Source organism: Alpinimonas psychrophila, from assembly GCF_014137865.1.
Lineage (GTDB): Bacteria > Actinomycetota > Actinomycetes > Actinomycetales > Microbacteriaceae > Alpinimonas > Alpinimonas psychrophila.
In genome coordinates this window covers 57,672-112,581 of record NZ_JACGWU010000007.1, presented here as the reverse complement: position 1 = coordinate 112,581, position 54,910 = coordinate 57,672, and the positions used below count along the sequence as shown (strand labels likewise).

At 57.8% G+C, this 54,910-nt stretch carries 54 protein-coding genes, 1 tRNA gene, 3 rRNA genes and 1 pseudogene (1 of these 59 running past the window's edge); 8 read left to right on the top strand and 51 right to left on the bottom strand.

Annotated elements, in window-relative coordinates; all coding sequences use genetic code 11:
• The 26 genes from FB555_RS09595 to rpoB all read right to left on the bottom strand — a co-directional run.
• Positions 1–395, bottom strand: a 395-nt coding sequence (locus tag FB555_RS09595) for a 50S ribosomal protein L6 (RefSeq protein WP_182485252.1), incomplete at its 3' end; no start/stop codon positions are given.
• 6 nt (positions 396–401) lie between these two features.
• Positions 402–800 (bottom strand): 30S ribosomal protein S8, encoded by a 399-nt coding sequence (gene rpsH / locus FB555_RS09590; RefSeq protein ID WP_182485251.1) that lies wholly within the window; start codon positions 798–800, stop codon positions 402–404.
• 63 nt (positions 801–863) lie between these two features.
• Complete coding sequence (rplE, locus tag FB555_RS09585) at positions 864–1,466, bottom strand: 50S ribosomal protein L5 (protein WP_182485250.1); 603 nt, start codon at positions 1,464–1,466, stop codon at positions 864–866.
• Positions 1,466–1,825, bottom strand: a complete 360-nt coding sequence (rplX, locus tag FB555_RS09580; protein WP_182485249.1) for a 50S ribosomal protein L24 — start codon at positions 1,823–1,825, stop codon at positions 1,466–1,468. Before rplX ends, rplE begins: the two co-directional genes overlap by 1 nt.
• Before the next feature lie 2 nt (positions 1,826–1,827).
• Positions 1,828–2,196 carry a 50S ribosomal protein L14 gene (gene rplN / locus FB555_RS09575; RefSeq protein ID WP_182485248.1) on the bottom strand — a complete coding sequence of 123 codons (369 nt, stop codon included), beginning with the start codon at positions 2,194–2,196 and terminating at the stop codon, positions 1,828–1,830.
• Between the two features lie 31 nt (positions 2,197–2,227).
• Positions 2,228–2,524, bottom strand: coding sequence for a 30S ribosomal protein S17 (gene rpsQ / locus FB555_RS09570; protein ID WP_182485247.1), 297 nt, complete (start codon positions 2,522–2,524; stop codon positions 2,228–2,230).
• Positions 2,524–2,826: a 50S ribosomal protein L29 gene (gene rpmC, locus FB555_RS09565; RefSeq protein ID WP_220475943.1), complete on the bottom strand. Its 303-nt coding sequence runs from the start codon at positions 2,824–2,826 to the stop codon at positions 2,524–2,526. The genes rpsQ and rpmC overlap by 1 nt, the downstream gene beginning before the upstream one ends.
• Positions 2,826–3,245, bottom strand: coding sequence for a 50S ribosomal protein L16 (gene rplP, locus FB555_RS09560; RefSeq protein WP_182485246.1), 420 nt, complete (start codon positions 3,243–3,245; stop codon positions 2,826–2,828). The genes rpmC and rplP overlap by 1 nt, the downstream gene beginning before the upstream one ends.
• Positions 3,246–3,247: 2 nt before the next feature.
• Positions 3,248–4,003: a 30S ribosomal protein S3 gene (gene rpsC / locus FB555_RS09555; RefSeq protein WP_182485245.1), complete on the bottom strand. Its 756-nt coding sequence runs from the start codon at positions 4,001–4,003 to the stop codon at positions 3,248–3,250.
• A complete protein-coding gene (gene rplV / locus FB555_RS09550; RefSeq protein WP_182485244.1) occupies positions 4,003–4,401 on the bottom strand; it encodes a 50S ribosomal protein L22 in 399 nt (132 codons plus the stop codon). Before rplV ends, rpsC begins: the two co-directional genes overlap by 1 nt.
• A gap of 26 nt (positions 4,402–4,427) precedes the next feature.
• Positions 4,428–4,709, bottom strand: a complete 282-nt coding sequence (rpsS, locus tag FB555_RS09545; RefSeq protein ID WP_182485243.1) for a 30S ribosomal protein S19 — start codon at positions 4,707–4,709, stop codon at positions 4,428–4,430.
• 15 nt (positions 4,710–4,724) lie between these two features.
• Positions 4,725–5,561 (bottom strand): 50S ribosomal protein L2, encoded by an 837-nt coding sequence (rplB, locus tag FB555_RS09540; protein WP_182485242.1) that lies wholly within the window; start codon positions 5,559–5,561, stop codon positions 4,725–4,727.
• 26 nt (positions 5,562–5,587) lie between these two features.
• On the bottom strand, positions 5,588–5,890 hold the full coding sequence (rplW, locus tag FB555_RS09535; RefSeq protein WP_220475942.1) for a 50S ribosomal protein L23: 303 nt from the start codon (positions 5,888–5,890) through the stop codon (positions 5,588–5,590).
• Positions 5,887–6,537, bottom strand: coding sequence for a 50S ribosomal protein L4 (gene rplD / locus FB555_RS09530; protein WP_182485241.1), 651 nt, complete (start codon positions 6,535–6,537; stop codon positions 5,887–5,889). Before rplD ends, rplW begins: the two co-directional genes overlap by 4 nt.
• A 3-nt stretch (positions 6,538–6,540) precedes the next feature.
• Positions 6,541–7,197, bottom strand: a complete 657-nt coding sequence (gene rplC, locus FB555_RS09525; RefSeq protein ID WP_182485240.1) for a 50S ribosomal protein L3 — start codon at positions 7,195–7,197, stop codon at positions 6,541–6,543.
• Between the two features lie 7 nt (positions 7,198–7,204).
• A complete protein-coding gene (gene rpsJ / locus FB555_RS09520; RefSeq protein ID WP_038295541.1) occupies positions 7,205–7,513 on the bottom strand; it encodes a 30S ribosomal protein S10 in 309 nt (102 codons plus the stop codon).
• 405 nt (positions 7,514–7,918) lie between these two features.
• Entirely contained in the window at positions 7,919–9,550 is a 1,632-nt protein-coding gene (locus FB555_RS09515) for a SulP family inorganic anion transporter (RefSeq protein WP_182485239.1), read from the bottom strand.
• 96 nt (positions 9,551–9,646) lie between these two features.
• Positions 9,647–10,549: a cytochrome b/b6 domain-containing protein gene (locus tag FB555_RS09510; RefSeq protein WP_343046448.1), complete on the bottom strand. Its 903-nt coding sequence runs from the start codon at positions 10,547–10,549 to the stop codon at positions 9,647–9,649.
• A 219-nt stretch (positions 10,550–10,768) separates the two neighbouring features.
• Positions 10,769–11,962: an elongation factor Tu gene (gene tuf / locus FB555_RS09505; RefSeq protein WP_182485238.1), complete on the bottom strand. Its 1,194-nt coding sequence runs from the start codon at positions 11,960–11,962 to the stop codon at positions 10,769–10,771.
• A 98-nt stretch (positions 11,963–12,060) separates the two neighbouring features.
• Positions 12,061–14,178, bottom strand: coding sequence for an elongation factor G (gene fusA, locus FB555_RS09500; RefSeq protein ID WP_182485237.1), 2,118 nt, complete (start codon positions 14,176–14,178; stop codon positions 12,061–12,063).
• A 49-nt stretch (positions 14,179–14,227) separates the two neighbouring features.
• Positions 14,228–14,698 carry a 30S ribosomal protein S7 gene (gene rpsG / locus FB555_RS09495; RefSeq protein ID WP_182485236.1) on the bottom strand — a complete coding sequence of 157 codons (471 nt, stop codon included), beginning with the start codon at positions 14,696–14,698 and terminating at the stop codon, positions 14,228–14,230.
• Positions 14,698–15,072 carry a 30S ribosomal protein S12 gene (gene rpsL, locus FB555_RS09490; RefSeq protein ID WP_182485235.1) on the bottom strand — a complete coding sequence of 125 codons (375 nt, stop codon included), beginning with the start codon at positions 15,070–15,072 and terminating at the stop codon, positions 14,698–14,700. The genes rpsG and rpsL overlap by 1 nt, the downstream gene beginning before the upstream one ends.
• Positions 15,073–15,341: 269 nt before the next feature.
• Positions 15,342–15,863, bottom strand: coding sequence for a hypothetical protein (locus FB555_RS09485; protein ID WP_182485234.1), 522 nt, complete (start codon positions 15,861–15,863; stop codon positions 15,342–15,344).
• On the bottom strand, positions 15,860–16,561 hold the full coding sequence (locus FB555_RS09480) for a hypothetical protein (RefSeq protein ID WP_182485233.1): 702 nt from the start codon (positions 16,559–16,561) through the stop codon (positions 15,860–15,862). The genes FB555_RS09485 and FB555_RS09480 overlap by 4 nt, the downstream gene beginning before the upstream one ends.
• A gap of 165 nt (positions 16,562–16,726) precedes the next feature.
• The gene (rpoC, locus tag FB555_RS09475) at positions 16,727–20,602 is read right to left on the bottom strand and encodes a DNA-directed RNA polymerase subunit beta' (RefSeq protein ID WP_182485232.1); all 3,876 of its coding nucleotides are present in this window, start codon (positions 20,600–20,602) and stop codon (positions 16,727–16,729) included.
• Between the two features lie 41 nt (positions 20,603–20,643).
• Entirely contained in the window at positions 20,644–24,138 is a 3,495-nt protein-coding gene (gene rpoB / locus FB555_RS09470) for a DNA-directed RNA polymerase subunit beta (RefSeq protein ID WP_182485260.1), read from the bottom strand.
• A 232-nt stretch (positions 24,139–24,370) separates the two neighbouring features.
• On the opposite strand from rpoB, the gene FB555_RS09465 reads away from it, so the two are divergent.
• Together FB555_RS09465 and FB555_RS09460 are read left to right on the top strand one after the other, a co-directional pair.
• Positions 24,371–25,231 (top strand): spermidine synthase, encoded by an 861-nt coding sequence (locus tag FB555_RS09465; protein ID WP_182485231.1) that lies wholly within the window; start codon positions 24,371–24,373, stop codon positions 25,229–25,231.
• A 4-nt stretch (positions 25,232–25,235) separates the two neighbouring features.
• Positions 25,236–25,694, top strand: coding sequence for a SprT-like domain-containing protein (locus FB555_RS09460; RefSeq protein ID WP_182485230.1), 459 nt, complete (start codon positions 25,236–25,238; stop codon positions 25,692–25,694).
• Positions 25,695–25,699: 5 nt separating this feature from the next.
• Here FB555_RS09460 and FB555_RS09455 read toward each other — a convergent pair whose 3' ends face one another.
• Positions 25,700–26,002, bottom strand: coding sequence for a DUF427 domain-containing protein (locus FB555_RS09455; RefSeq protein WP_182485229.1), 303 nt, complete (start codon positions 26,000–26,002; stop codon positions 25,700–25,702).
• Between the two features lie 35 nt (positions 26,003–26,037).
• The gene (locus tag FB555_RS09450) at positions 26,038–26,574 is read right to left on the bottom strand and encodes a 2-phosphosulfolactate phosphatase (protein WP_182485228.1); all 537 of its coding nucleotides are present in this window, start codon (positions 26,572–26,574) and stop codon (positions 26,038–26,040) included.
• Between the two features lie 41 nt (positions 26,575–26,615).
• Here FB555_RS09450 and FB555_RS09445 point away from each other — a divergent pair, with 41 nt between their 5' ends.
• Positions 26,616–27,095: a hypothetical protein gene (locus tag FB555_RS09445; protein ID WP_182485227.1), complete on the top strand. Its 480-nt coding sequence runs from the start codon at positions 26,616–26,618 to the stop codon at positions 27,093–27,095.
• A 6-nt stretch (positions 27,096–27,101) separates the two neighbouring features.
• Here FB555_RS09445 and FB555_RS09440 read toward each other — a convergent pair whose 3' ends face one another.
• The 3 genes from FB555_RS09440 to FB555_RS09430 form a co-directional block, all read right to left on the bottom strand.
• Positions 27,102–28,160, bottom strand: a complete 1,059-nt coding sequence (locus FB555_RS09440; RefSeq protein WP_182485226.1) for a hypothetical protein — start codon at positions 28,158–28,160, stop codon at positions 27,102–27,104.
• Between the two features lie 86 nt (positions 28,161–28,246).
• Positions 28,247–29,302 carry a hypothetical protein gene (locus tag FB555_RS09435; RefSeq protein WP_182485225.1) on the bottom strand — a complete coding sequence of 352 codons (1,056 nt, stop codon included), beginning with the start codon at positions 29,300–29,302 and terminating at the stop codon, positions 28,247–28,249.
• A 121-nt stretch (positions 29,303–29,423) separates the two neighbouring features.
• Positions 29,424–29,963, bottom strand: coding sequence for an NUDIX hydrolase family protein (locus FB555_RS09430; protein ID WP_182485224.1), 540 nt, complete (start codon positions 29,961–29,963; stop codon positions 29,424–29,426).
• Between the two features lie 448 nt (positions 29,964–30,411).
• On the opposite strand from FB555_RS09430, the gene FB555_RS09425 reads away from it, so the two are divergent.
• Positions 30,412–30,663, top strand: coding sequence for a hypothetical protein (locus tag FB555_RS09425; RefSeq protein WP_182485223.1), 252 nt, complete (start codon positions 30,412–30,414; stop codon positions 30,661–30,663).
• Positions 30,664–30,786: 123 nt separating this feature from the next.
• Here the strand turns inward: FB555_RS09425 and FB555_RS09420 are convergent.
• Positions 30,787–30,876, bottom strand: a tRNA-Ser gene (locus FB555_RS09420).
• Positions 30,877–30,960: 84 nt separating this feature from the next.
• Here FB555_RS09420 and radA point away from each other — a divergent pair.
• Positions 30,961–32,325 (top strand): DNA repair protein RadA, encoded by a 1,365-nt coding sequence (radA, locus tag FB555_RS09415; protein ID WP_182485222.1) that lies wholly within the window; start codon positions 30,961–30,963, stop codon positions 32,323–32,325.
• Here radA and FB555_RS09410 read toward each other — a convergent pair.
• The 9 genes and pseudogenes from FB555_RS09410 to FB555_RS09370 form a co-directional block, all read right to left on the bottom strand.
• On the bottom strand, positions 32,322–32,714 hold the full coding sequence (locus tag FB555_RS09410) for a DUF779 domain-containing protein (RefSeq protein ID WP_182485221.1): 393 nt from the start codon (positions 32,712–32,714) through the stop codon (positions 32,322–32,324). The two genes, radA and FB555_RS09410, sit on opposite strands and share 4 nt — an antisense overlap.
• Positions 32,714–33,975 (bottom strand): annotated as a pseudogene (locus FB555_RS09405) (aldehyde dehydrogenase family protein). The gene FB555_RS09410 and the pseudogene FB555_RS09405 overlap by 1 nt, the downstream one beginning before the upstream one ends.
• Before the next feature lie 86 nt (positions 33,976–34,061).
• Positions 34,062–35,399, bottom strand: a complete 1,338-nt coding sequence (locus tag FB555_RS09400) for a GAF domain-containing protein (protein ID WP_182485220.1) — start codon at positions 35,397–35,399, stop codon at positions 34,062–34,064.
• Between the two features lie 99 nt (positions 35,400–35,498).
• Positions 35,499–35,615 (bottom strand): 5S ribosomal RNA (gene rrf, locus FB555_RS09395).
• A gap of 143 nt (positions 35,616–35,758) precedes the next feature.
• Positions 35,759–38,873 (bottom strand): 23S ribosomal RNA (locus FB555_RS09390).
• 482 nt (positions 38,874–39,355) lie between these two features.
• Positions 39,356–40,876, bottom strand: a 16S ribosomal RNA gene (locus tag FB555_RS09385).
• Together the 16S, 23S and 5S rRNA genes form the textbook arrangement of a ribosomal RNA operon.
• 584 nt (positions 40,877–41,460) lie before the next feature.
• On the bottom strand, positions 41,461–42,117 hold the full coding sequence (locus FB555_RS09380; protein WP_182485219.1) for a hypothetical protein: 657 nt from the start codon (positions 42,115–42,117) through the stop codon (positions 41,461–41,463).
• Between the two features lie 13 nt (positions 42,118–42,130).
• Positions 42,131–42,640: an amino-acid N-acetyltransferase gene (locus FB555_RS09375; RefSeq protein ID WP_182485218.1), complete on the bottom strand. Its 510-nt coding sequence runs from the start codon at positions 42,638–42,640 to the stop codon at positions 42,131–42,133.
• 126 nt (positions 42,641–42,766) lie between these two features.
• On the bottom strand, positions 42,767–45,283 hold the full coding sequence (locus FB555_RS09370) for an ATP-dependent Clp protease ATP-binding subunit (RefSeq protein ID WP_182485217.1): 2,517 nt from the start codon (positions 45,281–45,283) through the stop codon (positions 42,767–42,769).
• A gap of 148 nt (positions 45,284–45,431) precedes the next feature.
• On the opposite strand from FB555_RS09370, the gene FB555_RS09365 reads away from it, so the two are divergent.
• From FB555_RS09365 to FB555_RS09355, 3 genes are all read left to right on the top strand, one after another.
• Positions 45,432–46,385 (top strand): pirin family protein, encoded by a 954-nt coding sequence (locus tag FB555_RS09365; RefSeq protein WP_182485216.1) that lies wholly within the window; start codon positions 45,432–45,434, stop codon positions 46,383–46,385.
• A 304-nt stretch (positions 46,386–46,689) separates the two neighbouring features.
• Positions 46,690–47,046, top strand: coding sequence for a TfoX/Sxy family protein (locus FB555_RS09360; RefSeq protein ID WP_182485215.1), 357 nt, complete (start codon positions 46,690–46,692; stop codon positions 47,044–47,046).
• The gene (locus FB555_RS09355; RefSeq protein ID WP_343046447.1) at positions 47,043–47,585 is read left to right on the top strand and encodes a YbaK/EbsC family protein; all 543 of its coding nucleotides are present in this window, start codon (positions 47,043–47,045) and stop codon (positions 47,583–47,585) included. The genes FB555_RS09360 and FB555_RS09355 overlap by 4 nt, the downstream gene beginning before the upstream one ends.
• An 18-nt stretch (positions 47,586–47,603) precedes the next feature.
• Here the strand turns inward: FB555_RS09355 and cls are convergent, their stop codons facing one another.
• The 10 genes in view from cls to folE are tightly spaced (at most 29 nt apart) and all read right to left on the bottom strand, a layout consistent with a single transcriptional unit that may run on beyond the window.
• On the bottom strand, positions 47,604–49,061 hold the full coding sequence (gene cls / locus FB555_RS09350) for a cardiolipin synthase (protein WP_182485214.1): 1,458 nt from the start codon (positions 49,059–49,061) through the stop codon (positions 47,604–47,606).
• A gap of 2 nt (positions 49,062–49,063) precedes the next feature.
• Positions 49,064–49,249, bottom strand: a complete 186-nt coding sequence (locus FB555_RS09345; RefSeq protein WP_182485213.1) for a hypothetical protein — start codon at positions 49,247–49,249, stop codon at positions 49,064–49,066.
• Between the two features lie 29 nt (positions 49,250–49,278).
• Positions 49,279–50,808: a lysine--tRNA ligase gene (lysS, locus tag FB555_RS09340; RefSeq protein WP_182485212.1), complete on the bottom strand. Its 1,530-nt coding sequence runs from the start codon at positions 50,806–50,808 to the stop codon at positions 49,279–49,281.
• 15 nt (positions 50,809–50,823) lie between these two features.
• Positions 50,824–51,693: a pantoate--beta-alanine ligase gene (gene panC, locus FB555_RS09335; RefSeq protein WP_182485211.1), complete on the bottom strand. Its 870-nt coding sequence runs from the start codon at positions 51,691–51,693 to the stop codon at positions 50,824–50,826.
• Positions 51,690–52,430: a DUF2520 domain-containing protein gene (locus FB555_RS09330; RefSeq protein WP_182485210.1), complete on the bottom strand. Its 741-nt coding sequence runs from the start codon at positions 52,428–52,430 to the stop codon at positions 51,690–51,692. The genes panC and FB555_RS09330 overlap by 4 nt, the downstream gene beginning before the upstream one ends.
• On the bottom strand, positions 52,414–52,896 hold the full coding sequence (locus FB555_RS09325) for a DUF3180 family protein (protein WP_182485209.1): 483 nt from the start codon (positions 52,894–52,896) through the stop codon (positions 52,414–52,416). The genes FB555_RS09330 and FB555_RS09325 overlap by 17 nt, the downstream gene beginning before the upstream one ends.
• The gene (folK, locus tag FB555_RS09320; RefSeq protein WP_182485208.1) at positions 52,893–53,459 is read right to left on the bottom strand and encodes a 2-amino-4-hydroxy-6-hydroxymethyldihydropteridine diphosphokinase; all 567 of its coding nucleotides are present in this window, start codon (positions 53,457–53,459) and stop codon (positions 52,893–52,895) included. Before folK ends, FB555_RS09325 begins: the two co-directional genes overlap by 4 nt.
• Positions 53,456–53,836: a dihydroneopterin aldolase gene (gene folB, locus FB555_RS09315; protein WP_182485207.1), complete on the bottom strand. Its 381-nt coding sequence runs from the start codon at positions 53,834–53,836 to the stop codon at positions 53,456–53,458. Before folB ends, folK begins: the two co-directional genes overlap by 4 nt.
• A complete protein-coding gene (gene folP / locus FB555_RS09310) occupies positions 53,833–54,678 on the bottom strand; it encodes a dihydropteroate synthase (RefSeq protein WP_343046446.1) in 846 nt (281 codons plus the stop codon). Before folP ends, folB begins: the two co-directional genes overlap by 4 nt.
• Positions 54,671–54,910 carry the 3' end of a GTP cyclohydrolase I FolE gene (gene folE, locus FB555_RS09305; protein ID WP_182485206.1) on the bottom strand. Its footprint extends 330 nt past the window's final position, so only the last 240 of its 570 coding nucleotides appear in the window; its start codon lies beyond the right edge, outside the window; its stop codon occupies positions 54,671–54,673. The genes folP and folE overlap by 8 nt, the downstream gene beginning before the upstream one ends.

Genomic DNA, 54,910 nt, shown 5'->3' with positions numbered 1-54,910 from the left:
ACGAGCTTGTTGTTGCCTTCAACTGTGAAGCTGATTCCCTTGGGAGGATCAACCGTGATGGAGTGTGAGAAGCCAAGAGCGAACTCAAGTGAGTCACCCTTCGCAGCGACACGGTAACCCGTGCCCACAATCTCGAGGCCCTTGGAGTAGCCCTGTGTAACGCCGACGATCTGGTTCGCAATAAGGGTGCGAGTCAGTCCGTGAAGTGAACGAGAAAGACGCTCTTCGTCGGGACGCGTCACGACAACCTGGTTCTCTTCGATCACGGCGACGATGGGTGCTTTAACGGTGAGAACAAGCTCACCCTTAGGGCCCTTGGTGGTGACAACCTGTCCATCAATGGACACGGTTACACCGCCTGGGATGTCAATAGGAAGACGGCCAATACGTGACATTTTTGATTACCACACGTAGGCGAGGACTTCCCCACCTACACCTTTCTTCGCAGCCTGACGGTCTGTCAAGAGACCTGAGGAGGTGGACAAAATGGCAACACCCAAACCGCCGAGGACGGTGGGGATTTCGGTCGACTTTGCGTAAACGCGCAAACCAGGCTTCGAAACACGCTTGATGCCGACAATCGACCTCTCGCGGTTTGGGCCAAACTTGAGGCTCAGCGTGAGGGTCTTACCAACGCGAGCGTCGGTCTCCTCGAAGCTTGCAATGAAACCCTCGCGCTTGAGGATTTCGGCGATGCCTGTCTTGAGCTTGCTCTGCGGCATGGACACGGTGTCGTGGTGCGCTGAGTTCGCATTGCGCAGTCTGGTCAGCATGTCTGCGACCGGATCTGTCATTGTCATCTGGTTCTTCTTTCGTTCACCAGGTTTCGATCATCCGTTACACGAATGCCGACCTGTGGTGGGTTATTTGGCGGAATCCGCCGTCTGGAATGGGAATCCCAGGTGCTTGAGCAGGGCGCGACCAGCGTCGTCACTCCGGGCAGTAGTCACAACAGTGATGTCCATACCGCGGGGGCGATCGATCTTGTCCTGGTTGATCTCGTGGAACATTGACTGCTCGTTGAGACCAAAGGTGTAGTTACCGTTTCCATCGAACTGACGTGGCGAAAGGCCACGGAAGTCACGGATACGGGGAAGTGCGAGCGACAGGAGCCGATCGAGGAATTCCCACATGCGGTCGCCACGAAGTGTCACGTGGGCGCCAATGGGCTGTCCCTCGCGAAGCTTGAACTGAGCAATCGACTTGCGAGCCTTCGTGATCTGAGGCTTCTGACCCGTGATCAACGTAAGGTCGGCAACTGCGAAATCGATGAGCTTGCCATCGCGGGCAGCCTCACCCACACCCATGTTCACGACAATCTTGGTGAGAGTCGGGATCTGGTGAACATTCGTGAAACCGAGCTCAGCAGCAAGAGCCGCCTGAATTTCCTCGCGGTACCGCAGCTTGAGTCGCGGTGCGACAGCCTTTACGCCAGCTGTGCCAGCTTCAGCAACAGTGTTTGTCATTAGAGGTCCTTACCTGACTTCTTGGCGTAACGAACACGGATCGTCTTGGTGACGCCGTCTTTCGTTACCTGCTCGGAACGGAAGCCAACGCGAGTGGGCTTCTTCGTCTCGGGGTCAACGAGGGCCACGTTGGAGACGTGAATCGGTGCCTCCATGGTCTCGATGCCACCGGTTGTGGTGCCGCGCTGGGTCTGACCCGCACGAACGTGCTTCTTGACATAGTTGATGCCCTCGACGAGAACGCGGTTGCGCTCCACGAGAACCTCAATAACGCGACCCTGCTTGCCACGGTCTCCGCCGCGAGCCTGGCTACGCCCAGTGAGAACCTGAACCAGGTCTCCCTTTTTGATGTTTGCCATGACTAAATAACCTCCGGAGCCAATGAAACGATCTTCATGAACTTCTTGTCGCGAAGCTCGCGACCGACTGGACCGAAGATACGAGTACCGCGTGGCTCGCCATCCGCTTTGAGGATGACGGCTGCGTTCTCGTCGAACTTGATGTACGAACCGTCGGGGCGACGGGTCGACTTGACCGTGCGAACGATGACAGCTTTGACGATGTCACCCTTCTTGACGTTTCCACCGGGGATTGCATCCTTGACAGTGGCGACGATGACATCTCCGAGACCGGCGTAACGACGACCGGAACCACCGAGAACACGAATCGTAAGCAGCTGCTTGGCGCCGGTGTTGTCGGCTACCTTAACTCTGGATTCTTGCTGAATCACTTCTTACTCCCTTTACACAGTAAGCCGAGGCTTACTTTGCCTTCTCGACGATTTCGACCAGGCGCCAGCGCTTGGATGCGCTCAGCGGACGGGTCTCGTTGATGAGGACGAGGTCGCCAATTCCTGCGGCGTTCAGCTCATCGTGAGCCTTGACCTTGGAAGTGCGGCGGATGACCTTGCCGTACAACGGGTGCTTTACGCGGTCTTCGACCTCAACGACGATGGTCTTATCCATCTTGTCGCTGGTGACGTAGCCACGACGAACCTTGCGGTAGCCACGAACGAGAGCCTCGGTCTCAGCTGCCTTCTGCTCTTTTGCGGTAGCCATTATTCGGTCTCCTCCGCGGTCTCGGCTTTGACAGCCTTGGTCTTCTTCTCGGCCTTAGGCGCAATAATCGCTGGTGCCGGCATTGGGCGGATGCCCAGCTCGCGCTCACGGATAACCGTGTAGATGCGAGCAATGTCACGCTTCACGGCGCGCAGGCGGCCGTGGCTCTCGAGCTGGCCCGTAGCGGACTGGAAGCGCAGGTTGAACAGCTCTTCCTTAGCCTTACGAAGCTCTTCTACGAGACGCTCGTTATCAAATGTGTCGAGCTCGATGGGACGAAGCTCCTTGGATCCGATAGCCATTATGCGTCTCCCTCTTCGCGCTTGATGATGCGTGCCTTGAGGGGCAGCTTGTGAATGGCGCGCGTCATTGCCTCACGGGCAACTTCTTCGCTGACACCGGCGAGCTCAAAGAGAACACGGCCGGGCTTGACGTTAGCAACCCACCACTCTGGCGAACCCTTACCGGAACCCATGCGGGTTTCGGCTGGCTTCTTGGTCAAGGGGCGGTCGGGGTAGATGTTGATCCATACCTTGCCACCACGCTTGATGTGACGCGTCATGGCGATACGAGCGGACTCGATCTGACGGTTAGTCACATAAGCGGGAGTCAGGGCCTGAATGCCGAACTCGCCGAACGATACCTTGGTGCCACCAGTTGCCTGGCCGCTACGGCCGGGATGGTGCTGCTTGCGGTGCTTGACTCTACGTGGAATCAACATGGTTATGCCTCAACTCCTGCTGTAACCGGAGCCGCGTCAGCCTTAGGGGCACGACGGGGACGGTCACTACGCTCGGGACGGACCGACTTAGCGTTGGCCTGCTCGCGAGCGAGTTCCTTGTTGGTGATGTCACCCTTGTAAATCCAGACCTTCACGCCGATACGGCCGAAGGTGGTTTTTGCCTCATAGAAGCCGTAGTCGATGTTCGCGCGGAGCGTGTGCAATGGCACGCGACCTTCGCGGTAGAACTCCGAACGGCTCATCTCAGCGCCGCCCAAACGGCCGGAGACCTGGATACGAATACCCTTTGCTCCTGCGCGCTGAGCGCCCTGCAGACCCTTACGCATTGCGCGGCGGAAAGCCACACGTGCGGAGAGCTGCTCGGCAATGCCCTGAGCAACAAGCTGAGCTTCAGCCTCGGGGTTCTTGACCTCGAGGATGTTGAGCTGAATCTGCTTGCCCGAGAGCTTCTCGAGGTCGGTGCGAATACGCTCGGCCTCGGCGCCACGGCGGCCAATCACGATACCCGGACGGGCGGTGTGAATGTCTACACGGACGCGGTCACGGGTGCGCTCAATTTCAATGCGGGCAACGCCTGCACGGTCGAGGCTCTCGCTCAGCATGTGACGGATCTTGATGTCCTCGGTCACGAAGTCGGAGTAACGCTGACCCTTTTTCGTGCTGTCAGAGAACCAACGCGACACGTGATCAGTGGTAATACCCAGACGGAAGCCGTAGGGATTGACTTTCTGGCCCATTACTTGGCCCCCTTCTTCGCAACCTTCGTGCCGGCAGCCTGAATTTCATCAGGAGTGCTCAGTACGACGGTGATGTGGCTGGTGCGCTTGAGGATCTGGAATGCACGGCCCTGAGCACGCGGACGGAACCGCTTCAGGGTGGCGCCATCATTTGCCCAAATCTTCGAGATGAACAGATCCTGCTCGTCGAGGAATGCGTTAGACGCATCTGCCTTTACACGTGCGTTGGCAACAGCCGACGCTACGAGCTTGAAAATAGCTTCGCTCGCACCCTGGGGGGCGAACTTCAGAATGGCCAACGCTTCATTGGCCTGCTTGCCGCGGATCATGTTGATAACACGACGAGCCTTCTGCGGGGTAATGCGGATGTGACGCAAGCTTGCGACGGACTCCACCATTTCTCTACCTCTCCTAGCGTCGCCGACTAGCGGCGACGGCCCTTCTTGTCGTCCTTCACGTGTCCGCGGAAGGTGCGTGTCGGAGCAAACTCACCGAGTTTGTGACCAACCATGGTCTCGGTGACGAACACCGGGATGTGCTTGCGGCCATCGTGCACCGCAATAGTGTGACCGAGCATCGCGGGGATGATCATCGATCGACGGGACCACGTCTTGATGACGTTTTTCGTGCTGGCTTCGTTTTGGACGACCACCTTGCGGAGCAGGTGCTCATCGACGAAGGGGCCTTTCTTAAGACTGCGTGGCATCTTCTTGGACTCCTACTAACGCTTCTTGCCGACGGTACGACGACGAACGATGAGCTTGTTGCTCTCCTTGTTAGGTCGGCGCGTGCGGCCTTCCTTCTTACCCCAGGGGCTGACGGGGTGACGACCACCGGACGTCTTACCCTCACCACCACCGTGGGGGTGATCAACAGGGTTCATGGCAACACCACGAACGGTCGGGCGGACGCCCTTCCAGCGCATACGGCCGGCCTTACCCCAGTTGATGTTCGACTGCTCGGCGTTACCGACTTCACCAATGGTGGCGCGGCAACGAGCGTCAACGTTACGGATTTCACCGGACGGCAGACGAAGCTGCGCGTAGGGGCCATCCTTAGCAACGAGACGTACCGAGGTACCAGCCGAACGGGCCATCTTTGCGCCGCCACCGGGCTTGAGCTCAATGGCGTGAATGACGGTACCGGTAGGGATGTTACGCAACGGCAAGTTGTTACCGGGCTTGATGTCGGCACTGGCGCCCGACTCAATGATGTCGCCCTGGTTGAGCTTGTTAGGAGCGATGATGTAGCGCTTGCTGCCGTCATAGAAATGAAGCAGGGCGATACGTGCGGTGCGGTTGGGGTCGTACTCAATGTGAGCGACCTTGGCGAGCACGCCATCTTTGTCGTGACGACGGAAGTCAATCACGCGGTACTGGCGCTTGTGGCCACCACCGATGTGACGCGTCGTGATGCGACCTTGGTTGTTACGACCACCGGTCTTCGACAACGGACGAAGAAGTGACTTCTCCGGCGTCGAACGGGTGATTTCAGCGAAGTCCGCGACGCTCGAGCCGCGACGGCCCGGCGTAGTGGGCTTGTACTTACGAATAGCCATTATGTGTCCTCGTTATCCGTGCCGCGTTAGCCGACGGCTGTAAAGATGTCGATGGAACCGGACTTCAGTGTGACGATGGCGCGCTTGGTGTCCTTGCGCTTTCCTTGGCCAAACTTGGTACGGAGTGTCTTACCCTTGCGGTTCAGGGTGTTGATTGAGGCGACCTCAACCTTGAAGATCTTCTCAATTGCGAGCTTGATCTCGGTCTTGTTCGAACGGGGGTCCACGACGAACGTGTACTTACCCTGGTCGATCAATGCGTAGCTCTTCTCAGAGACAACAGGCGAGATGATGACGTCGCGAGGATCTTTGTTGTTGGTTGCGATCATGCGCTGACCTCTTCCTTCTTCTTGCTGCTCACGAAGGCGTCAAATGCTTCCTTGGTGAAGACGATGTCATCGCTGACGAGCACGTCATAGGCGTTCAGCTGGTCGGAGTGCAGAACGTGAACGGCGGGAAGGTTGCGAACGCTCTTGAGAGAGAGGTCGTCACCACGCTGGATCACAATCAGCACGTGCTTGGTCGACGCGATCTTGTTCAAGAACGCGGCAGCAACCGTTGTCGACGGAACATCGGCACCGAATGCGGTCACGACGTGAACGCGCGAACCGCGGGCCCGGTCAGAAAGAGCACCTAGCAGGGCTGCGGCAATCATCTTCTTAGGGGTGCGCTGGGCGTAGCTGCGAGGGATGGGACCGTGAACGATTCCACCACCGCGCATCTGTGGAGCACGAATCGAACCCTGACGGGCGCGACCGGTTCCTTTTTGCTTGAACGGCTTGCGGCCAGCACCAGAGACTTCACCGCGGCGCTTGACCTTGTGCGTACCCTGACGGGCAGCAGCAAGCTGAGCGACGACGACCTGGTGGATGAGCGGGATGTTGGCGGCAACGTCAAAGAGCTCTGCAGGAAGTTCGACCGAACCGGCCTTCTTGCCTGCGAGGTCGAGGACGTCGACGGTGGTTGCGTTAGCCATGGACTACGCCCCCTTCACTGCGTTGCGAACGAATACGAGGCGGCCACGTGCACCCGGAACGGCGCCCTTGACGAGCAAGAGACCCTTCTCTGCGTCTACGGCGTGTACGCGGAGGTTCAGCACGGTTACGCGCTCGCCACCCATACGACCGGCCATGCGCATGCCTTTGAAGACGCGACTGGGGGTCGAAGAGGCACCGATGGAACCGGGCTTACGGTGGTTACGGTGTGAACCGTGCGAAGCGGATACACCCTTGAAGTTGTGACGCTTCATTACACCGGCGAAGCCTTTACCCTTGCTGGTGCCCATGACGTCGACCTTTTGGCCGGCTTCGAAGGTGCTTTCTACGGTGAGCTCCTGGCCCAGTTCGTAGGAAGCTGCATCAGAGGTGCGAACTTCGGTCACGTGACGGCGAGGCGTGACGCCTGCCTTGTCAAAGTGGCCTGTAGCAGGCTTGTTTACCTTACGAGGGTCAATGGCGCCGCCGGCGATCTGAATGGCGCTGTAGCCATCCTTCTCGGGCGTACGCAGCTGCGTGACAACGTTAGGAGTGATCTCGATGACGGTGACGGGAACAAGCTTGTTGTTCTCATCCCACACCTGGGTCATTCCCAGCTTCTTGCCGAGCAGACCCTTAGCGGTCTTAGTCTCAGTAGCCATGATTCCCTTAGAGCTTGATCTCGATGTTGACGTCAGCTGGCAGGTCGAGACGCATAAGCGAGTCGACGGCCTTCGGCGTGGGATCGATAATGTCGATCAGACGCTTGTGGGTGCGCATTTCAAAGTGCTCCCGGCTGTCCTTGTACTTGTGGGGAGAACGAATCACACAGATTACGTTCTTCTCCGTAGGAAGCGGCACTGGGCCGACAACAGTGGCACCCGCACGGGTTACTGTGTCGACAATCTTGCGCGCCGAGGAGTCAATGACCTCGTGGTCATATGACTTAAGTCGAATGCGGATTTTTTGTCCCGCCATGTGACTCTCTCTTTCGTTTCGAGCGTCGTACGGCCTCGGGACCGCATTGGACGCATATTGCATGAAAAAACCGGGTACTACGTGTGTTGCACCACTATTTATCTGTCAAAACCCTGTTGATTGGGCCTGACGAAAACGCACCACACATTACGGATGGTGTGGCCTCGACAGACTCGACCGACATAGGTTCCAGCACTCTCCCGGTGTAAACACGCAGACCCTGAGCGAACTCAGACTCATCAAAGAGTGACGGTTTGTTCTCGTACCTGTGGCCTAGCGTGATCGGAATACTCCGTCGCTATGCACTACCTGGCAGTGATTCGCACGCAAACTGCCGCGAAATGTCGAACTTGTATATATTGCCACAGAGTTACGGGTTCATGCAACCCGGGCGTGTCTTAGATCTCAGGCGGAAGCCTCGCGGACAATGTGACTGCGCGCATGGGCAACCGCAGCGTCGAGATTGTCGAACAGATGATTCTCGTGACGCAGCTTTCCCAATACTCCCACTCGGCGCACAAGGTCGATATGACCGGGTTGCACGCCCTTGATGAGGGCCGTGATTCCTTGTCTTTCGAGTTGATCCACGATGTCCACCAGGACACGGGCGCCGGTGGCATCTAAGAACTGAAGTTCCGACATCCGGATAATGACAACGGATACCCCACTCACGTGCGTCACCGAGTCAAGAATGCGATCGGAGGCCCCGAAAAAGAGTGCGCCCTGCATTCTAAAGACGGCAATGCGCTCGTCTCCTGGCTGGGCTTCACCCGGAATACTCTCCCGGTGGACTCCACTGGACTTCACCAAGGCACGGAGGGCGAAGAATGCCGTGGCGACAATGCCGATGATGACGGCCTCAATCAGGTCAAAACCAACCGTGATGATGGCCGTTGCCACGAAAATCACGGCATCGGACTTTGTCGATTTTATGATCGAGAACATGGCTCGCCACGGAATCATGCGCGCTGCCGTCACCATGAGCACACCGGACAGAGCAGCCAGAGGAATGCGCGAGACGGGGCCTGTTGCCAAATAGACCACCCCGAGAAGGACGGCAGCATGGACGATGGCTGCCATTCGTGTTTTACCACCGGAGCGGATATTGACCGCCGTGCGCGCGATCGCCCCTGTAGCAGGCATCCCGCCGAAGAGAGCTGAGCCGATGGAGGCCAGACCCTGCCCGAAAAGTTCACGGTCGGGGTCAAAAGTTCCGTTGTCACCCATCGTTGAGGCAACGCGGGCGGATAGCAGAGACTCGATGGCGGCCAGGGCGGCCACGGCAATCGCCGGCGCGATCATGGCGCCCAAATTAATGGAGCTGAAGTCCGGCCATGACGGTGCTTTAAGCGACGAGGGAAGTACGCCAATACGAGCCAAGGGTGCTGCGAGTACCTCGGCCAGAACCGTCACCACGACGATGGCAATGATGGAGCCGGGGATGAGCTTGACGAACTTGGGGAGCAACACCATGATTGCGGCGACCAGAATCACAGACCCTGCGCTCCAGGCCACGGCGGCGGGGTTCGCTGCCACCACGCTGAGGTAGCCGTTGACGAGCGCGCTCGTCGATTCCTTGATGTCAGGGGACCCAACCGCAGCCGGAACCTGCTGCAAGAAGATGATGACGGCAATGCCCAGAGTGAAGCCCTCAATGACCGGCCACGGAATGAAGCTGACCGCGCGGCCGAGTTTCAACAGTCCCATGGCAACGACAATGAACCCGGCGATTAGGCCGACGACGACGACGGCCGAGGGGCCATAGACGGCGACGACCGGTGCGAGCACAACGACCATGGCGCCGGTAGGGCCGGAGACCTGAACGTTTGAACCGCCGAAAACGGCGGCGATAAATCCGGCCACGACAGCCGTAATGAGACCTGCTTCGGCGCCCACCCCAGAACTGACACCAAACGCAAGAGCAAGAGGCAAAGCAACAATGCCGACGGTTACCCCCGCGAGGAGATCAGCCCTCCAATTTCGACGCGACTGCGCGTAATCCTGAGCTCGGGGTAAGAAAGTGCGGAGGTTTGACATGAGCGACACGGGCTTGTTCGACCGTTCTTATAGTGGGTTTAGCATCACTTTACGCCCGCACCCGCACGCCATCAATTCGACAGGGTGGAATTCCGCTTAGCGGCGCACGTTGCCACTGGTTGAAGCGAGCCAACGAATGACGCTCGGCTTCAGCACCATCCACACAAGGACCGTAACGATGATCGATGCCGCGAACACCCCGACCCCCCACCAACTGGTTTCGTCGTTCCCGGCGAACATGTGATTGAGATTCCGCACTGCACCCGTGGTCATGACCAGGGTGACATGCACGATCGTAAAAATCACAAAGTAAAAGAGCACGGCATTGTGCGTCCACCGCAGGGGCACCTCAGAAAAAATTCGGTTCAGCCGGGGTGAATCTAACGGCCAGACGGATGACAGACGCAGTCCAGTGAAGACCGCGATGGGCGCCGCCACGAACACCGTCGTAAAGTACGCCAATACTTGGAGGCTGTTGTAGTTGACCCAGCCGTCAGTGGTTGGCCAATCAAAAGAGGCGTATTGGAGGAGGGCCGAGACGGCATTAGGAAAGACGTTCCAGCTCGTGGGCACGATCCGCATCCACTGCCCTGTTGCAAAGAGGAGCACCATCAGGATGATTCCATTCAGAACCCAGAATGCGTCAACGACCAGGTGCAACCAGACATTGATGCCGATTCGCCGCGGCGCTGCCGTGGTGCGAATGAGTCCAGTATTGGATCGCGTCCAGAACGCATCGGGCCGCTTCTTCGAGCGAATCGACCACGCTGTGCGCACTATGAGGACCAGGAAGAAGAAGTTAAGGAAGTGTTGCCAGCCCAACCAGCCAGGAATTCCCGAAGGCGCCTCCGCCGGAAGCGCTGTCGTCCCCGGGTACATCACGAGGAAGACTTCAACCCCCGACAACGTTCGTAGCCATGCGGCAACGAGAACAAGAAAAATCAAACCGATGACGGCGCTGGGAACCATCCAGCTGAGAAATCGCCACTGCTTGTGCACGTTTCTAATCTACCGGCGGTGAACAAGCGGCCTAACACAGAGTGCATCACTTCGTGGATTGAAAGGTCGCATTCCGTGTGGTCTCGACAAGGAAGCGCGTGCAAGCCCCGGGTTAAAACGAAAAGACCCACCCCTTACGGGATGAGTCTTTTCGATAAGCAACCTTATTCCCCGGAGGGAGCGCCTGCGCGGTGGGCGTTAGCCCAACGCGCAGCAAGATTACTTGAGGATCTTTACGACGGTTCCAGCACCAACGGTACGTCCACCCTCACGGATGGCGAAGCCGAGGCCCTCTTCCATGGCGATGGGCTGAATCAGCGCAACGGTCATGTCGGTGGTGTCGCCAGGCATAACCATCTCTTTGCCCTCAGGCAAAGTGATGACGCCGGTGACGTCGGTCGTACGGAAGTAGAACTGGGGACGGTAGTTACCGAAGAACGGGTTGTGACGGCCACCCTCATCCTTTGACAGGATGTAGGCGGTACCTTCGAAGTCCGTGTGAGGGGTAACCGAACCGGGCTTGACGATAACTTGACCGCGCTCAACATCTTCGCGCTTGGTGCCACGAAGAAGAAGACCACAGTTCTCGCCGGCCCATGCCTCGTCGAGCTGCTTGTGGAACATCTCGATACCCGTAACCGTGGTCTTCTGAGTCGGGCGGATGCCAACGATCTCGACCTCGGAGTTGATAGCAAGGGTTCCACGCTCGGCGCGGCCAGTGACAACGGTTCCACGACCAGTGATCGTGAAGACGTCCTCAATCGGCATCAAGAACGGCTTGTCCTTGTCGCGGATGGGGTCGGGGACAGATTCGTCAACAGCGTCCATCAGTTCGAGGATGCTTTGCGTCCACTTCTCGTCGCCTTCGAGAGCCTTGAGGCCCGACACGCGGACTACGGGAACGTTATCGCCGTCGAAGCCCTGGCTGGTGAGGAGTTCGCGAACCTCGAGCTCAACGAGCTCAAGGATCTCTTCGTCATCAACCATGTCGGACTTGTTCAGTGCAACGAGCAGGTAGGGCACGCCAACCTGCTTTGCGAGCAGAACGTGCTCGCGGGTCTGGGCCATGGGGCCGTCAGTTGCGGCAACCACGAGGATTGCGCCGTCCATCTGAGCAGCACCAGTGATCATGTTCTTGATGTAGTCGGCGTGGCCGGGTGCATCAACGTGTGCGTAGTGACGCTTAGGCGTCTCGTACTCAACGTGTGAAATATTGATCGTGATACCACGCTGACGCTCTTCGGGAGCCGAGTCGATCGACGCGAAGTCGCGCTGAACGTTCGTCTTCGAAGGGTACTTGTCAGCAAGGACCTTGGAGATAGCCGCTGTCAGCGTCGTCTTTCCGTGGTCAACGTGCCCGATGGTTCCGATGTTTACGTGCGGCTTGGTCCGCTCGAACTTGGCCTTAGCCACAATGTCCTCCTCAGGACTCTGATGCGGTCCCCCACCGAGAATTTCGGTGGGCTCCCACAATGAGTTGCGTAGATATTTTACTGGATAACAGGAACGAGTTATTCGCCCTTGTTCTTCTGGATGATCTCTTCAGCTACCGCGCGGGGAACTTCCGAGTAGCTGTCGAAAGTCATCGAGTACACCGCGCGACCTGAGGTCTTTGACCGCAGATCACCGACATAACCGAACATCTCAGACAGGGGTACGTGAGCACGAACAACCTTTACGCCGGTGGCGTCCTCCATGGACTGAATCTGTCCACGGCGGGAGTTGAGGTCGCCAATAACGTCGCCCATGTATTCCTCAGGGGTACGTACCTCGACGGCCATCAAAGGCTCAAGCAGAACTGGGTCTGCCTTGCGTGCAGCTTCCTTGAACGCCATAGAACCGGCGATCTTGAAGGCCATTTCCGAAGAGTCAACGTCGTGCGCCGCACCATCGAGAAGGATTCCCTTGACACCAACCATGGGGTAGCCGGCGAGAACGCCCACAGCCATGGAGGCCTGGAAGCCCTGGTCGACCGAACCGATGTACTCGCGAGGAACGCGACCACCGCTGACCTTGTTTTCGAATTCGTAGACCTTCTCCGCTGTGACCTCAAGAGGTTCAAGCGAGATCTGGACCTTGGCAAACTGCCCTGAACCACCGGTCTGCTTCTTGTGCGTGTAGTCATGCTTATCCACAATGCGACGAATCGTTTCACGGTAGGCGACCTGGGGCTTACCCACGTTGGCCTCAACATTGAACTCGCGACGCATACGGTCTACGAGGATGTCGAGGTGAAGCTCACCCATTCCGGAGATGACCGTCTGACCAGTTTCCTGGTCGTGCTCCACGCGGAACGTGGGGTCTTCTTCAGCGAGCTTCTGGATGGCGATTCCAAGCTTTTCCTGGTCCGCCTTGGTCTTCGGCTCAATTGCAACCGAGATAACGGGCTCAGGGAATGTCATCGACTCGAGAACGACCTGATTGGCGGGATCACACAGCGTGTCACCCGTCGTCGTGTCTTTGAGACCAATAACGGCGTAGATGTGACCAGCTGTCATCGACTCAACGGGGTTTTCCTTGTTGGCGTGCATCTGGAAGATCTTGCCGATGCGCTCTTTCTTTCCCTTGGTCGCGTTGATGACCTGAGCGCCGGAATCGGCAGCACCGGAGTACACGCGAACGTAGGTAAGGCGACCGAAGAAGGGGTGAACGGCAACCTTGAAGGCAAGGCCAGCGAAAGGGTCAGTCGAAACCGGGCGACGCTGAATAATCTTCTCTTCGTCGCGAACGTCGTGACCCTCAACAGCAGGGACGTCAAGCGGGCTGGGCAAGTAGTCGATAACAGCATCGAGCATGGGCTGAACGCCACGGTTCTTGAAAGCAGAACCACAGAGAACAGGGTAGATCTCGCTGTTGACCGTGAGCTTGCGGATGGCCTTCTTGATCTCAGCAACACTGAAATCGACGTCACCCACCATGAAACGCTCGAGAAGGGCGTCGTCAGTTTCGGCGACAACCTCGATGAGGGCTGCACGGTACTCGTTTGCCTTGTCCACCAGGTCTGCAGGAATCGGCTCGATCTCGTACTTAGCACCGAGCTCGACGTCACCCTTGGAGTCGCCGCGCCACGTCAGGGCATGCATCTCCACGAGGTCGACAACACCTTCGAAGGTGTTCTCGAAACCGATGGGGAGCTGAATCACGAGGGGACGAGCACCGAGGCGCTTGATGATGGTGTCTACCGTGAAGTAGAAATCAGCACCGAGCTTGTCCATCTTGTTGACGAAGCAAATACGAGGGACGTCGTACTTGTCAGCCTGACGCCATACTGTCTCCGACTGGGGCTCTACGCCCTCTTTGCCGTCGAAGACCGCAACAGCACCATCGAGAACGCGGAGCGAACGCTCCACCTCGACAGTGAAGTCCACGTGGCCGGGGGTGTCAATGATGTTGATCTGGTTGTTGTTCCAGAAACAGGTGGTCGCAGCAGAGGTAATCGTGATTCCACGTTCCTGCTCCTGCTCCATCCAGTCCATGGTGGCGGCGCCATCGTGAACTTCACCGATCTTGTGAGTGATTCCCGTGTAAAACAGGATTCGCTCGGTCGTTGTGGTCTTGCCAGCATCGATGTGAGCCATGATGCCGATATTGCGGACCTTGTTCAGGTCAGTGAGCACGTCTTGTGCCACAGGATTCCTCCGAGATTAAAAGTGATTAAAAAGACAAACGCGTTGGTGACTACCAGCGGTAGTGCGCGAAGGCCTTGTTCGACTCGGCCATCTTGTGGGTGTCTTCGCGACGCTTGACAGCGGCGCCGAGACCGTTCGAGGCATCGAGAATCTCGTTCATGAGCCGCTCGGTCATCGTTTTTTCACGACGAGCCTTCGAGTAGCTGGTCAACCAGCGAAGAGCAAGGGTGTTAGCGCGGTGAGGCTTGACCTCAACGGGGACCTGGTAGGTCGATCCACCAACACGACGCGAACGAACCTCAAGTGTGGGGCGGATGTTGTCGAGAGCCTTCTTTAAGGTGACAACCGCATCCAGACCGGACTTATTGGTTACGCCAGCGAGAGCACCGTAAACGATGCGCTCAGCAAGACCCTTCTTGCCATCAAGAAGAATCTTGTTGACGAGCTGAGTGACAATGGGGGCGCCGTATACGGGATCGGCAACAACGGGACGCTTTGGAGCGGGACCTTTACGAGGCATTACTTCTTCTCCATTTTCGCACCGTAGCGGCTACGAGCCTGCTTGCGGTTCTTTACTGCCTGGGTGTCAAGAGCACCGCGGATGATCTTGTAGCGCACACCGGGGAGGTCTTTCACACGACCGCCGCGAACGAGCACCATTGAGTGCTCCTGGAGGTTGTGGCCTTCACCTGGGATGTAGGCGGTGACCTCGGTGCCGTTGCTGAGCTTGACACGAGCGACCTTACGAAGAGCCGAGTTGGGCTTCTTGGGGGTGGTCGTGTAGACGCGCGTGCATACGCCGCGCTGCTGGGGGTTCGACTTGAGGGCGGGAGCCTTGGTCTTGGTGACCTTGGGTGAGCGTCCTTTGCGAACCAACTGGTTAATAGTTGGCACTAGTTCTCCTTGGAAAAACTGCACGGTGACAGCTGTTATTGATGACGAGCATTCGGGCTTCTTTCGACGAGTCAAAAGGCACGAGTTCAATTGGACCTACCCAACAAGGCGAGTGCCGAGTTGATGATGGTAGGTATGCCGTGGGGGCCGACCACAGAAATTTCTTACTGCGAATAGGACCCTTTTGTGATGCACGGTTCGAGTGTCAGGCGCTTGCCAAACCCGAGGGCTCAACGAAAGCACGCGACAAAACGCACCAAGGCAAAAGCTTAGCCCGAGGCGAGCCTGGGGTCAAATGGGTCGTGATGCCGTAAGCGGTAACTCAGGGTGCCGAAATACGCGAGCGACACGATAAGGGCATTGACCGCGATAATCAGCGATGGCCAGTCACCAGCCAGCCCAAGAACAAAGAATAGGCTCTCTCCCGGCGGCCCCGTCGAGAAAAGAATCCACGCCAATAGTCCGCCCAAGAGGTATGCCCCATAGACGCTCGCCACTATTGCCGCGACCGAGATGATTCGAACGGTCACGGCACGACGCAACGCCACTGTGAGAAGTCCACCGACAAGTGCCAGAGTTGCCGCGGCGACCATTGCGAGTCCCAGAACAACGCCCGCGCGCGGATTAGTGATGACATCCCGGCCAACGAGCAAGCTCATCATTCCTAAGCCAAAAACGTTCAAGGCCCAGAACCCGCCGACAGCGAACATTGAGATTCCCACGATGGATGCCGTAGAGGGATCACGGGCCCTCCGCGGGTCGCCCGCCGGCTCTCCTTTATTGCCGGTCACTGCAGTAAAGCGGGGGGTAGCACGGCGGAAGCGCCGGCGGTTGCAGTTGCAGTTGCAGTTGCAGTTGCAGTTGCGGTGAGGGTGGCTCCCTCCCTGAGACGCTTACCTCGTCGAGAAATCCAAACGCCAAGCCAGAGCGGAATTTCACGCCCAAGGATGGGGGCAATCAGGACAAGAGGGCTAAAGGCGATGTTGTCCCACAGCGTTGTGCGCGCTTCAACAAAAGTGAGGGCCCACGCATGGATTGAGATGAGGCCCGCCCCCAGTGCGGCAGCATACGTGAGGACGCCGAGAACGAAACTTCCCGCAACGAAAGAGATCCAGGGGCCACGATTGACGAGGATTGCGAGCAAGGCAAAGAGCCCCGTGAACAAGGCGGAGGTGAGCCAGAAGATGGGTGTCGCAAGGAAGGACAATGTGCTGGAGTAGACGAACTCCGTCGGCTGACGCAGGGCAATAATGCCGAAGGCAGCCGCGGCATAAAGGAGCGCAAAGAGTAGCCCACCGAAGAGAGCGATGAGGGCACCGGCTCGACGATTGCTGGCCGGGCGGACACCAATCTGGCCGAGAATCGGCGCGGCAGGCGTCACCTCATCCAGAATGTCATCGATGGTAGCCACGGTTGCCGGTTCGGCCGGCACGTCACGCTCGGAGGGTGCCTTAAAAAACTCCGGATGCTCCTGAGTTAGGTTACTCATCAGGAATCCCTTTCGCTCGTGTGACTTTTCGCCATAACCGGTTCATCGCGTCACTATACAACGACGAGAGCCCCACCCGAAGGTGGGGCTCTCGCGTGGCCACAAACTCGTTTTCACGAAATTTGTGCCGGGGTCCATGGGCCGAAGCTCACAGAATCCCTTTTCTTAGTTGTAGTTACCGGAGAAGTCATCCGACGAGAAGGACTCGAAGTCGACGAAGCTCAGGTCAGCTTCGGTGAAGTCGCCCTCTGCCGCAAAGATGCGGTTGGGGTAACGCTCAGCCTTAGCTTCTTCCGTTGCCTCGACCGAGATGTTGCGGTAACGCGCCAATCCGGTTCCGGCAGGAATGAGCTTTCCAATGATGACGTTCTCCTTGAGACCGACGAGAGGGTCAGACTTGCCCTCCATGGCGGCCTGCGTGAGGACACGGGTCGTCTCCTGGAAGGAGGCGGCGGACAGCCACGACTCAGTTGCCAACGAGGCCTTGGTAATACCGAGGACTTCCTGACGAGCCGATGCGGTTTTCTTGCCCTCGGTGAGAGCAGCACGGTTCATCTCGGTGTACCGCGAACGGTCGACGAGCTCGCCGGGCAGAAGATCGGTGTCTCCGTGCTCCACAACAGTTACCTTGCGAAGCATCTGACGAACGATGACCTCAATGTGCTTGTCGTGGATGGGGACACCCTGCGAGCGGTAGACGCCCTGAACTCCATTGACGAGGTGACGTTGCACAGCGCGAACGCCCTGCACGCGAAGAACCTCTTTCGGGTCGACGGTGCCGACCTGGAGCTGCTGGCCGAGTTCAACGTGGTCACCGTCAGAGACGAGGAGCGTTGAACGCTTGAGCACGGGGTAAATCACTGCCTCGTCGCCGTTATCCGGCGTGAGAATGATCTTGCGGCTCTTGTCGGTGTCTTCGATCGTGATGCGACCAGCGGTCTCGGCGATGGGCGACGCACCCTTGGGGGTACGAGCCTCGAAGAGCTCCTGGACGCGGGGAAGACCCTGCGTGATGTCATCAGCCGATGCCGAACCACCCGTGTGGAAGGTACGCATAGTGAGCTGAGTTCCCGGCTCACCGATCGACTGGGCCGCAATAATACCCACGGCCTCACCGATATCGACGAGCTTGCCGGTGGCCAACGAACGACCATAGCAGGCAGCACACACACCAACAGCGGACTCACACGTGAGAACCGAACGAACCTTGGCTTCGTAGACACCAGCCGCGATGAGCGTGTCGATGAGAACGTCACCGACGTCGGCGCCAGCCTTAGCCACAACAACGCCGTTGGCGTCAATGGCATCTTCCGCGAGGCTACGAGCGTAGACCGAGTTCTCAACATTACTGTCGCGAACGAAGGCACCCGTTGCATCTTGGATAACGATCGGCAGGTCAAGACCCTTAGTCGAACCACAGTCGTCTTCACGGATGATGACATCCTGCGAGACGTCTACGAGACGGCGTGTGAGGTATCCCGAGTCTGCAGTTCGCAGAGCCGTGTCGGCCAGACCCTTACGCGCACCGTGAGTTGCGATGAAGTACTCCACAACGGAGAGACCCTCACGGTAGGACGAAATGATCGGACGAGGGATGATCTCACCCTTAGGGTTGTTCACCAGACCACGCATACCGGCAATGTTGCGAACCTGCAGCCAGTTTCCACGAGCACCCGACGTAACCATGCGGTTAATCGTGTTGTCCTTGGGGAAGTTCTTCTGCATAGCTTCGGCAACTTCTTGCGTAGCATCCGTCCAGATCTTGATGAGTTCCTGACGACGCTCGTTATCTGTGATCATGCCCTTTTCGAACTCGACCTGAACATTGGCAGCCAACTTTTCGTAGCCAGCAACGATCTCGCGCTTGTTCGGAGGAGTCAAGATGTCCGAGAGAGCAACGGTGACGCCCGAGCGAGTAGCCCAGTGGAAACCAGCATCCTTGATGTTGTCAAGGGTGGCCGCAACCGTGGTCTTGGGGTAGCGCTCGGCGAGGTCGTTGACAATGCGAGAAAGCTCGTTCTTGTCCGCAACTTCTTGAACGTAGGGGTAGTCATCGGGCAACGTCTCGTTGAACAGAGCCTGCCCAAGCGAGGTGGTGACCAAAACGGGACCGTTGACATAACCCTCGGGGGCAGTGCCCTCGGGGAAGACGACGTCGTGCATGCGGATGCGAGCCATGGCGTTCAGATCCAGCGTGTGCTGGTCCTTGGCCAAAATTGCCTCGGCTACCGACGAGAACGCGCGGCCCTCGCCGATGGCGCCTTCCTTGACAGTGGTCAAGTGATGAAGACCAATGATCATGTCCTGCGTAGGCAGGGTCACGGGGCGGCCGTCCGAAGGCTTGAGGATGTTGTTCGAAGCCAGCATCAAGATGCGAGCCTCGGCCTGAGCCTCAACCGAGAGTGGCAAGTGAACGGCCATCTGGTCGCCATCGAAGTCAGCGTTGAACGCGGCACACACGAGGGGGTGAAGCTGGATGGCTTTACCCTCGACGAGCTGAGGTTCGAACGCCTGAATGCCCAAACGGTGAAGCGTTGGTGCGCGGTTAAGCAACACGGGGCGCTCGCGAATGATTTCTTCCAGCACGTCCCACACCTGGGGGCGGCTGCGCTCAACCATACGCTTTGCGCTCTTGATGTTCTGAGCGTGGCTCAGGTCAATCAAACGCTTAATAACGAATGGCTTGAAGAGCTCGAGTGCCATCTGCTTAGGCAGACCACACTGGTGCAGCTTCAGCTGAGGGCCGACGATGATGACGGAACGACCGGAGTAGTCAACGCGCTTTCCGAGCAGGTTCTGACGGAAACGACCCTGCTTACCCTTGAGCATGTCCGAGAGCGACTTGAGCGCACGGTTACCGGTACCGGTAACGGGGCGGCCACGACGACCGTTGTCGAACAGTGCGTCAACCGCCTCTTGAAGCATGCGCTTCTCGTTGTTCACGATGATCTCGGGAGCACCAAGATCAAGCAGACGACGAAGACGGTTGTTGCGGTTGATGACACGACGGTAGAGGTCGTTCAAGTCGCTCGTTGCGAACCGGCCACCGTCAAGCTGAACCATCGGGCGCAGCTCGGGAGGAATGACGGGAACAACGTCGAGAACCATCGAAGCCGGCGAGGTGCCGGTCGTCAGGAACGCAGAGACAACGCGAAGGCGCTTGATGGCGCGAATTTTCTTCGCACCCTTGCCCTCAACGATTTCCAAACGTAGATCCTGAGCCTCGGTGACGAGGTCGAAAGTTTCGAGGCGCTTCTTGATGGCTTCGGCACCCATGTAGGCCTCGAAGTAGATTCCGAAGCGGTCAACGAGTTCATTGAAAACGGCGTCTTCGGGCTTGAGGTCGCCGACCTTAAGGTTGCGGAAGTCATCCCACACGCGCTCCAGGCGAGCAATTTCCTCGTCGAGGCCCTTGCGGATCTGTCCCATTTCCTTTTCAGCTACGTCCTTGGCACGACGCTTCTGGTCAGCCTTTGCGCCTTCTGCTTCGAGAGCAGCAAGGTCGGTCTCCAAGCGCAACATGCGCTCGGCGATCCGCGAGTCGCGCTGGTCGCCCAAGGTCTTGATTTCGAGACGAAGCTCGTTTTCAAGTCCAGGCATGTCGGCGTGACGGCCTTCGATGTCTACGCTGATGACCATGTAGGCCGCAAAGTAGATGACCTTCTCGAGGTCTTTCGGAGCCATGTCGAGCAAGTAGCCCAACCGGCTCGGAACACCCTTGAAGTACCAGATGTGCGTAACGGGGGCAGCAAGCTCAATGTGGCCCATGCGCTCGCGACGAACGGAGGACTTGGTGACCTCCACGCCGCAGCGCTCACAAACGATGCCCTTAAAGCGCACCCGCTTGTACTTGCCGCAGGAGCATTCCCAGTCACGCGAGGGGCCGAAGATCTGCTCTCCGAAGAGACCATCCTTCTCTGGCTTCAGCGTGCGGTAGTTGATAGTTTCTGGCTTCTTAACCTCGCCGAAGGACCAACGACGGATGTCGTCTGCCGTGGCCAGACCAATGCGAAGCTCGTCAAAAGTGGTTGCGTCGAGCAATGTCTACTCTTTCCTTAGATTCTTTGAAAGTCTGACTTCGGTTAGATCTCGTCGATTGACGAGGACTCGAAGCGTGTGGAGATGTTGATACCGAGCTCTTCTGCTGCGCGGTAAGCCTCGTCGTCGGTGTCGCGGAGACTGACGACTTGGCCGTCGGAACCGATAACTTCAACGTTGAGGCAGAGGGACTGCATCTCCTTGATGAGAACCTTGAAGGATTCGGGGATACCCGGCTCCTGAATGTTCTCGCCCTTGACAATGGCTTCATAGACCTTCACGCGGCCGACAATGTCGTCGGACTTGATGGTCAGAAGCTCTTGCAGCGCGTACGCGGCACCGTAAGCCTCGAGGGCCCACACTTCCATCTCACCGAAACGCTGTCCGCCGAACTGTGCTTTACCACCGAGAGGCTGCTGCGTAATCATCGAGTATGGGCCAGTCGACCGGGCGTGAATCTTGTCATCTACCAAGTGGTGGAGTTTCAAGATGTACATGTACCCAACCGAGACGGGCTCAGGGAAGGGCTCGCCGGAGCGACCATCGAACAACAGAGCCTTGCCGGAGGAGCCGATGAGGCGCTCTCCGTCACGTGTCTTGATGGTCGAGTCGAGCAGACCAGCGATTTCTTCCTCGAGGGCACCGTCGAACACGGGGGTTGCCACCTTGGTGCCGGGGGCAGCTTCCCATGCAGCTTCGGGGAGACGGCCAGCCCAAGCAGGCGTGCCTTCAACCTTCCAGCCCTGCTGAGCAATCCAGCCAAGGTGGGTCTCGAGTACCTGACCGAAGTTCATGCGGCCCGGAATACCGAGGGGGTTGAGAACGATGTCGACGGCGGTACCGTCGGCCAAGAAGGGCATATCTTCAACGGGGAGAATCTTGGAGATAACACCCTTGTTGCCGTGACGACCAGCCAGCTTGTCACCTTCGGTGATCTTGCGCTTCTGAGCAATGTAGACAACAACGCGTTGGTTGACGCCCGAGCCGAGCTCGTCTTCGTCATTTGCAGCGTCGAATACCTTGACCGCAATGATCGTGCCGGACTCACCGTGAGGAACCTTGAGCGAGGTGTCACGCACTTCGCGGCTCTTTTCGTTGAAGATGGCACGCAACAGACGTTCTTCGGCAGAAAGCTCGGTCTCACCCTTGGGCGTGACCTTGCCGACGAGGATATCGCCGGGGCGAACCTCTGCACCGATACGAATGATGCCGCGCTCGTCGAGGTTGGCGATGAGTTCAGGCGAGACGTTGGGAAGGTCGCGAGTGATCTCTTCCTTACCCAACTTGGTGTCGCGCGCATCCACGTCATATTCCTCAATGTGGATGGAGCTCAGGATGTCATCAGCCACAAGACGCTGGCTGAGGATGATCGCGTCCTCGAAGTTGTGACCTTCCCAGGGCATGAATGCCACGAGCAGGTTTTTGCCGAGAGCAAGCTCGCCGTTTTCGGTGGCCGGGCCATCAGCGATGACCTGACTTACCTCGACACGCTCGCCGGCCGTCACGATGACGCGGTGGTTATAGCTCGTGCCTTGGTTGGAGCGATCGAACTTACGAAGGAAGTAATCCTGCGTGCCACCCTCATCGAGGAGGACCGAAACGTGATCGGCTGAAACTTCAGCGACCACACCGGCCTTCTCCGCGGTGATGACGTCACCAGCATCAATAGCCGCGAAGCTCTCCATACCAGTTCCAACGATGGGGCTCTCGCTGCGAAGCAAGGGCACAGCTTGACGCTGCATGTTGGCACCCATGAGAGCACGGTTCGCATCGTCGTGCTCGAGGAACGGAATGAGCGAGGTTGCAACCGACACCATCTGGCGAGGGGAGACATCCATGTAGTGAACGTCAGCAGCAGGAACGAGTTCAACCTCGCCACCCTTACGACGAACGAGAACACGCTCTTCGGCGAAGCGAGCATCAGCCGTCAAAGGCGCGTTGGCCTGAGCAACGATGAACTCGTCTTCTTCGCTTGCGGTGAGGTAATCGATGTTCTCCGTGACAACGCCCTTGACGACGCGGCGGTACGGAGTCTCGATGAAACCGAATGCGTTGATACGGGCGAACGACGCCAGCGAGCCGATCAGACCAATGTTCGGGCCTTCAGGGGTCTCGATGGGGCACATACGGCCGTAGTGCGAGGCGTGAACGTCTCGAACTTCAACACCGGCACGTTCACGGGAGAGACCACCGGGGCCCAGCGCGGAAAGGCGACGTTTGTGCGTCAAGCCCGCGAGGGGGTTGTTTTGGTCCATGAACTGCGAGAGCTGGCTGGTTCCGAAGAACTCCTTGATCGCGGCGACGACAGGGCGCACGTTGATCAGAGTCTGAGGCGTAATTGCTTCGATGTCCTGCGTGGTCATGCGCTCGCGAACGACACGCTCCATGCGGGACATACCGGTGCGTACCTGGTTCTGGATGAGCTCACCCACGGCACGAATACGACGGTTACCGAAGTGGTCGATGTCGTCGACGTCGAGACGAATGTTGACCTTCTTGCCCTCGCGGGTTCCCGGAACAGTGGTCTCTTCTGCGTGCAACGCGACCAAGTACTTGATCGTCGAAATGATGTCTTCGACGCTCAAGACCGACTCGTTCATTGGAGCCTCAAGGCCCAACTTGCGGTTGATCTTGTAACGACCGACCTTAGCCAAGTCGTAACGCTTGTGGCTGAAGTAGAAGTTATCCAGCAGAGCACGTGCCGCCTCGGCAGCAACCTGCTCGCCCGGACGAAGCTTGCGGTAGATGTCCTTGAGCGCCTCTTCCTTGGTGAGGATGGAATCCTTCTCCAATGTGAGGGCAATGGACTCGTAGCCCTTGAATTCGTTCATGATGTCTTCGGTGGTGAGACCGAGAGCCTTCATGAAGACGGTAACTGACTGCTTGCGCTTACGGTCGATGCGAACACCAACTTGATCGCGCTTGTCGATCTCAAACTCAAGCCATGCTCCACGGCTAGGGATGATGCGAGCCGAGTAAACGTCCTTGTCGGAGGTCTTCTCCTGCGTGCGGTCGAAGTACACACCGGGGCTACGCACAAGCTGCGACACAACGACACGCTCGGTGCCGTTGATGATGAATGTACCCTTCGGGGTCATCAGCGGGAAGTCGCCCATGAACACGGTCTGGGTCTTGATTTCCCCCGTGACGTGGTTCATGAACTCAGCCTCGACATAGAGGGGAGCAGCAAAAGTCTTGCCGCGCTCCTTGCACTCCATGATCGAGTACTTCTCAGGCTCGAGGTACGGATTCGTGAAGCTAAGTTGCATGGTCTCATCGAGGTTCTCGATGGGAGAGATCTCCTCGAAGATCTCCTCTAGACCTGTGCGCGAAGCGAGGTCTTGACGACCAGCCTTCTTAGCTTCAGCCACCCGCTTCTGCCAGCCTTCATTTCCGACGAGCCAGTCAAAGCTCTCCGTCTGAAGTGCGAGCAGATCGGGGACAGTAAGTGTGTCCGTGATCTTCGCGAACGAAAGACGCGAAGCGCCTCGACCGTTCTTAATGGACTTGGTGGTGTTTGCGTTGCGCGCAGCAGCCAAGGAAATAACCTCCGTGGACCCCGTCAGGCCCTCATGGTGTCGGTCGATGTGATGGATCTTGCGCTCTCGCAAAAAAGCCCACTAAAGTGGGGCAACTCATGGAGTGATCCACGAGCCGAGAAATGTTCATGTCCACCGCAATATGAGGGCATGAGAATTCTTCAGAGCGCAAAGTATAACTATAGGCCTGTTCACTAACCCATGTCCAGTTAAGAATCGGTAGGGTGGGGGAATGGCCCACAATCCGAGCACCGTTCTTCGCGCTTCCGGATTGACCGCCACGATTGAACCCGACCCCTATCAAGAGGGCGCGTTTATATTGGTCGTCGATGGCACGCCGCAGTCCCACGTTTTCGTGGACGACGAGGGTGAGCTTTTCTTTGAATACGTTCGTCGGATCGGTCATGTTGTGGACCAAATTGGTATGCCGGGTGAACCATTGACCGCCGTGCACCTGGGCGCCGGTGCTCTCACGCTTCCCCGCTACCTCGCCGCAACGCGTCCCGGCTCGCGCCAGCAGGTCATTGAGCTTGAGGCAGACCTCGTTGACTTCGTTCGCGAGCATCTCCCCCTCCCCCGCCACGCCAGCATCCGAATTCGCTACGGGGATGCCCGCGAGGTGATGGGTAAGCTTCCGACTGGCCTTCTGGGCGCGACCGATGTCGTCATAGTGGATGTCTTCAACGGCGCGCGCACGCCCGCCCACGTCACCAGTCTCGAGTTCTATCGTGAGGCGGCCAGACTCCTCAGTGCCCGAGGCGTTCTCATTGTGAATGTCGCCGATGGCCCCGGGCTTGCCTTCGCCCGAGGCCAGGCTGCCACTCTTCAGGCTGTCCTTCCCCACGTCATGGCCCTCGCCGATGTTCAAGTCCTCAAGGGTCGTCGGTTCGGAAACGTTGTGTTGGCGGCGAGCGCGGACGACGGAATCGGCGAATGGCTTCCGCGAATCCTGGCCGGTGGCCCTCACCCGGCCAAAGCTGTCGCTGGCGCAGAGCTCAAGCAGTTCATCGCAAATGCCCCCATCGTGCTCGATGCCACGGCCATCGCCTCCCCCACTCCCAACAAGACTCTGTTTCAGGTAAGCAAGAAATAGCACGATGGCAGATCTCGACCGCGTTCGAAAATGGGCGGATGCCCTCATCCGGTTGCACCTCGATGCCAGCGTCTGGTCATTTGGATTCGACAACGCCAAAACCCGCGCCGGACTGTGCAATTTCACCGACCGTCACATCTCGGTTTCAAAATATCTCGCCGCCCGCTATGAGGACGACGAAATCCACCAGGTCCTGCTGCACGAAATTGCTCATGCCCTCGCCGGCCCCCGCGCCGGGCACGGAGCCCTCTGGAAGCGCACCGCTGACGAGCTCGGCTACGACGGGAAGCGCACCCACGACGGGAGCGCCGCCAACGAGCTCGCACCGTGGGTCGGCGCGTGCCCTGGTGGCCACGCCCATCACCGCTTTCGCAAACCCCTCAAACCACTGTCCTGCGGAGTCTGTGGGCGAGGTTTCTCCCGCGTCAACCTCATTGTGTGGACGAAACGCAACGTGAGCTAGTCACATTATTCAGTGACCTGGACTTCCTTCCAGAACGCGACATAGTTACTGAAATCTGCTCCTACGCGCTCGAACGACGCGGGGTAAGGCTCCGGGTAGCTAAACGCCCGATCATTGAAGGAATGTGTGCCGTCTGAAACCGTGAAGTACTGGCAGACACCCTTCCATGGGCACGTATAGGGCGTCGGGCTCTTCGTCAGAAACTCCGCTTTCACGCTTGCCGGAGGGAAATACCAGTTTCCCTCAATCTTGATGAGATCGGCTTCGGGGGCGTCCGCAATAACGGTGCCATTCAGAATTGCTTTCATAACATTGTCCTTATCTTCGGTTGAGGGTATTTACCCTACGTCAGATGGGCGGTGTCGGCCTCGTTGAATAAGTCAACGGAGTCAAGTTTGCCAGCAGCGAGCACCGTTGGGCGAACCCCCGCAGCACTCAACTCGCGGCCGGCCACGGACGCGGTCACGAGATGGCCCACGGCGCCTTTCAGCCCCACAAAAGCGGCGGCAGCCGAAGCAGCCTCCGGAGAACAAAAATCAATCCCGAGAGTTGCGAGCTCATCAATCAGCGCACCGGCAGCAAGAAAATCTTCGACCGCAAATTGTCCCTCCGCGGTTCCCGCGGCGATGATGGCAATAGAGGTTCGATCCCCGCGTCGCACTTGCTCCGAAAGAATCCATTTCGCCACGCTCGCGCGGTTATTCAGACCTGCCAAAACAACCGAACCTAACCCCGTTGGTCGCGGTATCGTAGCTAGAACGTCTATCCAGACACAGATATCGGCTTTATCTTTGATGCGGGCGACGCCGGCCGCTCCCCAATCTAAGCGAACTTGATACTGACTTTGGGCAGTCGCGGGAGGAGTATTTACTGAAGTCACACATAAATTCTTGCATTGCCCGTGCCCCGGAATGGAATCCCATGAACATTTTTCTCAAGCTCACGCTCGACTGCCCGCCCGACGAGGCTTGGGAAGCCATCACTCGCCCCGCAGTCTTTCGGGCCGTATCAAGCCCACTTCTTAAAATAAAGTCCCTCGAACCGAACGGTTTTCCCGCGAATTGGACGGCAGATGGCCCCCACCGCGTGGCTATTTCGTTCCTGGGCATCATTCCTATGGGCACCCAGACCATCGATGTCAGTTTCACCGAGAAACCTGGTGGTGTTCGAATGATGATCGACGCCGGTAAAGCCTTGACCGGGCCCCTGGCCATTACTCATGACTGGGACCACCGGATGGCAATATCGGCCGGAACGTCAGGCGAGACCCTCTATAGAGACCGTCTTGTTGTCAAAGCGGGCCTAGCAACTCCAGCGATCTGGTTCGGCATGTGGATCTTCTGGCAGTATCGCGCCAGCCGACTTCGCAAACTCTCGGCGTCGTGGAATCTTGAGGATTAGGAACAGCTACTTACTCTGCGCGTCAGACTCATCGATAGAGACAAGGGACTCCGCGGACCCCATTGAACGCAACGCATAAGCGAAGCTGTCGAGAGCAACACGTTGTTCCTCGAGCCAAGCCATCCTCTGTTCGGTCTCCGAGAGAATCGCCGAAGCATGTTCGTTGTAGCGGGTCGTCAAGCGTTCCGCTCTGCTCCGTGCGCGTGAAATCAGTCCATTGGCTGTCTCGCGGGCACCCAGCAGAATGAATTCTGCATCTGCTCGTGCTGCCGCGGCGAAAATATCAGACTCGTTACTCAGTCCAGCCGCAACTTCTGATGCTTCCCGGACTTTCTGGGCCGCCTGCTCGCTCGCGGTGTGAACCTGAAGGACGGATTCCTCGTGCAGGGCAAGGCGATCACGTTCATCCTGATCGGCAGCAACACGAATTTCTCGAACGATCCGAAGCTGTTCACGTTCGGCAATCTGACGGAGCATGGAAAGCTCCGTTTTGACATCCTCCGCTTGCTGGTGAAGCGTCGAGTGAATCTCTGCCGCTTCACGTTCAGCGTCAGCCACGAGGCCGGCGGCCTTACGTTGGGCGGTCTCGGTAGACGTATTCGCCTCGATGAGCTTGGCTTCGGCAGCAGATGCCAACTCTGCCGCACGACGTTCGCTTTCGACGCGAAGTTCCTCCGAAAATCCTTCGGCCTCAGAAACGAGCCTTTCAGAGCTTCCGCGAGAGGAACGCGTCAGCTGTTCGCCAACGGCCCGCGCATTCTCACGAAGGGCCGCAACTTCAGCCGCGGCGTCTTGAACCATTTTGCTGGCTTGCTCTTCGGCAACCCTGAGGGTCTGCTCGAAAGCGGAACCAAGGTCAGCAAAGCTCGGCTTTGAACTCGCCCTCTTGACGGTGGCGCGGGCCTCGGCCAACTCGCGCGACAGGCGCTCGGCGGTCTTTTCGGCAGAAATACGCTCGACCTCAACACGTTCGACGCGGGAACTAATCTCCGCGAAAGCTCGGGTCACGTCCTCAGTGTCGTATCCGCTTCGGCGAGCAGTACGGAACGTCCCAATGTCTTCCATGATGTTTCTCCCGAAAAATAGGCCTGAGAAAGATAATTCCCAGAAATCAACTCAACAATACCAAACACATCAGCCGACGATGCGGCTCAAAAACTAACGACAGGCTCTTCCTGGGTGGCGTTCGCAGGGTCATCCGTATCCATGGCCGACAGTTCAGTATTGAAATCTAGAATCCGAAGGCGCGCCTCTTCTAGGTTAGCAATCGTCATTGCAGCCTCGGCAAGTACTTTTGTCTTGTACTTGGACGTCTGATTGTTCAGTGCCTGAGCTCGATCCTGTGCCCGAGAAATAATTCCGGCCGCAGTCTCTTGCGCTGTGCGCCGCAAAAGGTCAGATTCTTGATGCGTTTTTGATGACAGGGACTCGGCTTCGGCCACAAGCTGGTTGGCCTTGCGCTCTGCTTCGACTACTTGGGCCTGGGCGTCGGCCAATATTTCGGCAATATACGTTGACGTTTCATCAGCCAGGCGCTCGTTCTCACGAACCGCTTTCTCGCGTGTCACGGCAATCTCGCGTTCAATCCGCAACTGGTCGCGAGTGTTGAGGTCCCTCAACGTGGCCATTTCACGATGGGCCTGATCCGTTTGAAGTTTGGCATTGTCGAGAATCTCGCGCGTATCCGCACTCGCTTTCTTCTCAATCGCCTCAATGCTCTGAGCGGCAGCAACGAGCGCCGCATTCGCGGCGGCGAGTTGAGCTTCCGCACCACCCACGAGATCTGTCGAGCGCTTGGTGCTGTCTTCTCTGATTTTTTCGGAACGCTTTTCCGCTTCAGTGAGAAGCTTGTGAGCCTGCCTTTCCGAAGAAACCTGGATGCGATCGGCATCCGATTTTGCAGAGTCTCGAACCATGGAAACTTCTGCACTGGCGTCTTGAAGAAGCTTGCCGGCTTGTTCCTCAGCTACCCGAAGGGTCTGCTCGAAAGCTGCTCCAAGGTCGGAGAAAGTCGGCTTAGAGTTTGCCCGCTTAACGGCGGTGCGGGCTTCATGCAATTCACGATTGAGCCGCTCGATGTCTTTTTCCGCTCCATCGCGCAACTCTTGTGCGTTCGCAATGCGACTCGTGATCTGGGCAAAAGCGCGGTCAACGTCGGAAGGTTCAAAACCGCGCTTGGCGGTGCGGAACTCAATGTTCTCAGACACGTTCGTCTCTTTCCCCACTCAAAAACCTACAGATACCTAATAATGAACCATGAAAGGGTGTTCGTGCTAATCTCGCGAGCCGTGCCGAGGTGTTGGCCCTTGCGCCAGACTTTATCGATCGCTACCCCAGGCGGCCGACGGAGGCAAGGGCTGCGCGGAGCAGGATGCCCCGTCCACCTTCCATTTCATCACTGACAGCGGCACTCGCTGCTTCCTGGGGCGTTAACCAGGTTATTTCTAGGGCATCTTGCCGAGGATCACACGTCCCCGTGACAGGAACAACGTACGCAAGCGAAACGGCGTGCTGCCTGTCATCCGTAAAGGCTGACACTCCTGGGGTTGGAAAATACTCGGCCGCGTGAAAAGGCGTGGGACTTGCGGGCAGGAGCGGGAATGCCATGGGACCAAGGTCTTTCTCCAGGTGGCGAAAAAGTGCATGCCGAAGCGTTTCTCCGTACATCACGCGTCCCGACACTATGGAGCGTTTCATCCCGCCCACGCTGGTAGCCCGCAAAAGGAGCCCCACCTCGATCACTTGTCCCATTCCATCAACACGCACGGGAATCGCTTCGACATAAAGCAGCGGCAGCCTCAGCCGAATCGACGCTAGTTCGTCATCGCTCAGCCAGCCGGAATTGGGGTCAGGGGTTCTCACGGTCATGACTCATTCTTACCTGATGCACATGTCATCCGCATGACATTCGTTCCACGTCGCAGTGATCACAGCGAACGAATATCGTGGCCTCCTGCAGCCGACCCCACCCAACGGACGTTTCTGCGGCCCCTACGCCTCTCAAGAAGACGCGTCGGGATTTCATGAAGGCAAACATGAACCCATGCTGACGAGATACCATATGTGGTATGGAAAGGTCGTTTTGAGGCGGATCTAATTGCCGCAGGGAAAATGATGAGGTGGGACACCGCGCGAATTGCGGAGGAACAGCAGGCTCAGCGTGACGCTAACGCTGCCCCCAGCGGTTCGTTTACCAGGGAGGACGTAGTGGGAACCATTCAGTCCCTCACCGGTCTCCCGGTTTCTGTCATCTTCGATGCAACCTGGTGCGATCCAAATACCTCAATCTGTGGCGGTGTTTACACGCGCGCACCGTATGCGCCATCCACCGCGGCTCTTTGCCCAGGCTGGGTATCAGGTCAGCGTTCACGAAGCAGGGCATGTCCTCACCGCCTACTATCAGCTTCAGATATTTGCCGTGTTTATGCCTGCATTTCTCGGGACCAACATCGAGAAAATTGCTGACTGCTATCTCATTCTTCATGTCGGAGGCACCACCGGGACTTCGGGCTACTCTTGCGACGGGCTTGAGGCCGACATCGCACAATGGATGGTGAACAACCTTTAGTGGGGATGTCGTGATAATTGAAGGTCCCAGTGGAAACCGTCGACGCGATGCGTCTCCTCGCACATCCCAACCCTTATAACCCCCACAATCAAAAAGACCCCCCAAAAGGGAGGTCTTGATGATTGGCGGTCCCGGTGGGATTTGAACCCACGGTGGACTTTCACCCACACAACTTTTCGAGAGTTGCACCTTCGGCCGCTCGGACACGGAACCGAGGATGAGTTTACGCGAGAGCGCACGATGTTCGCCAATCCGTCCCCCAAAGTCAGGGTCAGTAGTCACGGCTAGGCTTGCTGCATGGCAAAGGCAACCCCCGGATATCGCTGCACTGAGTGTGGTTGGACCACCATTAAATGGGCGGGTCGCTGTAGCGAATGTCAGGAATGGGGGACAGTCGTTGAGGCCACCGCTAAGACCGGGATCCTCGCAAGGCTGACACCCGTGACGGTGGCATCAGATCGCATCGCCCGCCCCATAACGACGATTCCTGAGAACGGCGACGTGCAGCACTGGCCCAGTGGCATTGGCGAGTTTGACCGCGTTCTGGGCGGTGGCATCGTGCCAGGCGCGGCAATCCTTCTCTCTGGCGAACCCGGAGTCGGCAAGTCCACGCTTCTGCTGGAGGTCGCTTCTCGCGCCGCATCGCAAGGCGCCCGAGTCCTGTACGTCAGTGCCGAAGAATCTGTCAGCCAGGTGCGACTTCGGGCGACCCGAACGGGCGCTCTCCACGACAACCTTTTCCTCGCCGCCGAGACGGATCTCGGAACCATTCTGGGCCAAATCGAGGCAGTTAAACCACAGCTCCTCATTGTCGACTCGGTTCAAACCGTCGCCAGCTCCACCGTCGAAGGCCTCGCGGGTGGGCCGAGTCAAGTGCGTGAAGTTGCTTCCGTGCTGATTCGTGTTGCCAAAGACCGAGGACTTCCGGTCGTACTCGTTGGACACGTGACGAAGGACGGTTCCATCGCGGGGCCACGCCTGCTAGAACATCTCGTCGATGTTGTCTGCCAGTTTGAGGGTGATCGTCAGACGGCCCTTCGTTTTGTGCGCGCTCTCAAGAATCGCTTTGGGCCCACCGATGAAGTGGGTTGTTTCGAAATGAACGGAGACGGTATTGCCGAAGTCCCCGACCCCAGTGGGCTGTTTCTGAGTCGCTCCCCTGTTCCCGTTTCGGGCACGTGTGCAACCGTTGCCATGGAGGGCCGACGGCCTCTTCCCGTCGAGATTCAGGCGTTAGTGGTGGCATCAAGCGCACCCAACCCGCGTCGCGTGACGAATGGTGTCGACTCTTCGCGGCTCGCCATGCTTCTCGCCGTTCTCGAGCGTCGGGCAGGCTTATCGCTTTCGGACAAGGATGTCTATGTCTCCACGGTAGGTGGCGTTCGGCTCACGGAACCTGGTGCTGATCTGGCGATCGCCATCGCGGTTGCGAGCGCCTTCAACGACAAGCCCATCGCCCACACGGTGGCTGCATTTGGGGAAATCAGTTTGGCGGGCGAAATCAGGCAGGTTTCCTCAGGCAAGCAAAGGCAAGCGGAAGCGACGCGACTGGGGTTCACGACCCGAATTGATCAGAGCGCGGGAACGTTGCGGACCGCGCTACAGAAAGCCTTCGATACGACGAAGGATGCTCGCGAAAAGGAAATCGACGCCGCCTTTTAGAGTGGCACTTTCTTGAAGAGACCAAAGTATTCAATCTCCTCGTCCGTGAGCATCCTCGACCGAATGAGAAAGCGCTTTCCTTCCGGGGCTTCGATCGAGAAACCGCTTCCCCGTCCGGGAACAATGTCGATCGTGAGATGCGTGTACTTCCAGTACTCGAACTGTGACGCCGACATATAAAACTCGATGGGATCGAGCCCTTCGATTTCGATGGTTTGAAGGAGAATGTCCGCGCTACTGGTAATGAACATTCCTACGGGAAAGCACATGGGCGAGCTTCCATCGCAACAGCCGCCAGACTGGTGAAACATGAGTCTTCCGTACGTGGTGGACAGGTGACGCAGCATTTCTGCTGCGTCACCTGTTACCTCGACTCGCGCGTATGGCATCAGAAGAATCCCATGGGGCCTTCGGCGTAGCTGACAAGAAGGTTCTTTGTCTGCTGGTAGTGATCCAGCGTGTCAGCGCTCCGGCTCCACACTCCTGCGCCCAAACCATAGAGCGTGTCGTTGGCAATATCAATTGCCTCGTCGTAGTCCTTGAAGCTCGTGAGCGACAAAACGGACCCGAAGATTTCCTCTTGGAAAATGCGCATTGAGTTGTTCCCCTCGAACACCGTGGGCTGCATGTAGAAGCCACCCGAGAGCTCTCCGCCGAGATCCGACCGCTCGCCACCGATGAGGAGCTTTGCACCCTCCTGCTTGCCGATGTCGATGTAGCTCAGAATCTTCTCCAACTGATCGTTGGAAGACTGGGCGCCGATCATTGTGTTTGTGTCAAGAGGGTTTCCTTGGATGACCTTGCCAACGCGCTTGATTCCGTCCTCGACAAAACCGTCGTAGATGGACTTCTGAACGAGGGCGCGCGAGGGGCACGTGCAGACCCTCGCCCTGGTTGAGGGCAAACATGGTGAAGCCCTCTTGGGCCTTTTCGTAATAGCTGTCTTTGTGAGCCGCAACATCCTCGAAGAAGACGTTGGGGCTCTTGCCACCAAGCTCGAGAGTCCCAGGAATCAAGTTCTGGCTCGCATATTGCATGATGAGACGCCCCGTTGTCGTTTCCCCCGTGAACGCAATCTTGCGGATGTTATTGTGCGATGCCAGTGGAGCACCCGCCTCAATGCCAAAGCCGTTGACAATGTTGAGCACTCCGTCAGGGATGAGGTGTTCGATCAGTCCCATGAGTACGTGAATGGAGGAGGGTGTCTGCTCTGCTGGTTTCAGTACGATGCAGTTTCCCGCAGCGAGTGCAGGAGCAAGTTTCCACACGGCCATCAAAATCGGGAAGTTCCAGGGAATTATCTGGCCAACCACTCCGAGGGGTTCATGGAAGTGATAGGCCACGGTGTCGTGATCCAGCTCGCCGATACTGCCCTCTTGGGCACGAATGGCACCCGCGAAATAGCGGAAGTGATCAATGGCGAGGGGGATGTCGGCAGCCATTGTTTCTCTAACCGGCAGCGACAGCCATGTCAACGTCCTTGGCATTTCCGCGTGCCATTTCACAGAACACTTGACCGGTTACGGGCGTGATGTTTTCAAAATACTAGCCGGAGGATGGAGCGACATACTTTCCGCCAATGAAATTGTCATAGCGAGTCTTGTAGGTCATTACGGATCCGGGTTTTCCGGGGTTTGAGTAGACAGTCATCGTGTCCCTTTCGACGTCGTTGTCTGGGGTGCCATGTTAGGCACAGCCGACACTACGCAACAGAGGGTTGCAAAATGTTGCAGGCCCTAAGGCGACTCGAGGCGTTCGATCTGAGCCACGACTCCGGCTCGCTTTGGAGACTTTGCGGGCAATAATTTTAGGACCGTTCTCCAGACCTCGAGGTCATCCAACGCACCCTCCGATTGCGCATATTCGAGGAGGAGCTCTGCGGACGCATCGGCCAACATTGCCTCCCTGAGGCGGCCGGCGACGTCGTCCCGAATATCCTGAATTCCCGGAGCCTGAGATCGTGGCAAGATTGCTCCCCGATAGGCCGCAAACGCCGCTCGATGGGCCCCGCGATTGAGGAGCGCCACGACCTGTTGCGCATCAAGTTCCAGGGGCTCAGGTAAACGATACGGCTTTGACGTCGGTGAAAGCCCACGTTGGAAATTGTCGATCACTCGTCGCAGACGCACCATTTCTGAGCGAACCGTGGCCACTCCCTCGGGCGACCCGTGCAACAGTTCCGTGAGTCGTTCGGCTGACAGTCCCGACCGACTCCGCGACAGGAGCGTCACAATTTCCGCATGGCGCGGCGTGAGCTCGAGAGTCTTACCCGCCACACTCAACAGAGCGGTATCTCGCCCGAGAATGTGCAGTGTGGGACGAAGGGCCTTATGAACTCTGACAACTCCCCGAGCTGTCCCCGGCTTGGACCGGACGTCTAAAGTGGCCAGGGAAGAATCAAAGAAAATCATGGGCGAGTGTTCAGTGCCAGATGGCGAACCGAGGCCAGAGATACCCTCGGCCCGCATACGAAAGCGTTGCAACATGAGTTCAGTTTCGACGGCGTGCGCGGTCGCTTCCATAAGCGGCATGGTGTGACGATCCACAGCTTGCTCGTCGCCGGTAATGTCAATAACGCCAATGATGTTGCGAGTCTCGGGGTCATGAACAGGAACGGCAGTGCAACTCCAGGCGTGCACGAGCCTGTTGAAATGCTCGTCCCGGCGAATCTGGATACCGTGATTAAGTGCGAGCGCCGTGCCTGGAGCCGACGTCCCCGCAGCATCTTCGCTCCAGTCTGCCCCTTCAACGAACATCATCGCCTCGGCTCTTCGCTTCAGGCCGGTGTCTCCTTCCACCCACAGCAGTCGACCCATGGCGTCCCCCACAGCAACAAGCATGCCCGAGTCGTTGTCGGCATCCTGCACGAGAAGCTTACGAATGACGGGCATCACGGTCGCCAAAGGGTGGGCTTGACGGTAATCTCCGAGTTCGTCGCGCTCAAACTCCAACGGAGAGAGAAGACGTTCGGGATCTAGCCGAACCTTCTGTGCACGCTCCCACGATTCGCGCACCAAGGAGCGAATTTGCGTCTGGGCTACAACATCGCTGTCGGCCAACCAGGGGCTCGTCACCGTCAAAGCTTAACCCGGACGAGCGAAACGAACTGGCAATATTATGACGCTTAACGCAAAATAGCCACCCAAATGAATGGGTGGCTATTTTACAAATAAGTCCGGCGGTGACCTACTCTCCCACAGGGTCCCCCCTGCAGTACCATCGGCGCTGAGAGTCTTAGCTTCCGGGTTCGGAATGTAACCGGGCGTTTCCCTCTCGCTATGGCCGCCGAAACACTATTGATGTCAATCAAATGTGAAACGTGAACAAAAACGTGTTTGTTCGTCGTTCTCGACCGTACATCGAGAACCACTCAGTGGACGCAAGCAATCTTCATGCCACACACTTCAGCCTTACAACATAAGTGTGTGTAGTGATTATCAAATTATCGGCTTATTAGTACCGGTCAGCTTCACGAGTCTTTAGTCCTCGCTTCCACATCCGGCCTATCAACGCAGTAGTCTAGCTGCGAGCCTCTCCCCTAAAAGGGATGGAAATCTCATCTTGAAGCCGGCTTCCCGCTTAGATGCTTTCAGCGGTTATCCGTTCCGAACGTAGCTAATCAGCGGTGCCCTTGGCAGAACAACTGACACACCAGAGGTTCGTCCATCCCGGTCCTCTCGTACTAGGGATAGATCTTCTCAAATTTCCTGCGCGCGCAGAGGATAGGGACCGAACTGTCTCACGACGTTCTAAACCCAGCTCGCGTACCGCTTTAATGGGCGAACAGCCCAACCCTTGGGACCTACTCCAGCCCCAGGATGCGACGAGCCGACATCGAGGTGCCAAACCATGCCGTCGATATGGACTCTTGGGCAAGATCAGCCTGTTATCCCCGAGGTACCTTTTATCCGTTGAGCGACAGCGCTTCCACAAGCCACTGCCGGATCACTAGTCCCGACTTTCGTCCCTGCTTGACTTGTCAGTCTCGCAGTCAAGCTCCCTTGTGCACTTACACTCGACACCTGATTACCAACCAGGTTGAGGGAACCTTTGGGCGCCTCCGTTACTTTTTGGGAGGCAACCGCCCCAGTTAAACTACCCACCAGGCACTGTCCCAGAACCGGATTACGGTTCGTAGTTAGATGTCTAGAGTGACCAGAGTGGTATTTCAACAATGACTCCACCTGAACTAGCGTCCAAGCTTCACAGTCTCCCACCTATCCTACACAAGTCACACCAAACACCAATACCAAGCTGTAGTAAAGGTCACGGGGTCTTTCCGTCCTTCTGCGCGTAACGAGCATCTTTACTCGTAGTGCAATTTCGCCGAGTTCACGGTTGAGACAGCTGGGAAGTCGTTACGCCATTCGTGCAGGTCGGAACTTACCCGACAAGGAATTTCGCTACCTTAGGATGGTTATAGTTACCACCGCCGTTTACTGGGGCTTAAATTCGCAGCCTCGCTTACGCTAACCGCTCCTCTTAACCTTCCAGCACCGGGCAGGCGTCAGTCCGTATACATCGTCTTGCGACTTAGCACGGACCTGTGTTTTTAGTAAACAGTCGCTTCCCACTGGTCTCTGCGGCCTTCGAACGCTTCAGGAGTAAATCCCTACACGCCTCAGGCCCCCCTTCTCCCGAAGTTACGGGGGCATTTTGCCGAGTTCCTTAACCATGATTCTCTCGATCTCCTTAGTATTCTCTACCTGACCACCTGAGTCGGTTTGGGGTACGGGTGACTTGAACCTCGCGTCGATGCTTTTCTTGGCAGCATAGGATCATCAATTTCGCACTTGCGTGCTACCCATCGGGTCTCAGGCTTCATGAGAGACGGATTTGCCTATCTCTCGCCCTACATCCTTAGACCGGGACAACCATCGCCCGGCTTGACTACCTTCCTGCGTCACACCTGTTAATACGCTAACCGCACCAGCATAGGGTCGAGTGCTAGCCCCCAAACATCACCCCGAAGGGATCAACTTGAGTATTCAGACTCTTAGCATTACGGGATTAGTTTGGGCGGTTCTTCATCAGTACGGGAATATCAACCCGTTGTCCATCGACTACGCCTGTCGGCCTCGCCTTAGGTCCCGACTTACCCAGGGAAGATTAGCTTGACCCTGGAACCCTTGGTCTTCCGGAGGACGGGTTTCTCGCCCGTCTTTCGCTACTCATGCCTGCATTCTCACTCGTGTAGCCTCCACGGCTGGTTTACACCGCCGCTTCGCTGGCCACACGACGCTCTCCTACCCATCAATATGGCTGGACCACGAAGGCCTACCAAAATATATCAATGCCACAACTTCGGTGGCGTGCTTGAGCCCCGTTACATTGTCGGCGCGGAATCACTTGACCAGTGAGCTATTACGCACTCTTTCAAGGGTGGCTGCTTCTAAGCCAACCTCCTGGTTGTCACGGCAACTCCACATCCTTTCCCACTTAGCACGCGCTTTGGGACCTTAGTTGGTGGTCTGGGTTGTTTCCCTCTCGACAATGAAGCTTATCCCCCACTGTCTCACTGCTGCGCTCTCACTTACTGGCATTCGGAGTTTGGCTGACGTCAGTAACCCGGTGGGGCCCATCGGCCATCCAGTAGCTCTACCTCCAGTAAGAAACACGCAACGCTGCACCTAAATGCATTTCGGAGAGAACCAGCTATCACGAAGTTTGATTGGCCTTTCACCCCTATCCACAGCTCATCCCCTCAGTTTTCAACCTAAGTGGGTTCGGTCCTCCACGACGTCTTACCGTCGCTTCAACCTGGCCATGGATAGATCACTTCGCTTCGGGTCTAGAACATGCGACTGTATCGCCCTATTAAGACTCGCTTTCGCTACGGCTTCCCCTCACGGGTTAACCTCGCCACATATCACTAACTCGCAGGCTCATTCTTCAAAAGGCACGCTGTCACCCCAACAAGGAGGCTCCAACGGTTTGTAAGCAAACAGTTTCAGGTACTATTTCACTCCCCTCCCGGGGTACTTTTCACCTTTCCCTCACGGTACTTGTCCGCTATCGGTCATCTGGGAGTATTTAGGCTTATCAGGTGGTCCTGACGGATTCAAACGGGATTTCTCGGGCCCCGTCCTACTTGGGATACTTCTCGGACCATTGCTGCATTTCGACTACGGGGTTTGCACCCTCTATGACTGGCCTTTCAATACCATTCGTCTATACAACGTTGTAATCCTTATAGCTCGGTAGAACTAAATGAAAAGTCCCGCAACCCCGACCATGCAACTCCTACCGGATATCACACATGATCGGTTTAGCCTCTTCCGCGTTCGCTCGCCACTACTTACGGAATCACTTTTGTTTTCTCTTCCTGTGGGTACTGAGATGTTTCACTTCCCCACGTTCCCTCTACCCGCCCTATATATTCAGGCGGGAGTCACCAGGTCACCTTGCGGGCCTGGCGGGGTTTCCCCATTCGGACATCCTCGGATCAAAGCTCGTTTATCAGCTCCCCGAGGCTTATCGCAGATTACTACGTCCTTCTTCGGCTCCAGATGCCAAGGCATCCACTGTTTGCTCTTATAAATTTGAAAATCACATGAGTTTTGAATCGATCTCTTATAAAAGAAATTGACCAATGATCTATCTGACACTCAATAAATTGAGTGCCTTTATGATCTTTAATACACCAGGCCAATAAAGGCCTGAGTATAAGATGCTCGCGTCCACTGTGTAGTTCTCAAAGTACGGGCGGTACCCTTCTTATCATTGGGCTTTTGCCAACGAAAGAAAGGTCCAGAGGAAAGGTTCATACTCAACAAGTCAATAAAGACTTTCACGCCCCTAAAGACGTGCGAGTAAGTACCGGTCCCTCAGGACCCAACAGCGTGCGTCATACAAAACACCCTGAGACACAACATTCCAAATTCCCTAAAGAATCGTACTAATCGTGAACCATTCGGCTCTGCATCAATGTCAATGTTCCACCCATGAGCGCCGTGCAACCCTAACTGGGTTACAAACGGCTGTCTCCTATAACCGGCTGTATACAGACCGAGGAGAACGTGCTCCTTAGAAAGGAGGTGATCCAGCCGCACCTTCCGGTACGGCTACCTTGTTACGACTTAGTCCTAATTACCAATCCCACCTTCGACAGCTCCTCCCTTACGGTTAGGCCACTGGCTTCGGGTGTTACCGACTTTCATGACTTGACGGGCGGTGTGTACAAGGCCCGGGAACGTATTCACCGCAGCGTTGCTGATCTGCGATTACTAGCGACTCCGACTTCATGAGGTCGAGTTGCAGACCTCAATCCGAACTGAGACCGACTTTGTGGGATTCGCTCCACCTTACGGTATTGCAGCCCTCTGTATCGGCCATTGTAGCATGCGTGAAGCCCAAGACATAAGGGGCATGATGATTTGACGTCATCCCCACCTTCCTCCGAGTTGACCCCGGCAGTCTCCCATGAGTTCCCACCATTACGTGCTGGCAACATAGGACGAGGGTTGCGCTCGTTGCGGGACTTAACCCAACATCTCACGACACGAGCTGACGACAACCATGCACCACCTGTATACAGACCTTGCGGGGAGCGTATTTCTACGCTTTTCCTGTATATGTCAAGCCTTGGTAAGGTTCTTCGCGTTGCATCGAATTAATCCGCATGCTCCGCCGCTTGTGCGGGCCCCCGTCAATTCCTTTGAGTTTTAGCCTTGCGGCCGTACTCCCCAGGCGGGGAACTTAATGCGTTAGCTGCGACACAGAAACCGTGGAATGGCCCCTACATCTAGTTCCCAACGTTTACGGCATGGACTACCAGGGTATCTAATCCTGTTTGCTCCCCATGCTTTCGCTCCTCAGCGTCAGTAACGGCCCAGAGATCTGCCTTCGCCATTGGTGTTCCTCCTGATATCTGCGCATTCCACCGCTACACCAGGAATTCCAATCTCCCCTACCGCACTCTAGTCTGCCCGTACCCACTGCAGGCTGGGGGTTGAGCCCCCAGATTTCACAGCAGACGCGACAAACCGCCTACGAGCTCTTTACGCCCAATAATTCCGGACAACGCTTGCACCCTACGTATTACCGCGGCTGCTGGCACGTAGTTAGCCGGTGCTTTTTCTGCAGGTACCGTCACTTTCGCTTCTTCCCTACTAAAAGAGGTTTACAACCCGAAGGCCTTCGTCCCTCACGCGGCGTTGCTGCATCAGGCTTTCGCCCATTGTGCAATATTCCCCACTGCTGCCTCCCGTAGGAGTCTGGGCCGTGTCTCAGTCCCAGTGTGGCCGGTCACCCTCTCAGGCCGGCTACCCGTCGTCGCCTTGGTGAGCCATTACCTCACCAACTAGCTGATAGGCCGCGAGTCCATCCTTGACCGAAATTCTTTCCACCCCCTGAAGATGCCTCCGAGGGTCGTATCCGGTATTAGCTACCATTTCTAGCAGTTATCCCAGAGTCAAGGGCAGGTTACTCACGTGTTACTCACCCGTTCGCCACTAATCCACCAGAGCAAGCCCCAGCTTCATCGTTCGACTTGCATGTGTTAAGCACGCCGCCAGCGTTCGTCCTGAGCCAGGATCAAACTCTCCGTAAATGTTTAATAGCCTCGGAACCGAAGTACCGGGCACATCTAGTGTGGTAACCCGCCGGAATGGGCGAAGAAACCACAAGTTTGAAACTGACAGAACAAATCATTACTGACTTGCTTTGTTGTTTAATTTGTTATTCCAAAGGAATCCTGAACACCAACACAACATCTAGAAAAGATGCGTAATTTGATGCCACAGGGTTTTTGGCATTTGACATTGTGCACGCTGTTGAGTTCTCAAGGATCGGGCGCTCCCACTCCACAACCTTGACGAGGCGGTGTAGGGCAACTTACCTAACTTACCATGTTGGATGACTTTGTCAAACGCATTACCGGCGAGTCGATGACTCTTCGATGCTGCTTCACAACATGGTGTTTATGTCGTTTCGTTCAGGCCTGGGCAAGTCTTCAAAAGACTCTCACTTGGCTGATCTAACTAGTCCCGCTTGAGGCGATTCGCAGCAATTTGCGTTTCAATTCCTATGGGGTGACAAGAGATAACAATACGTGTTTCTGGGGGTTGGAGCAAATCGAAATGGCCCATTTGGCAGGTTTCTTTTTCACCCGTGGCTGAGCGCTCACAAGAGCCATCAATATAGCAAGAATTGGCGAGACTCTTTAGAAGCAACATCGCCAACATTCGCCATCAAATAGTACGAGGCGCCATTGGCTGGCACCGTTACTCCCGGGCTGTCGCACGCCCCCGCTGCGCTACGCTGCCGCGACCATTGGATGGGGGCAGATGTCTCCGTCTTCCCTGGTTCCAAGACGGCATTTAGGTCCGATGGGTCCGTCTGGCAGTCGCTGGACATCCAGTACGTTTCCGCCCCACTGGTTATCGAAAGAACCTGCTGCGAGGTACCGACGTTGTAGACGCACGGCGTGGTGCCCGTATTCGTGATCGTCAGAGAAAGTTGAGGAAGGACACCGGGCTGGTAATCAACGGCATCCGTTATCGCACCAACGGTGAGCTTCGTCGGATCACACGCGGCAACGTTTGCCGTGTCAGCAGCAGTCGCCGCGGCGGGCGTTGACGCCGGCGTCGAAGCGGGAGTTGACGTACCGCTAGGACTACTACTCGCCGGGGGCGTTGACGCCGCTGGGCTGGGGGTCGCCCCGCCGGGCTGAACAATGATCAAGATAACGGCGATGACGACGGCGAGCAGGCCGATTCCCACGACGAGACGGCGGCGGCGGTAAACGGCCGGAGAGACTCTGCGAGCTTGGCCCGAGTTCGGAGTGGTCATGAAGATACGTTACCTACAGGAGTCGCAACATCCTTGTATTTCCAAGGGTGTTTGGCTTGACCCGTGCCAAGTCTAGGAACTCAGCGACGCCCTCATCATTGGAGCGCGCGAGCTCGGCATAAACTTCCGGGGCGATGATTTCATCGCTCACTTCAGTGAAACCATGGCGGGTAAAGAAATCAACCTCGAATGTGAGGCAGAAGAGGCGTGACAAGCCCAGTTTGCGGGCATCCTTTTCAAGGTGCAACAGGATGGCGTGACCCACGCCCTTGCCGAGCCATGCGTCATCGACGGCCAGGGTGCGAACTTCGCCGAGGTCTTGCCACATGACGTGCAGGGCGCCACAACCGATGGGCGTTCCGTGGGAGTCTTCGACAATGCGGAATTCTTGGACCGCCTCGTAGACGGACACGTTTTCTTTGCCGAGCAGGATGCGCTGGGCGACCAGCGGGGCGGCGAGGGACTGAATCCAAGGGACATCAGCGGTGCGTGCGCGGCGGACGATGAACGGTGACTCAGCCATGGCTCAAGGCTAGCGGCTGACACGAGGTGGTCAAAAACGCGAAAGGCGCGACACCCACGAGGGGGCCGCGCCTTTCGACGGAGGTGTTGGCCGCGCGAGCGGATGGCACCGGGCAGATCGTTGGAGCTACTGGAAGTCGGCGACGATGTCAGGCGTGATGGCAATGCCATTCGCCTGGCTCGCGACACCAACAGAAACCGCTTCGCGGGTCGTGGTGGTGAAGACGAAGTCTCCGTCGACGAAGTCCACGTGAACGTGGTTGCCGGCAGCGAGTTCACCTTGCAGGATGCGCTCCGAGAGACGGTCTTCGATTTCGGACTGCATGGCGCGACGCAAGGGGCGGGCACCGAGAGTGGGGTCGAAGCCCACGTCGATGAGGCGTTCCTTAGCCGCAAGCGACAGCTCAAGTGTCATATCGCGGTCGAGCATACGCTCGCTTAGACGCTTGGTGAAGAGATCCACAATTTGAAGCAATTCGACCTTGTCGAGTTGCGGGAAGACGATGGTGTCATCAACACGGTTCAAGAACTCTGGCTTGAAGTGCTTCTTGAGCTCCTCGATGACCTTGCCGCGCATGCGGTCGTAGTCATTCGCCACGTCACCCTCGAGCTGGAAACCAACGGGGCCACCCGAGATGTCCTTGGTACCGAGGTTGGTCGTCATGATGATGACCGTGTTCTTGAAGTCGATGACACGCCCCTGACCATCGGTCAGGCGGCCTTCCTCGAGAATCTGCAACAGCGAGTTGAAGATGTCGGGGTGAGCCTTCTCGATCTCGTCGAAGAGCACGACACTGAACGGCTTGCGACGCACCTTCTCGGTGAGCTGGCCACCCTCTTCAAATCCAACGAATCCGGGAGGAGCCCCAAACAGACGAGAAACAGTGTGCTTCTCGCCGTACTCGCTCATGTCGAGGGAAATCATGGCCGACTCATCGTCGAATAGGAACTCGGCGAGCGCCTTGGCGAGTTCGGTCTTTCCAACACCGGTTGGGCCGGCAAAGATGAATGAACCGCTGGGGCGCTTGGGGTCTTTGAGGCCCGCACGCGTGCGACGGATGGTCTTGGACAGAGCCGAGATCGCCTTTTCTTGACCGATAACGCGCTGGTGCAATGCCTTTTCCATGAAGACCAGGCGCGCGGACTCTTCCTCGGTGAGCTTGAAGACGGGAATGCCTGTGGCCTGCGCCAAAACTTCGGCGATCAAGCCCTCGTCGACAATGCCCTGAGAGGCAACGTCTCCCTTGCGCCATTCCTTTTCACGGCGCACACGCTCACCCTGGAGGTTCTTCTCCTCGTCACGCAGCGAGGCAGCTTTCTCGAAATCGGTGTCTTCGATGGCCTTCTCTTTGGCCGCACGAACCATAGCAATCTGGTCGTCGAGTTCACGCAGCTCGGGCGGGTTCGACAGAATCGACAGGCGCAAACGTGCACCCGCCTCATCGATCAGGTCGATGGCCTTATCTGGCAGGAAACGGTCGCTGACATAACGGTCGGCGAGGTTAGCGGCCGCGACGATGGCGCCATCGGTGATTTGCACCTTGTGATGAGCCTCATAGCGGTCACGAAGGCCTTTGAGAATATTAATGGTGTGCGGCAAGGAGGGCTCGGCGACCTGGATGGGCTGGAAGCGGCGCTCGAGTGCAGCATCCTTCTCGAAATGTTTGCGGTATTCGTCCAGCGTGGTGGCACCGATGGTCTGGAGCTCACCACGAGCCAAAAGGGGCTTCAGGATGCTGGCCGCGTCGATGGCACCCTCGGCGGCACCGGCACCCACCAGAGAATGAATCTCGTCGATGAAGGTGATGATGTCACCACGCGTGCGAATCTCTTTGGTGACTTTTTTCAGGCGTTCCTCAAAGTCACCGCGGTAGCGGCTACCGGCGATGAGTGAACCGAGATCGAGTGAGTAGAGCTGTTTGCCCTTGAGGGTCTCGGGGACGTTGCCGGAGACGATGGCTTGTGCCAAGCCCTCGACGACGGCCGTCTTGCCAACACCGGGTTCGCCGATGAGGACGGGGTTGTTCTTGGAGCGGCGTGAAAGAATCTGCATGACGCGTTCGATCTCTTTTTCGCGGCCGATAACGGGGTCAAGCTTGCCCTCGCGGGCAGCCTGGGTCAGGTTGCGGCCGAACTGATCCAGCACGGTGGAACCCTGCGAAGCGGTGGACTCCTCTTTGACACCGGCAGCGACTTGCTCTTTGCCTTGGTAGCCCGAGAGGAGCTGAATGACCTGTTGGCGAACCCGGTTCAGATCTGCGCCAAGTTTGACAAGAACCTGAGCAGCAACGCCCTCGCCCTCGCGAATGAGGCCCAGCAAAATATGCTCGGTTCCGATGTAGTTGTGGCCCAGCTGGAGCGCTTCACGCAGACTCAGCTCGAGAACCTTCTTGGCGCGGGGGGTAAAGGGAATGTGACCGGTGGGTTGCTGTTGGCCCTGACCGATGATGTCCTGCACCTGCTCGCGCACGGCATCCAGCGAAATGCCGAGGGACTCGAGTGCCTTGGCGGCAACACCCTCCCCCTCGTGGATGAGGCCAAGCAAAATGTGCTCGGTACCGATGTAGTTGTGGTTGAGCATCTTGGCTTCTTCTTGGGCCAAAACAACGACGCGACGAGCGCGGTCTGTAAATCTCTCAAACATCTCAAAACTCCCATCGGCACTCACCAGCGCAGTGGGTGCTTGTTTTCGAGAATAACCAGAAGAACGCTGTCTTCGTGGCCCTGTTCGCTTGCGGCGTGCAAACTGCCCTGTCGTGTTCGCCCACGGCGTGCAAAGTACGCTGGAGGGCATGAGTATCCTCTCGCCACGCACTGTTCCGCTCGGTGGCGTTCGCGCTATGACCGTGCGTCGGACACTCCCCCAACGAGAACGTTCCACCATCGGCGCTTGGTGTTTTCTCGACCATTTTGGGCCGGATGTCGTGAGCGAGGATTCGGGGATGGTGGTACCGCCGCATCCGCACACGGGATTACAAACCGTCACCTGGTTATTTGCTGGCGAGGTTGAGCATTGCGACAGTGTGGGCAGTCGGCAGCTGATCAGTCCGGGGTCGGTTAACCTCATGACGGCCGGGGCAGGAATTTCGCATTCGGAGGTTTCCCAGCTGGGCTCGACGACCGTGCACGGGGTGCAACTATGGGTCGCGCTGCCGGAGGCAGATCGCCACATTGCACCGTTCTTTGAGCATCATGTTGCGCCGCGCGTCAGGCTTGGCGATGCCCAGCTGACCGTATTTGTTGGCGCACTGGCTCGGGGATTAGGGATGCCCGCCGTCGCCGGGCTCGGAACGGTCGCATCATCCGCGACGATATTTAGCCCGCTCGTGGGGATTGAGATTGTGGCTCCGGCCAATTCGATGTTCGTTGTGCCGGTCGATGTCACGTTTGAGCACGGCATTCTGGTGGATGCCGGGGCGATTACGGTCAACGGGGAAGCCGCGGCACAGGATGAGCTATTGCTTCTCGAGGTGGGCCTCGGCGAATTAAGCATAGAAACGGGCAATCAACCGGTGCGGCTCGTGCTCATTGGCGGGACCCCCTTCACCGAGGAGCTCGTGATGTGGTGGAACTTTCTGGGACGCAGCCACGAGGAGATTGTGGCCTTTCGCGAGCAGTGGCAAGGCGATGTGGTTGCCGGCGGGAACGAGGCCGGGGTGTTTGGTCGCGTTGACTACGACGGGGCAGCATTGCCGGCTCCGGAAATGCCGACAGTGATCCTGCGGCCCCGGCGAAATCATTCATAAGCGTGTTGGCTGACATCCACTTACATGGGCTGACATTCGCTGATGTGTGACAGAGGCCCCCTGCTGCGTGGAGGAGTTCTTCGCAATTTTGGTTCCTTGGCCGGCAATCGGATCCCACGAAAAACGACTTCGCGACGGGCGCCTCTCGCCCAACTACCTCCAAGACGGGCCTCCAGGAAAACAGGTCGTACAACGTGGCTTCTCGGCGGAGGGGACTGATGTGACGTCGGATTTCGTGAGATCTCGGCGAGGACGACGGTATTTGCGCGTGACTACGCGTGCAATGCCGGCCTAACCTTGAGTCATGGCTACGACAAAGGAATTCACTGAAGAGGTACTCGACGCCTTGGGCGCACGCGACGTGCGGGTGCGCCCAATGTTTGGCGAGTACGGCATCTATTGCGATAACAAGTTCTTGGGTGTGCTGTGCAACAACACTATGTTCGTCAAGATTACCCAGCCTGGGGAGACTGTGGGCGGGGACGTCGGTCGCGGATCTCCGTATCCCGGGGCAAAACCGCATTTCGAGATACCGTCGAGCCGCTTGGGCGATTCGACGTGGCTGTACGAGTTGGTGCGCGTGACCGTGGACGCTCTTCCGGCGCCGAAGCAACGCGCCAAACCAAAGGCCAAGACCGCAACGAAAGAGACAAATCTGTGAGCGAGAAGCCGCCAACCCGAGTTTCGGCTGATCCTGCGCCGGAAACGGTGCCTCCGCGATTGGCGCATCCGGAATCTGTAGAGCGCTTTCGGGCGGCGTTGAGGAAGCACGGTGCGAGCGGTGATGTTGTTCGTCTCGATGACACGGCGCACACCGCGCAGGCCGCTGCCGACGGCCTCGGTATTACCCGAGCTCAGATCGCGAACTCGCTCGTCTTTCTGGCGGACGGTGAGCCGGTGTTGGTGATGTCATCCGGGGGTCATCGCGTCGACACCCACAAGATCGCTGCCGCATTTGGCGGCAAGAAAATCACGAAGGCCAACGCCGATGTTGTTCGGGCGGCCACGGGGTATGTCATTGGCGGGGTCTCCCCCGTAGGGCTTGCATCAGAGTTGCCAACTCTTGTGGACACTTTTCTCGCACAGTTTGAGACGATTTTTTCCGCGGGTGGGCATCCGGCCTATGTGTATGAGACGACATTTGCGGAGCTCGTTCGCATGACCGGTGGAACCCCCACGGACGTGGCTGAGGCGTCTTAGAGAGGAGTCCCAGAGTGGCTACTGCAGGGCTGAGGTGAGGCGAGCGAGACCGTCGAGAACGGTGGAGCGCAGGGGCTGCTTCATCCATTCCTCAAGGGAAAGTTGACGGCTGTCATCGCGGTAGCGCTGTTCTACGGCACGCATTTGTTCGACAAATGACCGGCCGCGAACCATGAGGGAGACCTCGAGGTTCAAGCTGAAGGAGCGCATGTCCATGTTGCTCGAGCCGATGACGGCAACGTCATCATCGATGCTGATGTGTTTGGAGTGCAGGATCGTCGGCGCCTTATAGAGCCAGATGACTACTCCGGCGCGGAGCAGCGCCTCGTAGTACGAGCGCTGGGCGTGGTAAACCAACGCCTGATCGCCTTCTTCGGAAACAAACAGTTCTACGCGAACACCACGCTGGGTCGCGGTGGTGACGGCGTACAGCAGCGATTCATCTGGAACAAAGTACGGCGAGGTAATGATGATTTGCTCTTGGGCTGAATAGAGCAAGGCCAAGAACATGCGGAGATTGTTTTCCTCGGCGAAGCCCGGGCCGCTCGGCACAATCTGGCAGTCGAGGGTCTCCCCCGAGGTCACCGATTCCCGGGGCTCAGCTTCACGCGTGAGCAGAATGTCGGTTTCGCTGTACCAATCGGTGATGAAGATCGCATTGAGTCCCGCAACAATGGGGCCGCGCAGACGCACCATGGCGTCTTTCCAGTGCAGGCCACGTTTGAGATTGGACTTCTTGAGGTAACTGGAGTCGATGAGATTCTGCGAGCCCATCCACCCGGTAACGCCATCGATGATGACGAGCTTGCGGTGATTGCGCAGGTCGGGGCGTTCATACTTGCCTTCGAGGGGCAGGAAAGGCAACATTACGTGCCATTCCGCACCGATCTCGGTGAGGTGTTTCTTTGTCTGGCGGTAGCCGACCGTGCGCAGGGCTGCCACGTGATCAAAAAGAACGCGAACCTTGACGCCACGCTCGACGGCCCTGGCCATGGCGGCAAAGAAGGGTTCCGTTACGGAGTCGGAGGAGAGGATGTAGAACTCAACGTGAACGAAACGCTTGGCCGCGTCAATGTCGGCCGCGATGTCACCGATGTTCTTTTCGTAATCAATCTGCAGGCTCGCGGTGTTGCCACCAATCATTGGCATGGAGCCGAGGTTGCGGTTGAGCTTTACGACGGATTCAAGCCACGGCGGCCAGGCATCAACCTTGGCGATCTCATCCATGCCCTCGGTGGATTCAATGATGAACTTATTGATTTCACTTTGACGGCGGCGGCGGCCACGCCCCAATCGGGGGCTCCCGATGAGCAAAAAGAGAAGAACCCCGACATAGGGGATGAAGAAAATGGCGAGCAACCATGCCATTGCCGACGTAGGTCGACGATTGCGGGGCACGATAATGATGGCCGTCACACGGATGGCTAGGTCAAGAAGGACTGCCGCAACGGCAATCCAAAATGACAGGGTGTTCACACTTAGCTCCCTTGGGGAGCGGCAGCCGGAAGACCGCGCTTGGCCCTTTCCTCAGCTTCAATGCGAACGCGGGCCTCACGCTCCGTGCGGTCAGAACGCACGATGGAACGAATAATGAGCCAAAAGAGCAGGCCGAGGAGCACGGTCGGCGTGAGCGACCAGAGGGCGTTGAGCCAGAAGTTATCCATGGTGGTTTTAGACTAGCGCGGTGAGCTGACTACTTGACCAACGGAAAGAGAATCGTTTCGCGGATTCCAAGGCCCGTGATGGCCATCAGGAGGCGGTCGATCCCCATTCCCATTCCCCCGGTGGGGGGCATGCCGTGCTCGAGAGCTCTTAAGAACTCTTCATCGAGGGGCATCGCCTCAACATCACCGGCCGCGCTTTGGGTCGCCTGTTGAATAAACCGTTCGCGCTGGACGACCGGGTCCACGAGCTCCGAGTAGCCGGTGGCAAGCTCAAAGCCGCCAATGTAGAGGTCCCACTTTTCGACCACACCGGCAATGGTGCGGTGATCGCGGGTGAGGGGGCTCGTCTCCACGGGGAAGTCCATCACGAAGGTGGGTCGTTCGAGGGTACCCTTCACGAAGTGCTCCCAGAGTTCTTCGACAAGTTTTCCGTGGTTAGGAACTGCCACCTCAATGCCAACCGAATCGGCGAGCTGCTGCAGCACGGCAACGCTGGTCTTGGGCGTAATTTCGACGCCTGCTGCCTCCGAAAGAGAGTGGTACAGGCTGATGCGATCCCATTCGCCACCCAGGTCATATTCGGTGCCATCCGCCCAGGTCACGACGTGCGAGCCGGCCACCGCGAACGCGGCATTTTGGATGAGCTTCTGGGTGAGGGCCGCGATCGAGGTGTAGTCACCGTAAGCCTCATAGGCCTCGAGCATGGCAAATTCTGGGGAGTGAGAGGAGTCAGCACCCTCGTTGCGGAAGTTGCGGTTGATCTCGTAGATGCGGTCGATGCCACCAACGACGGCACGCTTGAGGAAAAGTTCGGGTGCGATACGCAGAAAGAGCTCCATGTCGAACGCATTCGAGTGCGTGACAAAAGGCCGGGCGGATGCCCCGCCGTGCATGACCTGCAACATGGGCGTCTCCACCTCGACAAAGTCGAGCTTGGTGAAGGTTTCCCGAAGGGAAGCGACAGCTTTGGCACGGCTGAGAACTGTGGTGCGAGCGGCGTCACGAACGATCAGGTCGAGGTAACGGCTGCGAACGCGCGACTCCTCACCCAGTTCGTTGTGCAGGTTCGGGAGCGGAAGCAGCGACTTGGTGGCCATCTTCCAACCGGTGGCCATGACCGAGAGCTCGCCACGACGGGAGGAAATGACTTCACCGGTGACGAAAACGTGGTCGCCGAGGTCAACGAGCTCTTTCCAGAGTTCCAGCGATTCTTCGCCCACTTCGGCGAGCGAAATCATGGCCTGGATGCGACTGCCGTCGCCCGATTGCAGGCTGGCAAAACACAGCTTTCCCGTGTTGCGCAGGTGCACGATGCGGCCCGCGAGACCCACAATGACGTCGGTCTTGGCATCGGCTTCGAGGCCGCCGAAGCGCTCGCGGACGGAAGGAATCGTGTCGGTCACGGGTACCGCTACGGGGTACGCCTCGAGGCCCAGCCCAATGAGGCGGTCACGCTTGGCAAGGCGAACAGCTTTTTGCTCGCTGACTTCGGCAGCCGACAGTTCCTCCGGCTCGACCGGTGCGGCGGCGGAAGGGTGGGCTGCGGAATTCTCAGTCATAAGTGGGGCTGTCCTTTAAGAATCGGCTTCGGGCGAGCCGAGAACGAGATTATCGGTATCGATCAAGCGAGTCGAACCAATGACAGCGGCAATCACGGCGGTAACCGGGCCTTGGTAATCATCGCTGACCGCCGTGAAGGTTTTTGGATCGACGAGGTCGAGATAATCCAGTCTAGCCAGCGGGGCAGCCGCGAATACCTGACGGCCGGCCGTTCGCGCCGCTGCGACACCGAGGGGCGCATTCAATGCGATGGCGGTCAATGCCTCCGGCATCACAAGCGCCAGGCCCCGCTGACTTTCATCGAGGAAACGATTGCGACTGGAGAGGGCAAGGCCGTCGTGCTCGCGCACGGTACGCACCACGTCGAGCTCGATGGGCCAATCGTTCTGCGCAATCATCTGCCGAACGAGGAAGACCTGCTGCGCATCCTTCTGGCCGAAAACGGCAACGTTCGGGCCGACGATATCGAAAAGACGGGCGACCACCGTGAGCATGCCATCGAAATGAGTGGGGCGAGCGGCGCCCTCGAAGGTGGTGCCGACCGGGCCGGCGTGCCTGGCGGGAATAGTGAGACCGGCGGGATACATCTCGGAGGTGGAAGGAGCGAAGACGTAGTCGACGCCCTCGTCGGCGAGGGCAGCGACATCGACCTCCAGCGTGCGCGGATAGCGGTCAAAATCTTCCCCGACACCAAACTGCAGTGGGTTTACAAAAATGGAGACCAGCACCACTTCCGCGAGCGTGCGGGCATGCCGAATGAGTTCCAAGTGCCCCTCATGCAACGCGCCCATGGTCGGAACCAACGCGATGCGATGACCATCGTGCGCGTGACGAATCTGCCCGGCCTCGCGCACGGTGGTGAGTACTTTCGGCGCGCCACTCATGACGAGAGGTCCCCGTCGAGCTCACGGAACGGAAGGCCCGAAATATCTCCCCGCGCCGTCAACGCATTGTCGACAGCCGAGCGAATTAGAGGGGCCAGGATGCGCCCCGGACGGTCGATGCCGATGCCCGCGAGGATGGCGGTGGATTGCTCGACTACGGCCGCGGAGAACTGCGAAGCGGTGGCGATAGCCTCGGCGTAATCGGAGCGCTTGCTCTCGGCGATGACAACGGGCTCACCGCCCATCTCCACGGCCAGAGCCTGCGCAATGGGCAGCACGGGCGTCGGAGCGGTGACGGCGATGTAGCACTCATTCAGTCGGGCAAGGTCGATGCTGGTGCCCGTGAACGACATCGCGGGATGAAGAGCCACGGGGATCACGCCCGCGGCCACGGCCGGCGCGAGGACGCCTGTACCGTATTTGGCCGACGTGTGGGCGACAATCTGGCCGGGCTGCCAGGCTCCGGCACGCGCAAGTCCTTCGATGAGGTTGGGGAGTTCAGCATCCGGAATCGCGATGAGGACAAGTTCGCTCAGCTCGATCAATCGGGGTACCTCCATGATGGGCACCCCCGGCAACATGGTGTGCGCGCGTTCGCGACTGGCCTCAGAGATCGCCGCGATACCGACAAGAGCATGCCCCGCGCCGGCGAGGGCAGCGCCGAGAACCGGGCCAACGTGACCTGCTCCGATAATGCCGACGCCGAGGCGTCCGTCACGATCATGCGGCGGGTTCACTCAGGCTCTTTCCTCGAGGGTCTTCAGGATCTTGGGGTGGGAGGGTGCACAGAAACTCGGCAATGAGTCCCCCCGCGACAAGGAGCGCTGCCGCCACAATCTGTGAAATGGCGAGGGCGCTCATGCTGAATGTCGGCGGGATGGGGCGGCCCAACAGGAAGATGAGGATGCCCGCGGCTGCTCCCACGAGAAGGGAGCCGGTGAGGCTTGATGCTTTCGCAAAGACTGCCACGCGCAACGCATAAAACGGGTCGATCGGCGCCTTTCTCTTGCCCGTCACCGAGCGGCGAACAGGGATCGCCAGAAGGACGACAGCGACAGCGAGGGCCGCGAGTGTGAGGGTCAGGCTCAGCGGCGGCACAACAATGTTCGATCCCACCGATTGGGCAAGAAGCTCAAGGAGATACGCGATGACGCCGCCGGCGAGGATCGCCGCCAAGAGAATGCTCGCGCGCGTGCGCTTCACTGCCCAACAACCACTTCGACATGGGCGCGGACTGGGTCGGGACAGAATGCGAGCAGTTCGGCGGCATTGCCCCGGCCGGGGATAGCCGCGTCGGGATCGAGTTCGAGCCACGGCGCCAGCACGAAGGAACGGTCACCCACGCGAGGGTGCGGAAGGGTCAGGCTCTCGTCGCTGATCTCCAGATTGTCATAGGTGATGATGTCGAGGTCAAGGGTTCGATCTCCCCAACGCACCTCGCGGGTTCGACCGTGAGCGTGCTCGATCCCGTTCAGGGCCGAAAGAAGATCGTGTGGCGCGAGGGTCGTTTCGATGAGGGCCACAGCGTTCAGATATTCGGGTGCGCTGAGGTCGACGCCGTCTGGCTTGACCGCCGCGGACTCGACAAAAGAGGAGAGCACGATCACATGAGTTCCCGGCAGCGCATCAATTTCCGCAGCAGCGGCACGGATGGTGCTCACGCGATCTCCGAGGTTGGCTCCGAACGCAATGACGGCGCCATGCTGCGATGAACCCTGCTCCGATGAACCCTGCTCCGATGAACCCTGCGGCGTCTGGCCACTCATCGGCGGCGTCTCACAATCGTGACCGAGACATCTCCGAAAGGAACCGAGATGGGAGCGTGCGGCTTGTGAATGGTGACCTCCGTGACCATGACCGCCTCGTGCCCCAAGACGACGTTTGCGACGCGTTCGGCGACCGTCTCGATGAGATCTACCGGGCTGGTGGCCACGGCATCTGCAACCTCTTCGGCCAGTTCGCCGTAATGCACGGTTCGCGAGAGATCATCGGTCCCGGAAGCGGCGGACAGGTCGAGCCAGGCAATGACATCGACGACGAACTCTTGACCGTTTTCGCGCTCAAAGTCGAACACCCCGTGGTGTGCCTGAACACGGATGCCCGTGAGCGTGATCCGGTCAGTATGGGGGAATGCGTCGTTCATGCGCCGGCTCCTTGGGCTCGGAAAGCGGCGCCGTGCTCCCACGACTCGAGGACTCGCAGTGCTGCGTACGTGCGGGCTACGGCATGAACGCGGACTCCCCAGGCTCCGGCCTGAGCGGCCAGCACGCTGACAGCGACGGTTGCAGCGTCACGGTCCTCCATGGTGGCGTCATCGGGTAAGAGCGAGCTCAAGAAACGTTTGCGTGAGGCCCCGACGAGGAGGGGGTACCCCAGCGCCAAAAGGTCACCGAGACGCCCCAGCATCTGCCAGTTGTGCTCGGCATTTTTGGCAAAGCCAAGGCCAGGGTCCACGACGAGCTGCTCTGGCCGGACGCCATCGGCGAGAAGTGCCGCGACGCGCGCACCCAGCTCTCGCGTGATGTCACTCGGCGCATCTTTGTAGAGCGCTTGGGCATCCATCTCCACGGAATGCCCCCGCCAGTGACTGGCGATAAACATGGCATCAGACTCGCGAACGACACGTGCCATGAAGAAATCGGCGATTCCTCCCGACACATCGTTGATGTACTTTGCTCCAAAGTCAACGGCTTGCAGTGCCGTCGATGCGTTCATGGTGTCGACACTCACGGTGGCTCCCGCCCGCACGAGGGCGCCGATAACGGGAATGACCCGAAGTTGCTCCTGTTCGAGGGTGACCCGGGCGGCCCCTGGGCGAGTGGACTCGCCACCAACGTCGATGATGTCGGCACCTTCCTCGACCAACTGCATCCCGCGTTTGATCGCGGCCTCGGTGTCAAGATACTCACCACCGTCGCTAAAAGAGTCGGGCGTGACATTCAGCACACCCATGATGAGAGTGCGCCGGGGGGCCGGCTTAGCCACGGGGGCCTCCGATGAGTGCCATCAATTCGGCCCGGGCATGAACGTCGGAGAGATGTCCGCGCGATGCCATCGTGATGGTGCGCGTGTTGGGCTGTTCGAGCCCGCGAGCGGCAACGCATTGATGAGCCGCGTCCAATACGACCAAGACTCCCCGAGCACCAAGGCCCTCTTCGAGGGCATCAGCAATCTGTTCGGTCAAGCGTTCCTGCACCTGGGGGCGCGCTGCGATAGT

Coding starts and splice junctions, on each gene's coding strand:
- rpsH (WP_182485251.1), bottom strand. CDS start 800: ATGACAATGACAGATCCGGTCGCAGACATGCTGACCAGACTGCGCAAT.
- rplE (WP_182485250.1), bottom strand. CDS start 1,466: ATGACAAACACTGTTGCTGAAGCTGGCACAGCTGGCGTAAAGGCTGTC.
- rplX (WP_182485249.1), bottom strand. CDS start 1,825: ATGGCAAACATCAAAAAGGGAGACCTGGTTCAGGTTCTCACTGGGCGT.
- rpsQ (WP_182485247.1), bottom strand. CDS start 2,524: ATGGCTACCGCAAAAGAGCAGAAGGCAGCTGAGACCGAGGCTCTCGTT.
- rpmC (WP_220475943.1), bottom strand. CDS start 2,826: ATGGCTATCGGATCCAAGGAGCTTCGTCCCATCGAGCTCGACACATTT.
- rplP (WP_182485246.1), bottom strand. CDS start 3,245: ATGTTGATTCCACGTAGAGTCAAGCACCGCAAGCAGCACCATCCCGGC.
- rpsC (WP_182485245.1), bottom strand. CDS start 4,003: ATGGGCCAGAAAGTCAATCCCTACGGCTTCCGTCTGGGTATTACCACT.
- rplV (WP_182485244.1), bottom strand. CDS start 4,401: ATGGTGGAGTCCGTCGCAAGCTTGCGTCACATCCGCATTACCCCGCAG.
- rpsS (WP_182485243.1), bottom strand. CDS start 4,709: ATGCCACGCAGTCTTAAGAAAGGCCCCTTCGTCGATGAGCACCTGCTC.
- rplB (WP_182485242.1), bottom strand. CDS start 5,561: ATGGCTATTCGTAAGTACAAGCCCACTACGCCGGGCCGTCGCGGCTCG.
- rplW (WP_220475942.1), bottom strand. CDS start 5,890: ATGATCGCAACCAACAACAAAGATCCTCGCGACGTCATCATCTCGCCT.
- rplD (WP_182485241.1), bottom strand. CDS start 6,537: ATGGCTAACGCAACCACCGTCGACGTCCTCGACCTCGCAGGCAAGAAG.
- rplC (WP_182485240.1), bottom strand. CDS start 7,197: ATGGCTACTGAGACTAAGACCGCTAAGGGTCTGCTCGGCAAGAAGCTG.
- rpsJ (WP_038295541.1), bottom strand. CDS start 7,513: ATGGCGGGACAAAAAATCCGCATTCGACTTAAGTCATATGACCACGAG.
- FB555_RS09515 (WP_182485239.1), bottom strand. CDS start 9,550: ATGTCAAACCTCCGCACTTTCTTACCCCGAGCTCAGGATTACGCGCAG.
- rpsG (WP_182485236.1), bottom strand. CDS start 14,698: ATGCCTCGTAAAGGTCCCGCTCCAAAGCGTCCCGTTGTTGCCGATCCC.
- FB555_RS09480 (WP_182485233.1), bottom strand. CDS start 16,561: ATGAGTAACCTAACTCAGGAGCATCCGGAGTTTTTTAAGGCACCCTCC.
- FB555_RS09465 (WP_182485231.1), top strand. CDS start 24,371: ATGGCCCACAATCCGAGCACCGTTCTTCGCGCTTCCGGATTGACCGCC.
- FB555_RS09460 (WP_182485230.1), top strand. CDS start 25,236: ATGGCAGATCTCGACCGCGTTCGAAAATGGGCGGATGCCCTCATCCGG.
- FB555_RS09455 (WP_182485229.1), bottom strand. CDS start 26,002: ATGAAAGCAATTCTGAATGGCACCGTTATTGCGGACGCCCCCGAAGCC.
- FB555_RS09445 (WP_182485227.1), top strand. CDS start 26,616: ATGAACATTTTTCTCAAGCTCACGCTCGACTGCCCGCCCGACGAGGCT.
- FB555_RS09440 (WP_182485226.1), bottom strand. CDS start 28,160: ATGGAAGACATTGGGACGTTCCGTACTGCTCGCCGAAGCGGATACGAC.
- FB555_RS09430 (WP_182485224.1), bottom strand. CDS start 29,963: ATGACCGTGAGAACCCCTGACCCCAATTCCGGCTGGCTGAGCGATGAC.
- FB555_RS09425 (WP_182485223.1), top strand. CDS start 30,412: ATGCGCCATCCACCGCGGCTCTTTGCCCAGGCTGGGTATCAGGTCAGC.
- radA (WP_182485222.1), top strand. CDS start 30,961: ATGGCAAAGGCAACCCCCGGATATCGCTGCACTGAGTGTGGTTGGACC.
- FB555_RS09410 (WP_182485221.1), bottom strand. CDS start 32,714: ATGCCATACGCGCGAGTCGAGGTAACAGGTGACGCAGCAGAAATGCTG.
- FB555_RS09380 (WP_182485219.1), bottom strand. CDS start 42,117: ATGACCACTCCGAACTCGGGCCAAGCTCGCAGAGTCTCTCCGGCCGTT.
- FB555_RS09375 (WP_182485218.1), bottom strand. CDS start 42,640: ATGGCTGAGTCACCGTTCATCGTCCGCCGCGCACGCACCGCTGATGTC.
- FB555_RS09370 (WP_182485217.1), bottom strand. CDS start 45,283: ATGTTTGAGAGATTTACAGACCGCGCTCGTCGCGTCGTTGTTTTGGCC.
- FB555_RS09365 (WP_182485216.1), top strand. CDS start 45,432: ATGAGTATCCTCTCGCCACGCACTGTTCCGCTCGGTGGCGTTCGCGCT.
- FB555_RS09360 (WP_182485215.1), top strand. CDS start 46,690: ATGGCTACGACAAAGGAATTCACTGAAGAGGTACTCGACGCCTTGGGC.
- FB555_RS09345 (WP_182485213.1), bottom strand. CDS start 49,249: ATGGATAACTTCTGGCTCAACGCCCTCTGGTCGCTCACGCCGACCGTG.
- lysS (WP_182485212.1), bottom strand. CDS start 50,808: ATGACTGAGAATTCCGCAGCCCACCCTTCCGCCGCCGCACCGGTCGAG.
- panC (WP_182485211.1), bottom strand. CDS start 51,693: ATGAGTGGCGCGCCGAAAGTACTCACCACCGTGCGCGAGGCCGGGCAG.
- folK (WP_182485208.1), bottom strand. CDS start 53,459: ATGAGTGGCCAGACGCCGCAGGGTTCATCGGAGCAGGGTTCATCGGAG.
- folB (WP_182485207.1), bottom strand. CDS start 53,836: ATGAACGACGCATTCCCCCATACTGACCGGATCACGCTCACGGGCATC.